Raw genomic sequence first — 57122 nt, 5'->3', positions numbered from 1 at the left:
CACACTGCCGTGGCTGGACCGGTTCACCTGGACACAACGGACCGGCAACGCAGTGCTCGGCCCGCCGCGCAGCGGCCGCGAGGACCGCCTTGCGCACTGGGTCGTTACAGGAGCCGACGCGGCGGAATGCACATCGCGGCTCAGCCGCATCACCGAACACGTCACCGCACGCATCGCGAAACCCGCCTCCAGCCCGGTCAGCACGCGATGACCCCAGGCTGTCACCCGCTCGACGCCACTCGCCCATCCACGAGAGAGAACACCCCTGATGACCTCCCCCTCCCGCCCCGCCCACCCCCCGCGCAGGCGCCCTACGACGCTGCTCTCGCTCAGCGTGCTGGCGGCCGCCGCACTCAGCGGGTGCAGTGTCGACACCGACGAGCCCGGAAACGACCATGCCGCCGCGCGCCCCGCCCCGAAGGGCGTAGTCACCGTCGACGCCGCGCGCGCCACCGTAGACGCGTTCGAGAAGGCCAATAACGAGGCCAACAGGATCCGGGGCGCGGAGGGCGAAGAGCTCCTGGGCACGGTAGAAGCGGGCCAGGTGCACGAGCAGTCCCAGGCGGACTACAAGCAGAGCAAGACCTGGTCGAAGGCCGAGCAGAAGGGGTACGGGACGCCCCTGTTCTACACGGCCCGGAAGTACTACATCCCGCACGCTGATCAGAGCTGGTTCGCGGTCACCGCGACGGTCAGCGAAACCAAGTCACAAGGCCTCATGATCTTCGACAAGGTCGGCGGCCGCTTCAAGATGGTCGCCGCCATGTACGCGGACAAGAAGACCGCGATACCCGAGATCGCTGTCGACCGCGGACTCGCCACGGCCGTCGACCCGTCCAAGCGCGTGGGAACGCTCGCCCCGAACCAGCTCGCCGACGCCTTCGAGGACCTCGCGGAGACCGGCGGCAAGAAGGCGGGCCAGCAGCTGGCCCCCACCAAGGCCACCAAGGAGTTCACCACGCGCTACACGGACCGCACCAAGGCCAAGGAGGCCAGCTTCGCCACGGTCAAGCACTTCGACGGAAAGCCGGCGCACCGGGAGGTGTACGCGCTGCGCCTGGCCGATGGCGGCGTCCTCGCGCTGTTCCCGAGCGCGTACACCATCGAATACCTCCACAAGCGGTTCATGAACGGCGGAAGGATCATCCCCGGCCCGGCCGAGGCGGTCTACAACGCCGAGCAGCGGCCCCTGATCACGGACGAGTACCAGGGCCAGGCCCTCGCGGCGCTGACGCCGACGGGCAAGCCCCAGGTGCTCACCCACAGGTACACGATGGTGAACTCCCGATGAGACCCGCCCAGACATCCTCACCGCGCATCCCGCAATCGCTGAGGCAAACGTTCGCGACCCCAGACGAGTGGGCCCGCAACCGCGACCAGCGCTTCGCACGGTTCCTCACCAAGCGGCTGGCCGAGGCCGAGGCACTCGGCTGCTGCCTCGCCGAACTCAAGGCCCTGGCCGGCGTACAGGACGTCTTCGCCGAATGGCTCGCCCTACGCGACCTCGCCACCGAGGACACCGACGACCTGCGCCTTAACCAGGTCAACACCCTTGGCTGGGCGTTGCGCAGCGTCGCTCACAGTATCTGGGCCGGCCATCCCGCGTGGGAAATGTCCTTCCATCCCGCCGCAACCAAGCCGCCGATCGACCCGCTGAAGGCCTTGCTCGGCAGGTGAGCGGAGGCATCCAAACTACTGAGATCAACTCGCCTAGCGCACTGGGAAGTTGGCTGGCATATGCGTAATCTTCTCGCTACGCAAACGCACCACCGCGGCTTGACCGTGCCGCGGATCCGGGCTGCCGTGCACCGGTGGCGGCAGTGGCCATGTCATACAGCGCCCCACGGGGAGGCTTCGTGAAACGCCGCGCACACCGCTCCGCTGTTCATTTCCGAAAGACTGCCGCCGCGTCTCTCGCGCTGTGCGCCGCGTTCACCCTGACCGCGTGCAGCTCGTCCGACGGGAACGACGAGGCGAGCGACGAGTCACCGACTGTCGCGCATTCGCCGACGGCTTCTGCCAGCGCTGATCCGGAGGAGACCGCGAAGAAGGAAGCGATCGCCACCTACGCGGCCTACTGGCAGGAGATGGAAAAGCTCTACGCCGACCGAACGGGCAAGAGCGCACGTCTTGATCAGTATGCCGCGTCCGCCGCCTTGAAGAATGCCGAGGCAGACGCCAAGCGCGCTCATAACCGCGGCCGCATCTACACCGGCAGGGTCGCCCTCACCGACCAGACGGTCACCAAGGTCGATGCCTCGGGACGGATCCCCAACGCGACCGTCTCGAGCTGCCTGGACATCTCCAAGTGGCGAAGGGTCGATGCCGAGGCCAAGAAGCCGGTGTCCCTCCCGGAGAACCGGCTGACGAAGTACCAGATCGTCAGCACCGTTGAGAAGTATGCGGAAGGCTGGCGCGTCACCCGCGACGACCCCCAGGGGAAGTCATGCTGACCCTCCGCATCGCCATCACCGCTGCGGCTGTCTTCGCTACGGCGCTCGCCGCCCCCGTCAGCAGCTACGCGGAGGATGACCCCACAGGCGGCGGTATCGAGTGCGGCCTGTACGACTGCGAGGTCGAGGTCGATGTGCCCGGGCAGGCCGGTGGCCAAGAAGGCGGCAGCGGCGGCACGAGCGGAGGCGGATCATCAAGCGGCAATGATGACGGCTCCCTCGAGAACGCTGACGGCACCTACGACAGGGTCTGCACATACACACTCGCAGACCCTCAGCCGCCCGCCGGCAGCCTGGACTGGGAAGGCCACGAACCCGGTGACGGAGCCGTGTACGAGAAGTCCTGCTCTGTAGCCCCCGACGGCGAAGAGGACCTCTGGGTCGCTGAGATGGTGTGGCTGGCCGAGCCTCCCGAGCAAGAGACCGTCGACCCGGCCGTCTTGGCGCAGCGGGCAGTCGACTCGATGACACTGCTCGGCCCGGACATCGCCAGCCCGCGCGCGGCCGGGAAGTACACGGTCGGTGTCCCGCTGTGGATGTGGGTCAACCAAAGCGCCACGACCTACGGGCCCAACACCGCGTCGGCGTCGGCGGGCGGGATCACCGTGACCGCGACCGCGAAGGTGTCGAAGGTCGTGTGGAAGATGGGCGACGGCGCCAGCGTGACGTGCAACGGCCCCGGTACGCCCTACCAGGCACCCGAGGGCATGGCCCAGTCCCCGACCTGCGGCCACGTGTATTCCAAGACCTCAGCCGGTGCCAGGAGCGGCAAGTTCCCGGTCACCGCGACCTCGACATGGACGATCGACTGGGAGGGCGGCGGAGCGGCCGGCCAGCTCACCGAGATCCGGGAAACCGACGTGCAGGTGGCGATCGGCGAGCTGCAGGTCGTCAGATGACGCCGCCGGAAGGATAGAACGTTGAGCAGGACCCAAGAACGTGCAGACACAGTCAGCGCGAACGGCGTCCCCCAGCAGGGACATGTCGCCGGGCCCGTCACTCCCCCGCGGGTGTCGGCCCGCCGTCGCCGGCCAGGTGTCATCGCCCTGTCGCTGGCGCTGATCGCCGCCGGAGGGGCCGGAGTTGCCGTCCTGCTGCTGCAGGTCGGCAACCGCACCGAGGTGGTGACGGTCGTCCGTGACGTCCACGTCGGCCAGGTCGTGACCGAAGACGACCTGGGCAAGGCGTCCATCGCGCTGGACCCGGCCGTCAAGGCGGTGCGGGGCAATGACCTGGACTCGGTGGTGGGCAAGCGGGCCGCTGTGGAGCTCAGGCCGGGTTCCCTGCTCGCCCCGTCTCAGGTGACGAAGGACTCGCTGGTGAAGGCCGGTGAGCAGCTGGTGCCGATCGGGCTCAAGCCGGAGCAGGTGCCGGCCACCGCGCTGGTGCCGGGCCAGAAGGTGCAGTTGGTCCATGTCCCGGCGCAGGGCCAGGCGGACACCGATACCTCGTTCGAGACCGGGCCGGAGACCGTCGACGGGCGGGTCGTAAAGGCTTCCAGCGCCGCTCCCGGTACCGGCACCGTGGTCGTCGACGTCGCCACCACCGCCGAGGACGGCCCGACCGCCGCCGCCTGGGTGTCGGCCAGCACCCTGCGCCTGGTTCTCGCTGCTCCGGACGGTAACTGATGGCTGTCATCGCGCTCGCAGGCTGCGGCGGCGCACCCGGCGTGACCACGAGCGCCCTCGCACTGCTGCTGTCGTGGCCGCTGGACCCGGGCCGGCGGATGATCCTTGCCGAATGCGACCCGGACGGCGGTGCCGTGCTGCACGGTCTGCTGCAGGGCACACTCGGCGACCGGTACGGCCTGCGCAACCTCTCGGTCGCCGCCCGCCAGGGCGACCTCGGCGACGCCTTCTGGCGTCAGTTGATCGACCTGGGCAGCGAGGAAGGCAAGACGGAGTCACCGCGCGACCGGCTGCTCCTGCCAGGCATCACCGATCCCGCGCAGTCAGCAAGCCTGGGCTCGGTGTGGAAAGCGCTGGGTGTCATCTTCCGCGGCATCGAGGCCGAACACGGCCACGACATCCTGATCGATCTCGGCCGCCGGGGAGCCTTTGGCCCCTCCGGTGTCCTGGCCGAGCAGGCCGACACCGTGATCGTCGTGGTGCGCAACACGCTGCGCTGCCTTCAAGCGGCCGAGGGCCGGGTGCGCGCGCTGGAGGAGCGGGTCGGGGACGTCAGCGTGCTGATGATCAACGAAGGGCCGTATCCCGCGGGCGAGGTGCAGCGTGTTCTGCAGGTGCCAGTGGTGGCGCCCCTGCCGTACGCGCCGAAAGACGCCCGCGTGCTGTCCGACGGTACCGAGCAGCCGCGCCACTTCACCAAGTCGCCGCTGATGAAAGCCGCCAGGACAAGCAGCACCCTACTGGTCCAGCGGGCCGCGATGCGCCGGGCCCGCCTCGATCCACACGGCACGTTCGCCGCAGGTGGGGAGGTGGCCCGTGCGCGGTAGACCCTTGCACAACGATCCCCTCGTGTCTCCGCCGCCCGGCAGCACCCGGCAGGGGCGGCCCCACCAGACGAACGGCATGACGGCCGGTGCTGCCGCGAGTACACACGCGCTCGGCACCGCCACGCCTCAGGTCACCGTCGACTACAAGGTGGCCCGGCACATCGCCGGCCAGGTCGCCAAGCAGCGCGAGGACTTGCTGAAGACGACGCCGGATATGGACCGGGCCAGCGAAGAGCAGCGCTGCCTGGACTGGATCAACGAGGCGGTCGCGCTGTGGTCGGACGCAGCGGCCATGGCGCCGCAGGAGGACGAGGTACTGCGGCGTGCCGTCTATGACCTGCTTTTTCGGGCCGGGCGGCTCCAGCCATATCTGGACGATGAGCGGGTCGAGGACATCATCGTCCAGGGCCCGGGCGAGGTGTGGCTCGACTACGGCGACGGCGAGCGCCGCATGGTCGGGCCGATCGCGGACTCGGAAGAGGAACTGCTGGAGCTGTTACGGGAGTTGGCGAGGGGGTCCGGGCACAACGAGCGCACCATCTCCACCGCGAACCCGACCCTCGCCCTGTCTCTTCAAGACGGCTCCCGCCTGCAGGCGATCACCGGTCTCGGGCCGATGACCTACGCGGTCATCCGACGGCACCGGGTCTCCCACGCCGATCTCGACGACCTGGTACGGCTGGGCACGATCGACCCGATCCTGCGCGACTTCCTCGGTGCGTGCGTGCGCGCGGAGAAGAACATCATGATCGCGGGGAAGCAGAAGGCCGGGAAGACCACGCTGCTGCGGGCGATGCTCAAGGAGTTCGCCCCTGAGTGCCGGTTCGCCACCATCCAGACCGAGGACGAGCTGTTCGCCCACGCCAACGGCTACCACCGCCAAGTCGTCTCCCTGGTCGGGCGGGAGTCCAACGGTGAGAAGGACGTCACCGGGCGCGGCGCCGGGGAGGTCACACTGCTGGACCTGATGCATCCCGCGTTGCGGATGTCGCTGGAGCGGATTGTGGTCGGCGAGGTCCGCGGTCCGGAAGTCGTCGCCATGATGCAGGCGCTGACGAACGGGTCAGGCGGCAACCTGTGCACGATCCACGCCCGGCGCCCGGACATCATCTTCGACCGGATCGCCGAGCTGTACGCGCTCGCCCAGGACAACCTGTCCGAGCAGCTCGCCTACCGCCAGACCGCCAACGGCCTGGACTTCATCGTGTACGTCGACATGACGGATGAGACGCAGATCGGCGGCCGCCGCCACCGCTACGTCTCCCACGTCCTGGAACTGACCGGGATCGGCGAGAACGGCCGTCCCGCCACCAATACGGTCTTCTCCCCCGGCGCCGAGTTCGGCGATCTGCGCGCCGTACCGAGGATGGACCCGGGCTGCATCGACGACCTGCGCCGCGTCGGCTTCGACTCCGCTCTCCTGCAGCAGCCCTACGGGGCGTGGCAGGCGCCGCTGCCGCTGAAGGTGGGGGTGAGCCGATGACCCTGTTGTGGGGGTTGTTGAGCGGTATGGCCGTCATCGGCGGGCTGATCGGCGTCGTGACGGGTCTCGTGGGCACGACGGCGCCACGCCGGGCTCCGCTGCGGCAGCGGTGGCAGGCCCTGCGCGCCGGGAAGGACCGGGGCGAGGACGTCCGGCTGCGCCGGCGGACCCTGGCGGCCTTGGCGGTCGTGGTCTTCGTGGCCGTGTGGCTGGTCTCGGGAAACTTCGTCGGCGGCGCGCTCCTCGGCGCGGCCGTGATCGGCGTGCCCTGGCTGATCAGCCCGGCGCAGATGGCGCAGGAACGCATCGGCCAACTGGAGGCCCTCAGCGAGTGGACTCAACGGCTGGCGGGCTTGCTCCGGCTGGGCATGGGGCTTGAGCAGGCAATGGTCACCAGCCGTCAGGGTGCACCGGACGAACTTTCCCCGCAGATCGTCAATCTGTCCGACCGGCTGCGTCTGGGCTGGCGGCCGCAGGGAGCTCTCCGCGCGTTCGCCAAGGAGCTGGACGACGTCACCGCGGACAAGGTGGTTGCTGCGCTCATCCTGTCGGTCAACGATCGCGGCCCGGGCCTGGCCCAGGCGCTGGAGGACCTGGCGGGCACGGTCCGCGACGAGGTCGCCAAGAGGCGCACCATCGAGGCGGACCGGGCGAAGCCGCGAACCACCGTGCGGTGGATGACCATCATCACCGTGGGCATTGTGGTGGCCGGGTTCTTCGTGCCGTCCTACACACAGCCGTACTCCACGCTCCTGGGGCAGCTCGTGCTCGCCTTCCTGACGGCCGCCTTCATCGGGGTCCTCGCCCTGATGCGGCAGCTGGGTGCCTTCCGCCGCATCCCGCGCTTTTTGATCACCGACCCGGCCAGCACCGTCCGGTTCCCCCCGCCCGCCGCAGATCCGGATGTGCCGGTCGCCGGCCGTGAGCCGGAAGGAGTTACGCCGTGAACCTGTTTCCCGTCGTCCTGACCGGTGGCACGGTAGGCGCCGGCCTCGCCCTTCTCGTGCGGGAGCTCCTGCGCCCTCAGCCCGCGTTGGGGCCAGCTTTGCAGCGCAGTGCCCCGGCCACCCTGACCGTGCCCGAGCCAGAACTGGACCGCGAGGAGATGTGGGGCCGGTGGCTGCTGGCCCGCCTCGAGCGCCTGCCCGGCGTACGGATCCCCACCACCAACCTTGCCCTGCTCGGCCAGGGGCCGGGCCAGTTCATGCTCAAGAAGACCGCGCTCGCTGGTCTGGGCCTGCTCTGCCCGGTGATCGCGACGATCCCGTGGATCATCGCTGGCGTCTCCCTGCCGTTCTACGTGCCCGCCGGTGCCGGTCTCCTCATCGCGCTGCTGCTGTTCACCACCCCGGATCTCGCGGTCCGCGACCAGGCCAAGCGGGCCCGGGAGGAGTTCGCGCACGCCCTGTCCGCCTACCTCGACCTGGTCGCGCTCAAGCGGGCCACCGACGCCGGACCCGCCGAAGCGCTGGAGAAGGCCGCCGAGGTGGGCCTCGGCTGGCCCTTCCTGTTTCTGCAGGGCGCCCTGCGCCGGGCCCGGATGGAGAAGATCCCGCCCTATCAGGCGCTGACCGAACTCGCCGCCGAGTACAAGCTGCCCGTCCTGGACGACGTCGCCGACATCATGCGCGGCTCGGCCACCGACGGCGCCGCCGTCTACAAGGCGCTACGCGCCCGGACCGCGGCGCTCAATGCCGAACTGCTGGCCGATCAGTCCGCGGAGGCGAACGCCGCCAGCGAGAGGATGACCGCCCCTGGCGCCTTGTTGGCCGTCCTGGTGATGCTGCTGATGGCGTTCCCCGCGGTCATCCGCATGCTCACCGTCTGAAGATCCCCCGAGTCACGAACCTCTCAAGGAGCAAGGAGTACAGATCGTGAAGTACACCGCAGCCCGCACCTACCGTGCGGTGCACTGGGCGACCACGCGTGTGCAGGAGGGCCTTCAGGAGGCAAAGCGCAGGCCGGACCGCGGCGACATCAGCACCACCACCGTCATCATCTGGGTAGCCGCCGTCACCGGCGCCGTTTTGATCGCCGGGACCATCGCCGTCGTGATCGCCAAGTACAACGGCCGGCTCAACGGACTGTGATGTCTCATCCCGAGCAGCTCAAGGACTGGTGGCAGGGGCGAAGATGGCGCGACGACCGCGGCGACACAGCCATCCAGATGGCCATCATCTACCCGTTCGTGCTCCTCGCCACGATCGCCGTCATCCAGGCCTCCATGTGGTACTACGCCCGGCAGATCGCCCTGACCGCGGCCCGCGAAGGCCTCACAGCGGCCCGCGCCTACAAGTCGAACCCGGCCACCGGTGCGGCCCAGGCACGGGACGTACTGGAGCGCGTCGCGGGTGACAGCCTGCGCGCCTACAGCGTCACTGCCGGCAGTACTGGGCAGCGGGTGCGGCTCCAGGTCTCCGGCACGGCCATGTCGATGATCCCGGGCGTTTCGGGTCTGCAGGTCACCCAGTCGGCGTCCGGTCCGGTGGAGCGCTGGACGGTCCCGGGAGGGTGAACTACGTGCGATACACGGCCCGATGGGCTCGCCGGTTGCGCAGTGATGAGGGCAGCGCCGCGATCGAGGCGGCCATCATCCTCCCGTCGCTGATCATGTTCCTGTGTCTGGCTTTCGCCGGGGGCCGCCTGGTCACCTCCGGCTCGAAGATCGACGCGGCAGCTGAGGACGCGGCCAGGGAGGCGTCCATTCACCGTACGGCGGGGGCCGCCCAGGGCGCCGCGCGGGCGGCGGCCGCCGACTCCCTCAATGACCAAGGCATCTCGTGCGCGTCGACCAGCGTCAGCATCAACACCGGGGGACTCCACGTGCCGGTGGGCCAAGTAGGGACGGTCAGTGTGACCGTGAACTGCACGGTGAATCTGTCGGATCTCCTGCTGCCGGACGTGCCTGGGGCGCGGACTCTCACGTCGACAGCGACCTCAGTGGTGGATCAGTACCGGGAGCGAGGTGACCGATGATGTTCCGGCAGACGGGGCTGCGCCGGGCGCGGTGGGATGACCGGGGCGGAGTCACCGTGTTCGTCGCCGTGTGTGTCGTCGCGCTGATAGGCATCATCGGCGTCGCCGTCGACGGCGGCAGCAAAATGCGGGCCACCGAACGCGCCGCCTACATCGCCGGCGAAGCCGCCCGGGCAGGCGGGCAGGCCATCGACTCTGCCGAGGCCATCAGCGGCAACGCGATCGTCGTGGATCCGCAAGATGCCCAGGCCGCGGCCCAGGCCTACTTGCGATCGGCCGGCGCCACCGGCACGGTCAGCGTGTCCGGTGACGGCAAGACCCTCACGGTGAACATCACCGGCAGGTACGACACGAAGTTCCTGTCGGCCGTCGGGATCGGCTCGTTGTCAGTGACCGGCCAGGGCAAGGCCACTCTCCTGCGCGGCGTCACCGCTCCCGAAGGAAACTGATGCGTACCCCCTCGCCCGCCGCAGCGGCCGCCCGCAACCTGGGCCGGGTCATCAAGGCTGTACTGAGTCTGCTGGTTCTGGCCGCTGCGGTCGCCGGGCTGCCATTTCTGCTCGCCTGGGTCACCCCGGTCATCTGGGCTTCCAGCCACGACGACCTCACGCACCTGCTGGACCGGCAGGACACGGGAGCGGCGTTCCTGCTGCTGCTCGTCGCGGTGGGCTGGATCGGGTGGATGCAGTTCACGTTCTGCGCTGCCCGTGAGCTGATCGCCCAGGTGCGGGGCCGGACTTGGTACGCCCCCCGCGGGATGGGCTCCTCGCAGCGCGCCGCGGCTCTCCTGATCGGCAGCATCCTGGTACTGCTGCCCACGAGTTCGGCCCTGGCCTCCGATGCCCAGGCCGCACCGGTGACGACCGCACCCCGCCTGCCCGGCCAGGCCCACGCTCCGCAGGCCGCCGAAGCCGATCAGGGCGCACGGTCCTCTGCGGACAGGCAGACGTCCCGTACCTCGTACACGGTGCGCGAGACGCGGCCGGCGGAAAGCCTGTGGGGCATCGCCGAGCGGGAGTTGGGCGACGGCGAGCGGTGGCGGGAGATCTCCGCGCTGAACGAAGGCCGCACCATGGCCGGCGGCCAGGTCTTCAAGGCGAACAGCTTTCTGCAGCCCGGCTGGCAGCTCCAGATGCCGGATTCCGCCGCAGCGTCGGAAGATGTCCGTGCGCAGTTGGGTGACAGCGTCCCGGCTGCTGCCGAGGAGAACGCGCAGGTCGTCACGGTCCACCCGGGCGACTACTTGTCAAAGATCGCGGAGGAGGAGCTCGGCGACGGCGACGAGTGGCCCGCCCTGTTCGAGGCCAGCCGGGGCACGCCCCAGCCGGACGGACTGCCCACCATCACCGACCCGGATGTCATCTACGCCGGGCAGCAGGTCACCGTGCCCGGCGCCCGGCCCGACCAGCACAGCCCGCCTCACGACAGCGCCCCGGACGATGAGGCAGACAGCCAGGAGACCACTCCCCCAGCCACCCAGAAGCCAGGCGATGACACGGACGATGGGCAGGCATCCCCGCCGAGCCACACCACGGCTCCCACCGCGGAGTCGTCGGCCCCCACCACACCCAGCAGCCGTCCCCCCGAACGGCCAGGCGAGGAACAGAGTTCCACTTCTGGGAGACCGCAGCCCAGTTCCAGCGCTGCCCCTTCTGCCGCATCACCATCGTCGTCGGCCGGGCCGTCCGGTACAGCTGCCTCCTCCCCCGCCGCCGCGGCGTCCGGGACGCCGGCGTCGGCTCCGGACGGCAGCCCCCTGAACCTGCACACTGTTCTCGGCGCCGGAGCGCTGCTGGCCGCCGCCGTCACAGCGTCCCTCGCCCTGCGCCGGACGCTGCAGCGCCGCCGCCGCAAGCCGGGCGAGAAGATCGCCATCGCGCCGGAGACGTCCACGGCGGAAGCCCAGTTGGCGGCGGCCGCCGAGACGGGCAGCGCAGCCCGCCTGGACGTGGCCCTGCGAACCCTGGCGCATCACGCTCCGCGGCAGGCCGACAGCCAGAGCCTGCCTGAGCTGCGGGCCGCGCGGATCGGCGCCCGCTCGCTTCAGGTGCTGCCCGAAGACCGATCCCGTGAGCCGCAGACGCCCTTCGTGTCCGGGCAGGGCGGCTGGTGGGTCCTGCCCGACGACGCCGCTCTCCTGGACGAGGAGACGGCCCGCGAGGTCCCGGCGCCGTATCCGGGGTTGGTCACGGTCGGCAGTACCGAGTCGGGTGACCTTCTGCTTCTCAACCTCGCGCACCTGCCCGGGCTGCTGCTGGAGGGCGACCCGGTGCATATCACCGAGGTGTGCACCTCGCTCGCCCTGGAGCTCGGAAAGAGCCCGTGGGCAAGCGACGTTGAGGTCGTTGTCGTGGGGTTTGGCGAGGAGATGCCGCAGTTGCTTCCCACGGCGCGGATCTCCCACATGGGCCAGCCGGCGCACGCGTTGCGCGATCTGAGCGAACGGCTGCTGGAAGCCCACCAGTTGCCCGAAACCCGGCATCAGCCGTATCTGCTGCTGTGCGCGTCCGCCCTGGACCCGGACCTGGCCTGGGAGTTCGCCGACGTCATCGACAGGGCCGGGCCAGTTCCCGTCACGCTGGTCGCCCCGGCCAGTACGGCGGCCGGGCATTTCCTCCACGCGGAAACCCTCAACGCCTCGCTCGACGAACCGCAGCACGTCGACTACGCCGGCACCGACGTCACGCTGCAGCGCCTGGACCACGCCTCCTACCTCCAGATCGTCACGGCCCTCCAGGTGTCCGGCCAGCCGGCCTACCCGGCCGAGGGTCCCTGGCAGGCTGTTCCGGACGAGCCCGACAGCATGGAACAGCCCAGGCGCAGCGCGCCGCAGGAGTCCGCCGCACCTGCGACCGGCGCGCCCATGAGCGGTTCGGTGACGTCGGCAGCAGAGGTGAGCGGCGAGGTCTTCCCGGCCCTGCTCGCCGCCACCACCGATCCGTCCGCGCTCCATCTCCGGCCCGCCGCCCAGACGTCGGCGCAGGCCGAGGAAGAACACGCGGGCCCTGCACCGACGATGCCCCCGGACCCGCAGTCCGCGCCGTCGGCTGAGTCTGCAGAAGCTGACGGCGAGGGCGACGTCGAGCCGGGCACGGTGGATGGGGCGGATGAGGGCGAGGCTCATGGCCGGCACGCGCCGCAGATCCGGGTCCTGGGCCCGGTCGAGGTGACCGGCGTGGACAGCACCGGCCACGGACCGCGGATGGCGCAGCTGGCCGCCCTGTTGTACTTCCGGCCCGGGCGCAGCGCGGACATCCTGTGCTCTGACATGGACCCGGTCAGCCCGTGGTCGTCGAGCACCCTCAACGCCCGGCTGCAGGGCCTGCGTCGCACCCTGGGCAACGATCCCGACGGCAACCCCTACGTGCCACGCCGCAAGACCGGTGAGGATCCGTACCGCCTCTCCCCCGCCGTGCACTGCGACTGGACCGACTTCCTCCAGCTCGTCGAGCGTGCCCTGCCGTTGGGCCCGGCCGGCCTGCCCGATCTGGAGAAGGCGCTGACTCTCGTGCGGGGCAGGCCGTTCGGAGGCCGGCCCCAGCCCTGGGCCCAGCCCCACCAGCAGGAAATGATCACCCGCATCGTCGACGTGGCGCATACCGTAGCCACCCTCCGCACCCCGGCCGGCCCGCACCACAACCTCAGCGCGGCCCGCCAGGCCATCGCGACCGGACTCGACGTCGACGACACGGCGGAGCTCCTGTACCGGGACTGGGCCCGGATCGAGTACGCAGCCGGCAACCGGCAGGGACTGCACACCGCGATTGCCCGCGTCCAACAGGTCAACAGGGCGCTGGACTGTTCACTCGAGACGGCCACCGAACAGTTGATCGACGAACTGCTCGGCGCGACCCTAGACGATCAGGCGCGAGGAGCCGTGAGCGTCCCGCACCTCACGTCGTCTGGCTCCAGCGGTCGCAAGGCGCCCGTCCGCCGGACAGGCGTGACCGCCGAATCACCCGACGAGCCGTCGTGAACACCTTGCAGATACGAGGCCGTTGATGAATCAAGGGCAGCAGCGCACGAGCGCCGGGAGCACGAACAGAGCCGTGGAGGCCGGCCGTGCCCACCGCCTGCTCATCGGGGTGGTCGTCTTCGGTACGGTCGTCATCGCCGGGATCGGCTTCGCCGGTTCGTACGCCGCGGTGCGCGAACTCGCCCTCCAGAAGGGCTTCGGGAAGTTCAGCTACGTCTTCCCGATCGGTATCGACGCGGGAATATGTGTCCTGCTCGCGCTCGATCTGCTCCTGACCTGGATCAGGATCCCGTTCCCGCTGCTGCGCCAGACGGCGTGGCTGCTGACGGCGGCGACGATCGCCTTCAACGGCGCGGCCGCCTGGCCGGACCCGCTGGGCGTCGGGATGCACGGTGTGATCCCGATCCTGTTCGTGGTCTCCGTGGAGGCGGCCCGTCACGCGATCGGCCGGATCGCGGACATCACGGCCGACAAGCACATGGAGGGCGTGCGCCTCACCCGCTGGCTGCTCTCCCCGCTCCCCACGTTCCTCCTCTGGCGCCGGATGAAGCTGTGGGAGCTGCGCTCCTACGAGCAGGTCATCAAGCTGGAGCAGGAGCGTCTCGTCTACCAGGCCCGGCTGCGTTCGCGCTTCGGCCGCGCCTGGCGCCGCAAGGCCCCGGTCGAGTCCCTGATGCCGCTGCGGCTGGCGCGTTACGGCGTGCCCCTGGCGGAGACGGCCCCTTCGGGCCTGGCCGCGGCGGGCATCGAGCCCGCCCTGCTGCCTCCGGCACCCCGGCAACAGACCGAACCGGCACAAGCCGCCACACCCCCGGACGCGGCCACCCGTACAGAGCCAGCAGCTCATGGACACACCACACCGCAGACGAGCACGACGGCACACGTGAACGCGACGACACAGGCAAGTGCGCAAGCGCCGCACGAAGAGCAGCGCCGCCAGGAACCCGACCGCACCCCTGCCCCCGACGAACAGCAGCAGTCGGACCGCGCGCAAGAGCAGCCGGAGTACCTGGAGGAGGAGCCGGAGTCGAGCCCGTGGTTCGCTCCCCCGCAACAGGAGATCATCTACGAGGGCGGCTACGACCCCTCCTACGCACCGGACCAGATGTGGGCCCAGTACCAGGCGCAGCAGGCCCAGTACGAGGCCGAGCAGCGCCAGGCATACCAGAACGGGCACGGGCAGGTGCTTCAGGAGTACGAGAAGCGCGAGCCCTCACCCGAGGACACCGGCACCCCCTCCACCCCGAAAGGAACCGGCCCCACCCGCCAACCCAGCCAGAGCAGCGCCCAGGAACCGGAACCCGCGCAAGGCCCGCATCAGGAAACCGCACCACCTCTGGTGACTCTTCCAGCACAGGACCGGCACACCCGCCCGGTGAAGGCCTCCCTCACAAACACACCGGCAGGCGACACGCCAGCGCCTCCCCCGGCCCTGTCTGAGCTGCCCACTGTCGACCGCTACTACCTGGCCTGGCAAACCTTCCAGCAACAGCACGGCCACGAACCCCAAGGCCCCGAATTATCCCAATATCTGGCCGAACGCAACGTACTCGACCGTGACGGCCGGCCCATCAAGCCGCGAGCGCTGACGCGCTATTACCTGGAATTCCGGATCTACACCACATGGGCCGACCACCGCGCCCATACAACCAGCCCCCGCCTCGACCAGGTCGCCCGCGATCTCACCCAACGCGGAATCACCGCCCAGTACAACAAACCAATCCAACCATCCGACCTCAACAAATACATCGACACCTTCCAACGCCGCTGGAACACACTCCAGCCACGCTCACGAGCAGCCCCGACACACACCCCTCGGTAGCCGCGTCGCCCACGCGGAAGGCCTGCGACGTCTGGGCTCCTACGGCATCGCCAAGAAGCTCCGGGACCCTGTGCCTGCCCACTGACCGGCGGCTGCTTTGTCTTCCTCCGCCCGAACGGGGCAGGATCGGCGTATGAGGATTCTCGTCATCGGCGGAACTTGGTTTCTGGGCAAGGCCATTGCGGAGAGCGCGCTATCGCGAGGGTGGGACGTCACCACGTTCAACCGCGGCCGGTCGGGAACCGACGTACCCGGAGTTCAGCCCGTACACGGTGACCGGACGGTTCGGGAAGACCTGCACAAGCTCGCACGCCGTGGCCCGTGGGACGCGGTCATCGACACATCCAGCTCGGAACTCGCGCCCCGTGACGTCCTCTTGGCCACCACCACGCTACAGACGCGTGTACGCCGCTGGATCCACATCTCCACCGTGTCTGTCTACCAAGGGTGGCCGCACAAGCCGCTGACGGAGGATTCTCCGCTGTTGGAGTGTCCCGCCGACGCTGACGAGGCGTTTGGTTACACGGGCGAGGACGGCAGCCCTACGAAATACGGCTTCCAGAAGGCTGGCGGTGAGCGTGCTGTAGCGGAAGCCTTTGGTGCCGGAGCGGTGTTCCTGCGGCCGGGTGTGGTTCTCGGACCCGGTGAGTACGTCGGCCGACTGCCCTGGTGGCTGGAGCGGGCGAAGCGCGGCGGCCGCATCCTCGCTCCCGCGCCGGCCGAGCAGCGGATTCAGCCGGTAGACGTCCGCGACGTCGCGGCCTTCGCTCTCCATCAGGCGGGGGCCTCAAGCAGCGGTGGTTTCAACGTGACGCATCCTGAAGGAATCTCGTTCAGCGACTTTCTCGACGAGTGCCTGCGGTCCACGGAGGGCGACGGTACGCCGCTCTGGGTGGACCCGACCGTACTGGCCAGTCACGGGGTGAAGCAGTGGACCGAACTCCCGTTGTGGCGGACCCACGCCGGAGTGTGGGCAGTGAACTCCCAGCGTGCGGTTGATGCGGGTCTTCGCTGCCGTCCCATCGCTGACACGGTCCGGGACACGTGGCAGTGGTGGGCGGCGGATGGGCGTCCCGTGGACCACCCGCGATGGGCGGAACACGGGATCGCTACAGAGAAGGAGGCTCAGATCCTCGCCTCCCTGTGATCAGTTAGCCGATGGCCAAGAGAGGCACCGTCGAGCCGAGCCGGTACGGCGGGGAGACCCGGGTGAAATCCTCGATCTGTTCGCGCAGTTCCGTGGGGAGCTGCGCGCCGTGGTAACGCGGCGCGGCAAGGTACCTTCCGATACGGGCCGCCCTCACAACGATCCCGGTGTTGCGCTCCTCGGGCGGCACCTCCCAGATCGGTGTCAGGGCGGCGGCCGCGCCCTCCACGTTGTCGGACAGGAGACGAGCGTGGGCGAGGTCGGCGGCTGCGCCCGCGCGAACGTGGGTGGACTGCTCGCTCTGCGCCTTCTCTCCAAGGAGAACGAGGGCACGGCCAGCCTCCGCTTCGGCCTGCTCCGCATCGCCCATGAGCAGTGCGGTCGTGCTGTTGGACATGGCCAGTCGCTCCTCGGAGAACCCGAATTCACCGCCCACGGCGTCGTGCAGGTCGTCGCGAACGTCCCGGCCGCCGTCCTCGGAGAGCTGGATGGCGTGCCGGGCCGAGGCGACATCGCCTAGGTAGGCGTACGCGCGGGCCACGATGGCGTGCAGACGGCGCCGGGCGATGTCGCCGAGGCCGCTGTAGCACAACGCCCGTTGGGCCTTCGCCAGGGCCTCGTTCGGTTCGCCGGAGTGGTAGGCAATGTACGCCAGGGTGCCGTCGGCGTAGGCCTGCAGGGGCACGAACCGCGTGCTCTCGCCATACACAGCGGCGGCTCGGGCCAGGGTTCGAGCGCTTGGGAAGTAGCCCAGGTCGAAAGCCGCAACGGCGAGGAGCGCGGCCGTCTGTCCGTTGATGATCATCAGGGTCTGCTGCTGGACCGGAATCTGCGTGCGGTCACGGTGTCGCTCGACCTCTCGCCGTAGGTCGTCGGCCGCCTTGTACGCCTGTGTCGCCGGCATGCCGTGGTAGCGGCGGGCGAGGCTCACCAGTTGGTCACGCAGTTCGTCGATGGTGTTGTCGGAGATGGACGCCGCGGCAGTCGCGTCGGCGCCGTCGTGGGCTTCACGTGCAGTCATCTGAACTCGCTCTTCAAGGTCAAACACGGGTGTCTGGGGACCGACCTCCAGCGGCGGCCCGAACAGTTGCTCCGCCGTGTAGCCCGGCCACATGGCTTCAAGAACCTGGCAGCTCTCGGGGCTGGGCAGTGTCACGAGCTTGCCGCCTGTCCAGCGCCGGAACTGTGTCTCGCCAAGGGTTGGGTTGCTGGGGTCTCGCCCGAAGAGACGAACACCCGTCTCGGTGAACCTCTTCTCGAACTGACGGTAGGGAAGCCTGTCCCGATCACACAGCCACTTCAGGAGTGTCCTCGGCGTGTCGCCCATACCGCCCCCAGTCTCCAGCGCCACTGGTCCCGCAGCGCACCTTCGGATCGATCCCTTCTTTAAGAAGAGGAATCCGCAACACCACGCCATGGCAACAGTCCCCGAAGATAAGCCACTTCAAAGCTATCCCGACGCCACGTTCGTCGCTCACATGCGGCTCAGAGGACACCTTGTAGGCCATGGCGGGGCCACGCGGGATTAGAGGAGCCTGATCGCCAACCCCGCTGAGAGTGTTTGACCAGGCACGAGAGCGTGTAATCAGGGAGTCCCCCGTGAAGCCGGAGATGCAGCGCACCGCAGACCTTCCCGTGAAGGCGCAGACAATTCCTCCCGCAGTGACTTGCTACGTCGAGCAAGCAGCCACTCGGCTGGCGTCCGTAGCCCTCGGACGCACGGAGGGCTCGTCGTGACACCGACTGCGACGATTGCGCGGCAGGGCAACAGAACATGCTCTCACGACCGCGCATATACCAGCCTTGACCTGTCCTTCGTGCGTGCCAGCGGTTCCACGGCCGGCGCCGTTACGGAAACAGACCAGGTCTGGCCGCGCTGCGTACGCCGCCTCATCCGCGCGCGACTGGTGCACTGGTGCCGACCGGACCTCACCGACTCCGCCGAGCTCCTTGCCACTGAGCTGGTCACCAACGCGCTCAAACACGGCTGCGGTGATGTCGGGGTGCGCATGTACCCCACTGCCGATCGTCTCCGGATCGAGGTGCGAGACGGCTCTCATGAGTTTCCTGTGCCGCGCACCGCTGCTCCTGATGACGAGGACGGCCGTGGCCTGCTCCTCGTAACCGTCATCGCCGAGGACTGGGGCGTCAGCCCCGACGGTACAACGACCTGGTGCACCCTCCTCCTTTGAGAAGGAACTTCCCAATCGTGATGTCAAGCCGCCAGTGTGACGGGGGGTGAAGCATGGAACTGCTTTCCGTCACGGATCATCGCCCACAGGACATTGAGGCGTCGGCGTGCGAGAGCCAGCAGGGCCTGCTTGTGGCCCTTGCCCTCGCTCCGTTTCCGGTCGTAGAACGCCTTCGACACAGGGCAGCACTGAAGGCTCACCATGGCCGACAGGTACATGGTTCTCAGCAGACCGCGGTGGTAGCGCCGGGGACGGCGCAGATTGCCACTGACGCGCCCGGAGTCGCGCGGCCTGGGGGCCAGGCCGGCGAAGCCGGCCAGGCGGTCCGAGCTGCCGAAGGCGTCCATGTCGCCACCGGTGGCGGCAATGAACTCGGCCGCGAGTTTCGTGCCCATGCCGGGCAGGCTGCGGATCACTTCGGCGTGCGGATGCTCGCGAAACCGGGCCTCGATCAGGGCGTCGAGCTCGGCGATCTCCTCATCGAGGGCCATCACCCCCTTCGCGAGGCGGACCACCATGGCGGCGGCCAGCTTCTCGCCGGGCAGCGCGGTCTGTTGGGCCTGGGCGGCTTCCACGGCCGTCTTGGCCAGTGTGGCGGCGCCGCGGACTTTGCGGTTCTTCAGCCAGGTCCCGATCCGGCTCGCTCCAGCCCGGCGGATCCCGGCCGGGGTCTGGTATCCGGTCAGCAGCATCACCGGCCCCCGGTTCGTCAGTTCCAGGGCCCGCTCCAACGCGGGGAAGATCTCCAGCAGTTGGGCCCGGAGCCGGTTGATCTGCCGGGTCCGGTCGAAGACCGCGTCCAGGCGGCGGGTGGTCAGGGTGCGCAGGTCCACGGCGATCTCATCGCCGGGCCGCAGCAGGCCGAGGTCGCGGCGGACGCGGGCCTGGTCTGCGATGACGAAGGCGTCCTTCGCGTCGGTCTTTCCCTCGCCGCCCTTGTAGGTGGCCGAGGCCCGGTGGACCGCCAGGCCGGTGAGGTAAGCGACCGGCTGGCCGTGGCTGACCAGCAGGCCGATCAGCAGCGCGGCACCGCCGTGGTTGAGGTCGACGGCCCACAGCACCTCCCGGGATATCTCCAGGACATCGCTGATCAGGGCGAGGAGCTCGCTCTCGTCGTTCGCGACCCGGCGGGACAGCAGGCGCTTGCCCTCCGTATCGATGACCACGCAGTGGTGGTGCGTCTTGCCGATGTCCACTCCGGCCCAGATCTCGGGCACGTATCCCTCCGCCAGCTCGTCGTTCATCGATCCCGCAGACGACCTCGCCGACGTTGTCCTACAGCAGCGATCGGAGTCGCATCTCCCAATTGGCGGTCGAGTCGTCGCGGGGCTCCGGGTGGCCAAGTTCCTTAAGCCATCCCAGCGGCGCCGACATGACAGCCATGCCCAGAGCCCCTGGGCCCTCCGATCTTACGAATGACCAGAGCAACCACTCTTGAAAGGTAGGACAACGACATGGAATCCGCCGCGGCGCCAGCCCCGGTCTCAGATGATGACTCCAATGCCCCCTCCTTCCTCCGGGTCGAGCGTCCACAGGAGTGGAGCAGCCGCTTCTCCGTCCGGTCGGAGGCGGTGCGTCTCGCTCGCCTGCACGCCCGTACGCGGTTCGCAATGATGGCCTGGCCGGGAGACCAAGAGAACGCCACCCAGGTAGTGGTGGAGCTGATGAAAAACGCGATTGAGCACGTCGGACCGCAGCACCCTGAAGGTCAGCTCGCCTTGGATCTGATCGTCACCGAAGACGAGACGCTGTTGATCGCCGTGACGGACCCGAGCCCTGCGTTCCCCGACTTCCTCACGGCCATCACCGCGCAGAAGAGCACCGGACTTGCGAACATCCGTGAGCTTGGCGGCGAGACCACCTGGAGACCGTCCGACGACGGGGACACGAAGACCGTCCAGGTCCGGATCAGATACCCCTCCCCGGCTGCCAACTTCCACTGACCGACCGCCGGGCTGCGGCTGTCAGCCGAGCCTCCCCAGGATCGCCCCCGCTGCCCGGCGGTCTCCACCCCACCTGCTTTGAGGACTCCACCCCCATGTCCCTCTTACGCACGCCAGACGCGTCCCTGGTGCAAGTCCCTCGCCTCCCGAGGGGAAGTTCCGATGGCCTCCAATGACATGAACCTGATTGACCACCCGGCGGGTCCGGACGAAAAGCTGCGTCTCGCCTGCGAAGACCTCCAGCTGGACCGGTGGCTGGAAGCAAAGCGCCTGCTTCGAGACACGGGCCATGACTGGACACTGCGCACATCCCGCAGCCAGGTTCTGGCGCGGGCTGCCGCCAACAACAGGGCGATCGACGCATGGTGCGCGGAGGAGCCCAACCACTCGGATGCGCTGATGATGCGGGCCCGGGTGAACACCGAGCGTGTCCTCAACGCTCACCGCGGCGGTGTGTCCGGGCGTGCGTTGAGGCGGGCTGTCGATGCTGCCGACGCCGCGTGCCGGATCGCCGCAGACTGGTGGCCGAAGGATCCGGTGCTGCCGGTGTGCCAGCTGGCCCTCGCACAGACCGACACCGACGAGACGGTCCCGCACAACGAGGTGAACTGGAGCCGGCCGCTCGACGTCACGCTGCCGCTGGGCCCGTGGAAGTTGCTGGACCGGGCGAACCGACTGGACCCGTACGGCCGCGAGGCCCATCACCGGATGCTCGGCGTGTTTCACGCCCGCGGCCGCGGGGGCTTCAATTTCGCTTACGCGGTGGTCTCCTCCGCCCCCGAGGGATCGGCGCTGCATCTGCTGCCGCTGTACGCCCACGTCGAGGCCTACCGAAGGCAGTTGCAGGGCCGCCAGACCGCCGGCGTGATCGGCTACTGGTCCAGTGAGGACGCAGCCCGCTGCGCCGAGCAGGCTCTTTACAACTGGTTCGAGCAGACACAGCCCGAAGAGGACGAGCCCGATACCCGCTCCCTGCTGGACCTGAATTACCTGGCCTACGCGCTGACCGTCACCGGTGTGGGTAACGCGGCCGAGGTGTTCGAGGCGATCGGCCCGTACGCGACCCTCGCCCCGTGGGCGCTGGTCACCCCGAGCTACTCGTGGTGGCAGGACGAGTTCCGCTCTGCCCGCTACAGAGCCATGGGTGATCGGAGCCGCCGGTGAAGACCACCCGAGGCCCTCCGCCACCACCCCGCGCCCCGCCGCCGTCCCTTCCTACGACCCATCCAGAGGATCGTCCCCGTTGTTCTTACGACACGTCCGGCACCGGCCGGGCAGGTTCAGCAACCGCGCGCTCCATATCGCGGTGGCCTTCAGCATGGTCAGCGGCCTGACATTGCTCGGCCAGGGCCTCGCCCTCACCGCTGTCACCCGTTCCTACACGCTCTGTTCCCCTCCCTATGCCGCAGAGGTGCCCGGTGTCCCACTCACGACCCGCTAACGCCATGCTGGACGATGACGCCGCGCTGCGTTCGCACGGCTACCAGCCCGAACTGGCCCGCAAGATAGGCGAGTTCGGAAACTTCTCCAGCTCGTTCAGCGTCATCTGCATTCTCGCCGGCGCCCTGACGATGTTCGCCTTCGGCATGGTCACCGGCGGCCCTGCGGTCATCATGTGGGGCTGGGTCGGCATCGGCTTCATGACGCTGCTGCTCGCTGCGTGTCTGGCCGAGGTCGTCTCCGCCTATCCCACCTCCGGCGGCCTGTACTTCATGGCCCACCGGCTCGGCGGCCCCCGCTGGGCCTGGGCCACGGGCTGGCTCAACCTCCTGGGCCTGGTCGCCGCCATCGCTGCCATCGCGTACGGATGCGCCGTATTTGTCGGCGCGCTCGCCAACCTGCAGTGGGGTATGCAGCCCACACCCGAGACAACCATCCTGATCTTCGCGGGGATCCTGCTGCTGTTCGGCACGCTGAACTCGTTCGGGGTGCGCCTGGTCAACATCCTCAACTCGATCTCCGTGTGGTGGCAGCTGGGCGGCGTTGCACTGATCGTCGGTGCACTGACCCTGGCCCCAGGGGAGCGCCGGAGCGTGGGCTTCGTCTTCACGGAGTTCGTCAACGGCACGGGCTTCAACCACCCGCTCTGGGGGGTGCTCGGAATCCTTGTGGCCGCGTACACGTTCTGCGGCTACGACGCCTCTTCCCACTTGTCGGAGGAGACCAAGCAGGCGCAGATGGCGGCCCCCCGGGGCATGGTCCGCGCCGTCCTCTACTCCTGGGTGGCCGGTTTCGTGCTCCTGGCCGGGCTGCTGTTCGCCATCGAGGACTACGCCGGCACCCTGAACACGAGCACGGGCGTGCCGCCGGTGCAGATCTTCATCGACGTCCTGGGCACGGGCATGGCCAAGGTGCTGCTGGTCGTTGTGATCGTGGCACAGCTGTTCTGCGGCAATGCGGAAACCGCCGCGTCCAGCCGCATGGTGTACGCGTTCTCCCGCGACGGGGCTCTGCCGTTCTCCGCGACCTGGCGGCGGGTGAGCTCCCGCACCCGCACCCCGATCGCCGCGGTGTGGCTGTCCGTGGGCGTCGCGCTCGTGCTGGCGCTGCCGAATCTGTGGTCGCCGACCGCGTACGCCGCCGTCACCGCGATCAACGTCATCGGTATCACGCCCGCCTACGTGATCCCGGTCTTCCTGAAGCTGCGCTTCCCTGAACGCTTCGAGCCCGGCCCCTGGACCCTCGGCGCCTGGAGCAAGCCACTGGGCTGGATCTCCGTGGTCTACGTGATCGTCCTGACCGGGGTACTCGTTCTGCCGCAGACCTATCCGATCACCTTCAAGTCGTTCAACTACTCGGGCGTCACCCTGCTCGTCGTGCTGCTCCTTGCATGGATCATGTGGATCACCAAGGGGCGACGCTCCTACAAGATCCCCCCGCTCGGGAACTCGGCGGAACACGCCGCCGTGGCCGAGGGGGTCGTGTGATGAGCGAGGACAACCAGCACGCCGGATGCCTGTCCCTCGACGACCTGAAGACCGCGGTGGACAGCGGTGCCGTCACCACGGTGCTGCTCGCCGTCCCCAACATGCTCGGCCAGCTGAAGGGCAAGCGCCTCGACGCCCCCGGCTTCCTGCAGACGATCACGAAGCAGACGCAGGACGGGGCGGAATCAGGGGCGAGGGCCGGGGCGGAGATGTGCGCCTACATCCTGGCCACCAACGTCGACATGGAGCCGCTGGACGGCTTCGAACTGACCGGCTGGGAGACGGGGTTCGGGGACATGGGCGTCGTCCCCGACCTGGCCACCATCCGCCGCGTGCCGTACATGCCAGGCGCCGTTCTCATCCACGCCGACGCCTTCCACCACAGCGGTCTTCCGATCGGCGTCGCGCCCCGCGCCATGCTGCGCACCCAGCTCGACCGCCTCACGAAACTCGGCCTGGACGTAAAGGTGGGTCTGGAGAGCGAGTTCATGCTCTACCAGGGCACCGCGCAGCAGGCACACGCGGCCGGGTACCAGGGTCTGGAACCGGTGGCGCCGCACAACCTCGACTACGCCCTCGACCATCCCGTGGCGCTGACGGACTTCTTCGACGATCTGGCGGAGGTCCTGCGGGGCGCCGGCACGCCGGTCGAGGCGGTCAAGAGCGAGGGCGCTGCCGGCCAGGTCGAGGTCACATTCCCCTACGGTGGGGCGCTGGCGGCCTGTGACGCGTACACCGTGTACCAGCACGCCGTACGGCACCTGGCAGAGCGTCACGCGATGGTGCCCACGTTCATGGCCGCCCCGCAGACCGGGGTGGGCAGCGGTCTGCACCTGCACCTGTCGCTGTGGCGCGACGGCCGCAACGCCTTCGCCGTTCCGCACGAGGGGGATCTGCCCGACACGATGCGGCAGGCCATTGCCGGGCTGATCTCCGGCCTGCCGCACCTGACCCCGCTCCTCGCGCCCCACATCAACTCCTACAAACGGTTCGTGGCGCGCTCGTTCGCTCCCACTCATTTCACCTGGGGCCGCGACAACCGCGGTTGCGCGATCCGGGTCACCGGGCACGGAGACGGGGCACACCTGGAGGTCCGTCTCCCGGGCGCCGACGCCAACCCCTACCTCGCGCTGGCCGCGGCCCTCGCCGCCATCCACCACGGCCTCACAGCGCGGCCCGACCTCCCGCCCCAGACCACCGGTGATGCGTACCAGACGGATGATGGCCTGCCCGTACCAGCCGACCTCGTCGAGGCCCTGGCCGACTTCCGCTCCAGCAAGACCGCGCTGGAAGCGTTCGGGCCGGCCGTGGTGCGGCACTACGCCGGTGCGGCCCGGCACGAGATCCGTTGGCACCGCCATCGCGTCCCGGATACCGAACGGGAACGGGGGTTCCTCCGTGCCTGAAACTCCATCGCATCGCCGCCGCATGACCCCCGAACTGGTCAGGAAGGTCATCCGGAAACGGCTGGCCGATGGCACGTACGGTCCCGGGACTCAGCTGCCCTCGGAGCGGACTCTCTCCGTTGAATTTGGTGTGCCCAAGTGGGTGGTCAGCCGTGCTCTCCGACCGCTGAGGGACAACGGCGATCTCCACTCATCGGTGGGCCGCCGCGGAACCCGGGTTCCGGACCCGCAGTCTCTCGTGCCGGTCACCGGGATCAGTGAGATCGAGCAGATCGTCCGTTCGCGGATCGGTGACGGCACGTATGCCGTCAGGACGTGGCTGCCGTCGCTGCGGCACTTTGCCGTCGAGTTCGGGGTGACTCCCACCAGCATCCGAACGGCCCTGAAGCCACTGCATCAGGAGAAGCTCCTCGCCTCGTTCAGAACACTGGGTACCTACGTCGTCGACCCGGGACAGCCGGGGGTTCCTCCGTCCGGCAGAGCGTCGAAGACCGTGGCGTACGTCGGGCAGGCACTCCGGGAGCGGCTGGGTGATGGCATCTATCCGCCCGGCAGCCGACTGCCCGCCATTCAGGAACTGGCCACTGAGTTCGACGTGGGGCTGACCACGATTTCGAAGGCAATCAGACCGCTCAGGACGGAAGGACTCATCGCCAACGGACCGGGGCGGTCGTACTCCGCCCGGCCGACTTCCGAACCGCCTGCCCCCGTCAGGAACGCCACCCGTGATCCGGTGTCTTGCGACGCCGCGGCAATCTCTGAACAGGACCATCAGTGACCAGCTTTACCGTCCATGACGACACCCGCCGCCACGACGAGTTGCGCGAGCGGATCTCCGAAACCCTCCACAGGGTGGCCCCGGACATGGAGACGACCACCGGCCTGTCCATCCCTTCGGACGTCTCCTTTCGCCTACTGACCCCGAAGGCCTGGCGGCACGCGCAGGTCCAACACGCGCAGCGCATCCTGGCCCGGGACATCGCGGATCTGGACCTGGGGCCCGGACCCATCGGCGTCGTCCGCATAGCAATGCTTGAGACTGCTCGCGTCACCAGTGCACTGACTTGGCCTCTGAAGCTCGCAACGAGCATGGAGGTCGAAGGCGGAGCGTACGAGACCCTCATGGCGCCCAAGGCCCTGCGCCACGCCGGAGTCCTCGCCCACGAGCCCTCCCTTCTCCAGGTGGTCGCTCATGAGCTGGTCCACCATCTGCAGTTCGCTGCGGCTGTAGGGACCGTGTGGAAGACACTCTTGCCCCACCTCCGAGGTATCGACCCCCGTAGTGTCACCACCCTCCGCGAGGGTCACGCCGCCTGGGCGGATCGTCACATCACAGGCCGATTGTTCGGCGCGCCGGTCGATCACTACCGGGATGCCTCGAAGTCCTGGCGCTACCGGCTTCACAACGGCCTGCCCGGCATCGGTCGTCTCGGCCCGAGCCGCGAAGCGTACGACCGGGGGGCCCGCTTCTTCGCCGACGTCACCGCCGCAACCGGAACCGACACGATCAACAGGGTCTGGAAGGACACCACTCTGCAGCCCACCGCAGGGGAGTTCACCGACGCCGACGCCTGGCTCGGCCGCGTCACGGACGTGGAGCGGAAACGAGGGCGCGACCATGCGTGACGAGCCCAACTCCGTACTCCGCAGGCTGCGGGTCCATCCCAGCACGGAGTTCGCCGACACCCTGCGCAAAGAGATCACCGATGGCACCTGGTCCCCCGGCACAGTCCGCCGATCCGGTGAGCTAGCACGGCGTTTCGGGACCACCCCGCACGTGATCAGCAAGACCCTTCAGCAGCTCCGGGACGAAGGTCTCGTCGCCACACGAGCCGGCGGCGGAGGCGGTGTCACCCCGTGCGGCACCACGCCCTCGAAATGGCAGGAGCGCGCACGCAAGAACGACATCGCAGACACCATCCGTAAGCGGATCAGTGACGGCACCTACCCCATTGGTGAACTCCTCCCCAGCATCACCGCCTTGAGTAAGGAGTTCGGCGTCGCAAGATCCACCATCTCGCTGGCCCTCAAGCCGCTCAAGGACGGGGGCATTCTCACGAGCGCAGGCCCGATCGCCCGCTACGGCACTGTGGTCGCCCAGCTCATCCCATCCGAGGCCTGTCCCCAGCCTGGCACTGGTCGCGCGCACACGGATTGCGGCCAGGTCCCTGACGCCGACCGCGAGCGGGGGTTGTTCCATGCCTGACAACGCAGCAGCGGCCCGCCGGCCTGACCTGGCGGATCTGGCCCATGAAGAGCAGGATGCGGGGGCCACCGGCGCTCGCACCACCGACTCCACAAGCCAGTCCTCGGTTGCCGGCCGACCGCCCGTGTCCTGGAGCGCGGCACGCGCGTACGTACTGGTACTCACGCTGTTCGCTCTCGCGGGCGGTCCTCATCTGGCCGGCGCCGTCGTGGCTGTCGTGCAGCAGTCCGGCGCAGAGGTCCCCCTCGAGGTCCTCCGCATTGAGGAGATCGGCCGGCTGGTCGGCCTCGCAGGGGCCGAGGTCTGGCTGCTGGGGCTGATCCTCACCCGCCCTCGCCCGCAGGGCACGAGGTGGCCGTTGCGGCAGGTGACGGTGCTGGTCGGGTCGCTCGCCGTGATCGTGGCGGACGAGGCCGGTGAGTTCACCGCTGACCGTGCCTCCACGCAGATCGCCGGGCATCTCGCCGAGCTGGTGGTCTGGGTCTGGCTGTGTGTCGAGGTGACCGCCCGCTGCGGGATCACTCTCCAACGGCTGAATCTGGCTCACCCAGTGCGGCCGTTCCGCAAGCGCACCAAGGCCGAGCGTGCGCAGAAGGCTCAGGGGGAGCTGGTCTTCTATGCCCACGCGGCAGCGATCTGCGCGTCGGTGTTCCTCATCGGGGTGCTGGCGCGGCTGCCGGGCCCCGTCCTCAAGGGCGATCAGGCGACCGCGGCCGGGGTCCCAGACCTCGGGCCGCATCTGGCCCACGCGCTGTGGTCCGCGACCGTGGAGGAGGTACTGGCGACAGCAGTGGTCGTGGCCGTGCTGACGGCCGCACGCCGGCCCTTGTGGGAGGTCCTGCTCGTCACAGCATTGATGCGTGCCCTCCCGCACCTCTACCTGGGGCTTTGGCCGGCCCTGGCCGTACTGCCGTTGGGCATCACGGCAGGGTGGCTGTATCACCGCTACCGCCGGGTGATCCCGCTCATCCTGGCCCACGCCACCTACAACGTCGTCAACATCCTGTTCGGGATGCCGCCGCTCCTAGGAGTGTGCGTGATCATGCTCGCCGGGGTCGGCTGGTCCTGGCTGGAGAGCCGCACGGCGCAGGTCGCGAGACGTACGAGAAGCAAGCTGCCCTGATCGCACACGCCGTGGAGGCCTTCGGCACACAAGTGGTCAATGAGGTCTGGAAGGACAGGACGCTCCTTCCTACCGCGAGTCACGCCGAGAACCCTGCTGATGGCGCCAGCGGTTCTAACCGTCGGCGCCGGTACCCGTAGCTGACCTGACTGTGGTTCCCGCCCGGTGGCCGCCGCATAAGAGGCTGTCGGCACCAGGCAGCTCCTGCTCCCGGCGTGGAGGGCCAGGCGGCCACCGGTTCGCCTCGGACGGCATGGCAACCCTCCACGCCGGGCGTCCCGTGCCGAGTTGGCCATCGGGAGTATCAGAACCGGAAATAGCGCGTTCTCCAGGCGAGGGCCTCACGTACCCCCTCACGCTGGCTCCTCCCCACCCGAACTGCTTCAACGAGAGGAGAGCGAACGCAGTGACGAGCCAGGGAACTGCTGTTCAGTCGAACACCGAGTGCTGCCGCTCCGGCGGCGCAAAGCCACCTCCCAGCGATGACGGCCTGGCTAGCGTCCTCGCTTGACCACCAAGCCGGCTGCCGCAAGCACCAACCTCCCAACAGAAGTGGGTAATCGGATGACTACCATTGATGAACCGCATGTCCACGATCCCGACGCGCTACGCGCGGACATGGTCCGTGCACTCCGTGACCAGGACGCGATCACGTCCGAACCGGTCGCCGCTGCCTTCGCCGCAGTGCCCCGGCACCGGTTCGCACCGGACGCGCCCCTGGACCTCGCCTACGACCTCCACCGCACCGTTCCGGTCAAGAAGGACGAGCACGGCCTGGACATCAGCGTGATGTCCGCCGCTCATCTCCAGGCCGTGATGCTGGAACAGGCCAACATCGAGCCTGGCATGAAGGTCCTGGAGATCGGTTCCGGTGGCTACAACGCCGCGCTCATCCAGGAACTCGTAGGCAGCGACGGAGTCGTCACCACGGTCGACATTGACCGTGACATCGTCGACCGCGCCCGCCTGTGCCTGGACGACTCCGGGTACGGCCAGGTGAAGACGGTCCTCGCCGACGGCGAGACCGGTGTCCCTGACGGAACGCCGTACGACCGGATCATCGTCACCGCAGCCGCGTGGGACATCCCCCCGTCGTGGATCAGTGGGCTCACCGGGAACGGCAGGCTCGTCGTCCCGCTGACGGTACGCGGCACGACCCGGTCGATCGCGTTCGACCGTGATGGTGAGGGTCTGGTCAGCCACTCCTATCGTCTGGCGCGTTTCGTGCCCATGCAGGGTGAGGGAGCTGCCAAGGAGTCCAAAGCGGTGCTGCGGGACGGCGTCGCCGTGCAGACCGACGACGTGCGGGTACGCCTCAACGCAGAGGCTCTGAACCATGCTCTGGACACCCCGAAGATGGAGAGCTGGTCGGGGGCGGCCTACGACCTGCCCGACGAGCTGGAGCTGTACCTCACGCTCCAGCTGTCGAGTGCGGCACGGCTACACGCGTCCAAGGACGTCGTCGAGAGCGGGCTCGTGGACGCATCAGCCCTGCTCGGTGTGCCGGCGCTGGTCAGCGAGGACAGCATCGCCTACCGCATCCGCCGCGAAAACGAGGACACCGGCGGTTTCGAGAGCGGCGTGGTCGCTCACGGTCCGCAGGCCGAAAGCCTCGCGGACGAATACCTGAATCTGCTTCGGCGCTGGGCTCAGGACCACCGCCGCCGGGGAGCGGCAACGATCAGGTTCCTGCCGGGTCCTGCTCCGTCCCCTCTGCCCCAGGACACCGTGCTGAAGCGCCACGGCATCGTCGCGGTGTCCTGGCACTAAGACTCCGGGACCCGCTTCCGGGCCCCGGAACCATGCACCATCACTCACTACCGAGGAGGAATGCATGACCGTTCAACTGGAGAGCCCGGTTACTCAGCCGGTCGCCCACCAAGGGCCCGGACAGGACGACTTCGACCTGGACATCACGATCGTCGAAAGCGGCCCCGCCGCGGACCAGCTCATCCGTCTGACGAGCGACGGCTGCGGTTCGACGTGCGCGACCGCGTGCACGAGCTGCCCGTAGCACCACCAACCCGCGTTTGTCGCGGTGCCCGGCCGCGCCCGCCCCATGGGCGCGGCCGGGCACCACACGCCACAGGAGGGGTGTGTGTACCGCTACGTTGATGCAGCAGTGATACGGGCAGCCGCATTGAGCTCCGACCGTCAGGTGGTCTGGCCGGAGTTGACCGGCCAGACCGCAAACACGGCATCGTGGCGGGCGTGGCTGCAACAGACCTGGCAGGCAGCTGACTTCGCGACCGCCGTCAAAGCTGCGAGCCCGGACCTCGCGAATCGAGTGGACCAGGTCTGTGCCGGCCAGCCGCTACCGGAGTCCGCTGTACGCCGCACGGTGCTGTCCGTGCTGCGCTATCTGCTGCGGGCCCACACGCGTGCCACTCCGTTTGGTCTGTTCGCCGGGGTCGCGGCCGCGCGAATAGGCACCGCCCCCGCGCTGCGCAGGGGCACCAGGCACCAGTCAGCCGCCAGACCCGACGCGGCATGGACCACGAGCCTCATCGGCCGGTTCGAAGAGCACAGTGGGCTGCGGCCCCATCTGATGCTGCTCGCCTCCAGCCTCGTCATCGAGCGCGACGGCTACGTGGCAATTGAGCACCGCCCACATGGCACGCGCGACGGTGCTCCGGAGCACGTGCAGATACGCGTGACCGGACCGGTCCGCGAAGCCCTGGACAGCGCGCGGACTCCGATTCTGTGGAGCGACCTCACCGCAAAGCTCTTTACCAGCTTCCCGACCGCGCCGCCCACCGCGATTGAAAAACTGCTCGCGGGCCTGGTCAGACAACGATTCCTACTCACCAGCCTCCGCCCGGCGATGACGGCCACCGATCCCCTCGCAGTCCTCCGCATGCACACGCAGCATCTTGTGCCCGCAGAGACAGCAGAGGTGCACGAGGCCCCCAAAACCGCGCTCGACCTGCGGATGGACTGGGACCTGGTCGTCCCGGAGACGGTGGCCCGGGAGGCGGCAGCGGCAGCCAAGGCGCTCACCCGTCTCGCGCCCCGTGCGGCGCTGACCGGTTGGACCGAGTGGCACAGCCGGTTCCTTGCGCGGTACGGGCCAAGGGCGCTCGTCCCCGTCGTGGACGCCGTCGACGCGCTCGGATACCCACCCGGGTACCTCGGGTCCACCACCGCGCCGGCGCCCTCCCCGCTGCCCGACCGCGACAGCCGACTCATCAAGCTCGCCCACACCGCCGGGATGCAGCGCCGCCTTGAAGTCGAACTCGACGATGCCGCCCTTGAGAACCTGGCCACAACAGATCCTGGCCACTGCGTCCAGCCGAGCACCGAGGTGACGGTCCGCATCGACGCCGCGAGCGTTCCGGCACTGCAACAGGGCAAGTTCACCCTGCACGTCGTCGGGGTGGCACGTTCGGCCGGAACAACAACCGGCCGCTTCCTGGGCATCCTGGACGACGCTGATCGGCGCCGCATGGCTCGGGTGTACGCAGGCCTGCCCGGAGTGCACCCGGGCGCGCTCGTCGCGCAGATCAGCTCTACCCCGCTGTCCGGACCCGCTGAGAACGTCGCGCGCGCCCCGCAGACAACCGAGTTGGTGATCTCGCTCGGCGACTACCAGGGCTCGGATACCAGCCTCATTCCCATGGCGGACCTTGCGGTGACCGCCGACGCCGAACGGCTGCACCTGGTCTCGCTCTCCCACCGGCGCCCGGTGCACACGTTGCTGCTGAACGCCGTAGACCTGGGCTACCACACCCATCCGATGGCCCGGTTCCTGGCCGAGGCGCCCGTCGCGCTGGCCATCCCGTGCACTGGATTCATGTGGGGCACCGCCGCCTCCAACCTGCCGTTCCTGCCCGCCCTGCGCTACGGACGAACGATCCTGTCCCCGGCCCGCTGGCTCCTCTCCAAAGACGACCTCCCCGCCGCTTCAGAACCGTGGCCGCAGTGGGACGAGTCCCTGGCCCGATGGCGCCGCAACGTGCATCTGCCCGAACGGGTGTACCTGAGCGAGGCCGACCAGCGCATCGCCCTGGACCTGACGGAGCCCTCACACCGGGCCCTGCTGCGCACCCACCTGGACCGCGACGGCAAGGTGACACTGCACCCCGCACCGGAACCCCAAGACCTGGGCTGGGCCAGCGGACACGCCCACGAAGTCGTCATCCCCCTGACCGCAGAACAGAATGTTGCCCCCGTCCGGGCAGCGGGCCCCGTCGTCACCCGCGAGCACGGCCACCTGCCCGGCTGCGGCAACCGCATTTACCTCCAACTCCATGGACACCGCGACCGGCAGAACCCGCTTTTGGCCCGGCACCTGCCGACCCTGCTGACCGAACTGGGCGACCCTCGATGGTGGTTCGTCCGCTACCCAGACCCCGGCGACCACCTCCGCATTCGTCTGACCTGCGCACCCGGCACACTCGGCTCCGCCATCGAGCGCATCGGCGAATGGACCCAGCAGCTCCGGCACAGCGGCCTGATCACCCACTCCAGCGTGGAGACCTACCACCCAGAGACCGCACGGTTCGGCGGCCCCGCAGCGATCGACGCCGCCGAGCGGTACTTCGCCGCCGACTCCACCGCCGCGCTGGCCCAACTCGCCGCCCAGGCCCGGAAGAACGCACCGGATGACCGTGCAATGACCGCCGCGAGCATGGTGGACATCGCCACCGGCCTGCTCGGCGACGACGCCGAGGCGATGAACTGGCTCATCAAGCACACACGCACCGACCAGGCCGCTCCGCCCCGCGCCGTCTACCGCCAAGCCGTCGACCTGGTGAACGCCGAACCTTCAGGCCTGGACGAGGACGTCACCACCGCCTGGTCCGCTCGCCGCACGGCACTGGGCGCCTACCGCCACGCACTCAAGGACACGACCACGCACCCCCACGACTTGCTGCCGGACCTGCTGCACCTCCACCACGTCCGCGTGCGCGGGCCGGGACTGCCCGAGGAGCGCACCCACCTGCACCTGGCCAGAGCCGCCGCCCTGAGCCGGACCGCGCGAGCAAGGAGGACACCATGACCACGACAGCCCCCGCCGTGCTGTCGACCGCCGACCAGATAGCCCGCGCGCTGGCCGACCCGGGCACCGCGTGGCCCAGCGGCCGGCCCGACGGCGTTCGCGCCTGGCCACAGTCGCTCGCCGGAGGAGCCTCGGGCATCGCCCTTCTGCACATCGAGCGAGCCCGGACCGGCCGCGGCGACTGGGACACCGCGCACACCTGGCTGACCACGGCCGTGCACGGCCAAGTGAGCGCAGCGGCCAACGCGAACCTGTATTTCGGCGCTCCCGCGCTGGCGTTCATCACACACCAAGCGGCCAGCGCATCGAGCCGGTACCTGCGCGCCCTGGAACGTCTGGACACGGCGACCTGTGCCGTCACCCGGAACCGCCTGGCCGATGCCCACCGGCGAATCGACCGCGCCGAGCGGCCCCCAATGGAAGAGTTCGACCTGATCCAGGGCCTGTCCGGGCTGGCCGCGTACCACCTGAGCCGCCATCCCCATCACGAGATCACCCGGGACGTCCTGGCCTACCTGGTGCGCCTGACCGAGCCCCTGCCCGACCCGGCCGGACTGCCGCCGTGGTGGATGAATGTCGCACCCACGGGCACGCCCCACGCCGACTACCCTGGCGGGCACGGGAACTTCGGGCTCGCCCACGGCATCGGCTCCGCCCTGTCCGTGCTGGCCCTGGCCCTGCTCCGCGACCTCAGCGTTCCCGGCACGGCCGATGCTGTGGAACGGATCTGCACCTGGACCGACCAATGGTGTCACGGCGACGAGACCACTCCGTGGTGGCCGGGGTATATCTCGATGCAGCAGGTGACCGACAACCGCGTCCATTCCGGCCTTCGCCCCCGCCCCTCCTGGTGCTACGGAGTCAGCGGCACCGCCCGCGCCCAGCAGTTGGCCGGACTCGCCCTCCAAGACCCCGAGCGCGTGCAGGCCGCCGAGAACGCGATCCTCGCGACCCTGCGCGACCCGCTTCAACTGGACAAGGTCCCCGAGATCGGGCTGTGCCACGGCCTGGCCGGACTGCTTCACGCCGCGTGGCGGATGGCCACCGAGACGGGCAATACCGAGATCACTGCAGAGTTGCCGCGCCTGGCCGACCGTCTGATCACCGCGCTCGACCAGGACGGCCATGCCCCGGAACTCCTCGACGGGGCCGCCGGAGCGGCTCTCGCCCTGCACACCTACGGCACGGATAGCGCACCCGCACCGCACTGGGACACCTTCCTCAGCCTTGCGTAACCCCCCCCCGGAGGCCCGCCTCATGAACTCACCGCCCTGGTGCCAGGCCAACGTGGCGTTCCCGGACTGGGAACGCGCCGAGACCATCGCCTTGGCCCGACTCGCCCCGCTTCTACGCGCCGCAGAGGACGAAGGCGCCGTCACGGCGTGGTTCATCGTCCGCAAACGCCCCTGCTGGCGCGTGCGCTACCTGCCCGCCGCCGACGGGCAGGACCTCATTGGCCGGGGCCTCGACGAGCTGATGGCTGAGGAGGACATCACAGCGTGGACGGAGATCATCTACGAACCCGAGGTCCACGCGTTCGGCGGAGCCGAAGCCATGGCATCCGTGCACCGTCTCTTCCACCGCGACAGCCGCAGCCTCATCGGCTTTCTCCAGAGCGACGCTGGCAGACATCGACGCGAGACATCTCTCATGCTGTGCAGCCTCATGATGCGCTCCGCCGGACTGGACTGGTACGAGCAGGGAGACGTCTGGGCGCGCGTCGGCGCGCATCGCGCACTGCCCGCCGACAAGGAACGCGACAACGAAAACCGACTGCACGCCGCCGTACACCGGCTGCTCTCCGTGAACGGCGAGGACGTGATGCGCGCGGGTGGACCACTGGCCCATGTCGCCGAATGGGCCGACGCCTACACCGACGCCGGCAGGGAACTGGCCCACCTCACGGACTCCGGACAACTGCACCGTGGCCTGCGCGATGTCCTGGCCCATCATGTGCTTTTCGCCTGGAACCGGATCGGCTTACCCCATGACACGCAAGCCACGCTCACCGCCGCCGCGAAGACCGTCGTCTTCGGCCCCGACCCCACTACCGAGAGGAGCGCCGCAGACAGTGTGGACGCTCCCTGACGCCGTAGCCCAGCGCTTCCCACTCGTCGCCCGTCCCCGCCCCACCTGCCTCCCTCTGCCCCAGCGCGTGCACGCGCTGGCCGAACTCGCCGACACTGCGGCGAAACAGGGCGACCCGAGCGTGGCCTCTGCGGTCTACAACCAAGCCGCCCTGATCGCCTCCGACATCGGCGCCCCCGCCACCGCCCGCGCAATGTGCCACCAACACGCCACCGCCTACCTCCACGCCCGCCCCCTGCCGGGGATGACCGCGATCCGGGCCCTCGAACCCGTCGTCAACCTCGCGCGACTCCAAATCCGCGCCGGACACGCCGACGGCGGCCGCCAGCGCCTCCTCGCCCTGTACGACGCCGTCAGCACCGGCGCCCCCGCACAGTTCGACGGCATCGCCGTACCGGCCGACCTCACCACCAGCCCCGAGGACCGCCAAGAAGTCCGCGCCTGGCTGTGGCGGGTCCTCCTCGCCGACGGAACACGAACCCTCACGACCACTGGCCGCTGGGCCGAAGCACTCGCCCACATTGAGGAACACCGCGGCGTCGGGCAGAGAATGTTCGACGGCCGCCAGGTCGCCGTCCTCGCCGCTCTCACCACAGGTGACACGCTCAGAGCCGAGGAACTCCTGGCTCGCACAGCTCCCGGGGAGTCATGGGAGGACGCCGTCACGGGCTGCCTGACCGTGCTGAGCCGCCGGGCAGCCGGCCAACCGTTCCACCGCCAGCTGCAGGACTTGGCGGCCGCCTACCTCGTCCGCCGGGACGAGCAGGGCATGACCGTCTTCAACACCCGGCTCGGCCTCACAGTGCTGGACGCGATTACCTCCCCCGAGGACCCTGCCGCGCGCCAGGTAGCCACGGACCTGCACCGCCGGGCAACAGAGGCGACCGACGGATACGCTGCCCGGGAACTCCTTGGGCACCCCTCGTTGACCACCCTGATGTCCGATCGGGAGACGCAGGACTGCCGTGCTCTCCTCCGCACCTGCGCGCTCGGCACGGGCACCTTCCCCGCTGATCTACACGACGAGGTGGAGGCCGCCTTGCGCATCAGTGACCGCGTCATCCGGAGTGTGGTGTGAGTAGTTGAGGCACTGTCCTGCCTTCACGGCAGAGTGACACATCACTCAGCAGGAGCATCCGGTTCCGCTCATGCGTACTATCTCTAGATTCCGGCAGGCTGCCGCAGTGGTGTCCTGCGGGCCATCCGGTCACCACAGACGGAATATCTCCATCCACTGGCGCATTCGGTTCCGGCTCTTCACCACCGTGCTCGCGCACTGCAGAAAGGCCCATGTCATGTCTGAAATCCAGGCCAGCAGTACAGAATTGACGTCGCAGTACACCGCCCAGATCACAGGTGACCTGGAGCGCAACACCAAGGAGCAGGAACGTATCGGGGTGGTAGTGGAGGCCCTGCAGGAGCAGCTGCGCACCTTGCAGCATGACCACACGGTGCTGGTGAACATGCAGCAGGCGCTCGGCGGCGCGAGCCCCGCCGACGAGGCGGCCACCAAGACTGCGGTGTCCGTGCCCCGCCAAGCTGCTGCCGAGCCCAAGCGCAGCAGGCCGAAGAAAACAGCCGCCGCGGGTGCAGGCAAGGCGGCGACCAAGAAGCCCACCGCCGAGGCCCCGTCCGCAAAGGCATCCAAGACAGCCGGCAAGCCGTCCCTCGTCGATCTGATCCGCAACCACCTCCAGCAGCAGAACGAGCCGCGGTCGGCGGCCGAGATCTCCTCCGCACTCACCCAGGCCCACCCCGACCGCACCATCAAGACCACCGTGGTACGCACCACGGTCGAAGGGCTGGTCGCCAAGAGCCACGCCCACCGCACCAAGCAGGGTTCATCCGTCTTCTACACCGCCGCCACCGCCCCGCAGTCCGCCAAGGCCGAGCCGCAGCCGGAGACAGCAGCCGACTGAGCAGCCACCGGAGCTCCCACGACACAACCACCAGGCCTGGCTCCGGTGTCGCCGGGCTGGAACGTCAGTGTGAGGGGGCCAGGCGGCGGGCCGCGGTCCGCGACTGTGCGGGTGTCGAGCACACCAGGTAGCGGATCTTGCTCGGGTCCTGTCCCATGGCCTCGGCGGCGGCGGTGCTGCTGTAGTCGAGCAGGCAGTGCAGCACCAGGGCGTCGTACTGCAGAGCGGGGCAGTCGCTCAGCGGTGGCGGGACCGGGCGCTGGTTCGCCGGCCAAGTACCCGCTCGCCGCCTGGAGTTGCATCGCGGCGATGCCCGGTAAGCCGGGCGACAGCGGGTTGTCTCCTCTTGCGCGTTCAGGGGAGCAGGGTCACTGGTAGAGGAAGTCCGCCTGCCACCGGGACAGGCCGACGACGAGGGTGACGGCGGTGTCCGCCGCTTCGCGGCGCTGTGCTGTTGTGCGGTGGATGCAGGCGGTGTCCTTGATCCGCCCGTGTGCGCCGTACTGCCGGGCCAGTGCGCGGAAGGTGGCCGAGGCGCGGAACGGGGCGCCTGGCGGCTCGATGCCGGCGACGAGCTCCGGCGGAATGCCGCAGTAGGTTTCCGACGTCAGGAAGCAGGCCCAGGACACCAGCTCCAGCATCGCTCGCGCATCGCCCGCGACACGGTCCAGCAGGGCGGGCCGGCACTGTCGGCAGTCGTCCATGGTCGCGTAGGTCAGCCGGTCCAGTACTTCGGGAAACGGTGCGGGCAGTTCGCATATGAGGTGTGCCCGGGGACGGCGGGTTGGACCGTAGTCTCTGCGCCGCGGCATCGTGCCGATGGTCGGCGCGGTTCGTCTTGTCCATGGGCTCTCCCGCAACAGGCCTGCTCCCTGGTACCACAGCTCATCCTTCCGGGCCTTCACTCCCGGTGGCGGAAAGTCACGAACCCGCTGCGCGGCGGCAGGTCTTGCGGTAAACACCTCCGCGCAGATGGCCACGAACAGGCTGACCCTGCACGCCAGTTGCGGATCCTCCCGCATGCGCACACGTCCAGGACGGCCGGCGGCATGCGGAGGCGAAGGCACTTCCTGCGCCCTGGGGACTGGTGTGCGGGCGGGAGCGGGTCGCCCTCGGTGCGGTGGACGCGATAGAAGCCGGGTCATGAGGTTGAAGAAGGTGTGGCCAGCCGTGACGGCTGTGCTGGGCGTGGCCGGGCTGGCTGGAGTGCTGGTCGTGATGTTCACTCCGCTGAGCCGGCGCTTGGCGCGCTGGCTGGCCGGGCAGGACTGGTCGTCGATGGACGGCGCGGCCCGGTCGGCGGCAGTGGGACAGGTCCGGCTGGCCGTGGTGCAGGTCGTTGCGGCCGTCGGTGCCGGCGTCGCCCTGATCTATACCGCCCGGTCCTACCGGCTGAGCCGTCGCGGGCAGGTGACGGACCGTTTCACGAAGGCGCTGGAGCGGCTGGGGTCGGCTGAGTCGTATGTGCGCATCGGGGGTGTTCTGGCGCTGGAACAGATCGTCCAGGATGCTCCTGACCAAGGGAGGCATGCCGCGCGGGTGCTGAATGCGTTGGTTCGAGACCGCACACAGCCTGCCGGTACGCCGGGTGGTCTGGCGTCCGTGCGGCTTCCGGAGAAACCCGGCGAGTTGGTTCAGGAGGCGCTGCGGGCGCTCACCGCACCTGGTTCACGGCGCCGGGGAGGTTCCTGGCCGCCGGTCGATCTCGCAGGGCGTCATCTCGCGAAGGCCCGGCTGCCGGGGGCTGACCTGCGGGGGGCTCATCTTCAAGGGGTGACGCTCAATGGTGCCGTTCTGTGTCGGGCGCAGCTCGACGGTGCGGATCTGGCGGATGCCGATCTGGCGGGGGCGGACTTGTCCGACGCGCGGGGGTTGACGGTTGAACAGGTTCTTGCAGCCCGAGGTTTGCACGGCTGTGTGCTGCCGGAGCCCGTGCGCAGTGATCCACGGGTCGCCGAGCGGGTCAGCCGGAGTGAGTGACGCCGGTGGCTCGCGGGCTGCGGGTCAGGCTTCCAGGGCCCAGTCCGCGACGTGTTCGGGAAGCCTGTCCAGGACGTGTGTGCGGGTGGTCAGTTCGCGCAGGTTCTGCCAGAAGCGTCGTCTGAGGTGTTCCGGTGTGACGCCGTGGAGTTGGGCGAGCCGTTGTTCGAGCCGGTCGATGTGGCCGGGGCGCGCTGCGCCGGTGGTGCGTCGGCTGGCCGGGAAGTCGGTCTCCGGCAGCAGGCAGGCCAGGGGCAGGGAGGTCAGGATGTCGTCGGGCATGGCGGCGTTGACGGAAAAGTAGGCGCCCAGGTCGATGGCACGTTGCCGCTCGGTGGGGCCGCCGAGGAACCAGTGCAGGATCATTCCGGGGTGCGGCTGGTCGGTCAGCAGGTCGAGGAGGGGGCCGGTCCGTCCAGTACTGTGCAGCGACAGCAGGACGGGCTGGTCGCGTGCTGCATTCAGGATCTGGGCCAGTACGGTGCGCTGCCGCTCGAGATTGCCTCGGCGGTCGAGGCCGACTTCCCCGATGAGGCAGCTGTGCCGCAAGGTGGCACGGAACTGCTCCAGGTCGAAGGCATCGAGCGCTTCGGGAACGCCGGGATGTACGCCAGATCCCCACACCAGGCGCGCGTCGGCGCGCCGGCCGGCGCGGTGTGCTTCGGCCGGGGTGCGGGTGACGGCGAAGACGACGGCTCCGTTCAAGGCGTCGATCTGCGCGGGGGTCACATCGGGTGCGATGTGGGCGTGGCAGTCGAGCGGTGGCAGTCCTTCAGGGAGGCGGGACATGGTTCAGCTCCTGCAGGCCTCGTTGGCACAGGCCCACGACGGCGTCGAGGTCGGTGTCGGGGGGAAGTTCACCAACGGCGAGGATGTCGGTGTCGTCGATGCCGCGGGCGATGGCCTGCCGCACGTCGTGGACGTCTTTGCGGCGGCGCTCCAGCAGCAGCTGGTGTGCTTGGCCGGTGAGGTGATCAACGAGGTAAGTAGTGGGATCGTGGTGGGGGACCGCGGTGAATGCTCCCCGGCGTACCAGGCAGGCCAGGCACAGGCCGCAGTTGAGGGTGGGGTCTCCGCCGGGGTACCAATTGCCGTCGAGCTTGCTGCACGAGAGGGTTTCCGCTCCCGCCTGCAGCAGGGACGGGCCCGCACGGTCCAAGGCCCGTGCCAGGAGCTGTCCCTTGGTGAGGTAGGCGTAGGGGTTGGCCAGCGTCACCGGGATGTCCAGGCTCGCCAGGAGCTCGTTGATGCAGGCGAACGTGCCCGGATGGGTCGAGCGGGTGGACAGGGCGCCGCCCCGGGCGGCGGTCAGGGGCGGGTTGATGCTGGTGAAGCCGTTCTCCGGAACGGTCACTTGCGGGCTCGAAGCGCCGGCGGCGACCGCTGAGGCCAGGGCGGCGAAGAGCAGGCTGCGGCTGCGAGAGGAGGATTCCGCAGCGGTGTGGGTCTGGCAGAGCTTCACGCTGAGGTGGCGCAGCGGCTGTCGTGCACGGTTGCTGAGCCAGGCGCTGGTCTGCTGCTGGGCGTGGCGGATGACGGTGCTGCCGTCGTAGTGGCTGAGGTGGATGCGCCGTGTCGTGTCGCCGAGGTGGTCCGCGGCGCCGCACAGGGAGTCGAGCCCGCCGCTCAGGAGCATCACGTCGTCGGCGTCGGGCACAGGCGCCGGAGGGTGGCTGCCGGGGATGGCGGGCACGGCGTGCAGGTGCCAGGCGTCGCCGGTGAGCCAGGACAGCAGTTCTTCGGCGAGCCGGCCGGAGGCGGCGTTCCAGGGAGCGGGGTCGACAGTGTGGACGGTGAGGTCGATGGTGCGCGTGAAGGTGGTGATGGGGCGGCGGGCGCTGCGGTCGGCGGGGTAGGCGGAGGCGGCGATGCGGACGAGGTCGGCGGCGGCTGCCGGTGCGGGGCCCAGGAGGTCGAGTTCCCAGCCAAGGGTGCAGGTGACGGTCGGCGTGGGGCTGTCGGTGCGGGTACGGGGCCAGCGCAGGGCCAGCGCGGAGGGCTCGTGCTGCTGTCCGTCATGCGGCAGTACTTCGTAGGCGGTCGTCATGAGCGTCCTGCGTGCAGAATACGCAGTGCCTCCCTCGTCACTCTCGCTGCTGTGGCGGTGAATTCCTTGACGGTCATACGGCGTGTGTCAGGCACCGAGATGTGGCGTACTTTGCGCTGCAGCCAGGACCGCAGCCAGCCCTGTTTGCGGACGGCCTCCTCGGGGGTGAGGTTGTCGCTGGCTTTTTGGGACTGGAGCTCGACCAGGCCGAGTTCATAGATCCAGTCGGCGACAAGACTGCGCAGGCTGTCTTCCGGGGTGGGCGGCTCGGCGGCGAGGAGGACATCCTTGACGTGCTTGACGGTGGCTCTGCGCAGGGCCGCCTCGTCGGGGTGCCCGGCGTCGCCGAGGACGGCCTGCAGGATGCGGGAGATCTGGGTGCGCCGTGGCAGGCCGCTCAGCTCGGTGAAGTCCAGGCCGAGTTCGCGCAGTTGCGTGGCATCGCCGTTGCGCAGGGCGTAGGCCCCCGCGAGGGCCGCGGCACCGCGCGAGGAACCCTTGAGTACCTGGCGCTGCGATCCGCCACCGACACGGCCCGGGCCTGCCGCTCCCCCAGCCCCTCCCCCGCCGCCGCGGGCCGGGGCGATCAGGGCGGAGAGCGGATAGCCTCCGGCCGGCACCGTGCCGTGGTCCGCGTCATCCTTGTTCAGCGCGTTGGCCAGCGCCTGCACAACGTCGTCGAGGAACTGCTGCTGGCTGTCCGGCAGGTCCGTGGTGTCCGGGGAGTTGGCGGATCCCGTTCCGGTGGCGGGCAGAGCGTCGAAAGCGTCATGGGCCGCGCTCCATTCGGCGGAGCCGCTGCCTCCATAGGAGCCCGAGGTGCCCATCAGGGGCCCTCCTGTTCCACTTTGGCTGCTTCCCTCACCATGGGGTCGATGTCCGTCGCCTCTGCCAAGCGGACCGCCAGGTCGCGCAGTTCCCCGCTGTCGCTGTCGGCGATGTCCAGGGCGGAGCCGGGGGTGAGATTGCTGCGCATGTCCCACAGACCGTCGGCGATGCGGCGGCGCAGATCCTCGGTGGCGTTCGCGATGTACAGGAGGGACTCCACTAGCGGCTCGCTCTGCTGTTCCCTGCGGCCGCGCTCCAGCAGGGCCTCGACGACGGCCTGCTGCTCCGTGACCGGGCGGGCCGTCACCTCTTGCTGCGCAGTGCGCCGGTGCGGCTCCGACTGGCCAGCGAGGTGGGAGACCCAGGTGACCTGTTCCTGGGTGAGGGAGGCGGCCGCGGTGAGGCTCACCAGGGAGGCGGCCAGGCTGAGATAGGGGCCGATCGGGGCGGTGGTGAGATCGGGTTCGGACGCGGCCCAGTGCCTGCTCGCCTCACTGACCTGGTCCGGTCTGTCGTCGCGTTCCCCCTTCCCCCAGGCCTGCCAGTGCTGAAGGAGTTCACTGCGGGCGGCGTCCTGGAGTTTGACGAGGGTCTCGAAGTCCTTGCCCGGGCTGTCTTCCAGCAGCATGAGCTTGACGATCACCGAGGGGTCGATGCTGATGCCCTGGCTCTCGGCGATCCGGGTCCGCAGGGCGAACGCGTTGAGGAAGCGTTTGATGCTGCGTGGGCTTCCGGACCGGTCGGCCGACAGACCGGTGGCCAGCCGGTCGGCAAGGGCGAGCGAGGCCCCGTCGGGCTGCCACGGAAGATTCTGCAGGTCCGACAGGACTGGGGACTGCCCCGCGGCACGCCGCTGCTGGGCGTGCTCGACCAGCCGTGTGTAGTGCTCCAGCGAGCATTCGTGCGCCGAGAGCAGCAGCGTGATGAAGGTGGCTGCCTCGTCGGCACCGATCCGCGGCAGCGACAGCGGCACCTGGACGATCTTCTCCAGGTAGCGGTGGGCGAACCGCTCACTCCGGCCCGTGGCGTCCAGGCTCGCTGCGATCGACTCGCGCACCATGTCCTGGTCCGCCGCCAGGACGAACGCGACCTTCTCCACCGACAGGAACAGTTTGATGGCCTCCAGCGTGGCCATCACCGCGTCGGGCAGACAGCGGTCCAGGTCGTCGACGAGCACGACCAGGCGCTTGAGCTGTGTCAGGTCCTTGAGCAGACTGGCGAACTCCTTCCGGAAACCCGCCAGGCTCCTGGGATCGCTCTTCGAGCGGGGTGTGGGGGCCTCGACCAGGTCTGCGGACTGAGCGACCAGCGATCCCTTGGACAGGCTGACCGCAACGCGTGACCAGCTCACCCGCTCAAGAAGCCCATTGATCCTGTCCGGCAGGCCGTCCTGCGCCTTGTAGGCCGTCAGGAGATCCTGCAGGACTTCACCGATCACGCCACCGCGCACATCGAACTGGTCGTCGAACTCCCAGGGATCGAGACGGATCACCCGGTAACCGTCTTGCGCGTCCAGCTCCTTGTGCAGCAGCCGCAGCACCGTCGACTTCCCGCCGCCCCAGGGAGCGGCGATCCCGATCGTCACCGGGTCCAGGTACGGGAGGTCGAGTGTGGTCACCACCGTGTCGACGATGGATGCGAAGCCCAGCAGGTCCACACCCGTGGGATTGTCGTCCCACAGTCTCATTTCACTCATCACACGTCCCCCAGCCTGCTGCAGTGCTCCGCCAACGCCGCGCGCACAGCTCACTCGGTGACCGGAACACCCCCGGCCAGCCGGACAGGCCTCCGCATGTGCCACCGGCCCCTGTGCCGTCACCGCCCCGGGCATCACACGGGAGCCCCGGGGCGGACACCCTGGCCGCGCCGCGCGACGGCTCCCCTTTCGGCCGCCATACTTATCACAACAGCGGCAATGGCCGCGGCAGCTGACACGCCATGACAAATACCTGTCCCGTCACAGGGTCACTCCGTGCCCTTCCGGCACCGGCGTCAAAAGCCCCTTGGGCCGGCTCGGGCTCTCACGCGGCCGGGATGCTCAGCCATCCCGAACACCGGGGCCCTGCCACCGCGGAGAGCACCGGCCTGCTCGTGGCACGAAGACATCCACCTCCGCAGGCAGCGGCAGGCTCGCGGCGGCCGCCATGCCGGACTTCCGCGCCGAGCGCGGCCGGAGGAACTGCCGGATGTGCCGGCGTGAGCTGTGCGGTGGTTCGATGCATTGAGGGTCGGAGCCGCGTGCAGGGACCAGAACACCTTGACACGCTGAATGCCCGGCACAACGCTGCTTTCTGGCGAGGGGAGGCCGGTGACGCCCAAGGTGCCGCCGACGATTTCACGAACCTCGTAGATCACCAGGCCCTCGTACAGGGAGCAGACCACCCTGACATCCTGGATTCCCGGGACGGGCTCGCCCACTGGCGGGGAGAAGCCGGCGACGCTCAAGGTGCCGCCGCCTACACAGACCTCGTACGAGACCGAACCCGCATGCAGGGAGCAGACCACCCGGACACCCCACCCCGCCGATGCGGCACTCAATTCGGCCCGCGCGCCCCGCAGCCGACAGTCGGAAGACGAATCGGCGCTGAGATTGGAACCGGTTGAGGGTCCCTCCCCGGGTTCACAGGGCGGGTACGGGACATCGTCGCGCCACGGAGCGTCCCGCCGGATCCGTCGGCTGTCATCACCACCCACACGAGCGTTACCGGCTCACGAACTCCGAGAACAAGGAGGGTTCGGAATACGGGAACGTCCATCTGGATCGGCCCTGGGGGGCTTAGACGACCGATTCCGCCTCCCTCTTCCTATGGATTCAGGGGCAGCCAAGTGGAGGGAAGGGCGACTGGCCCATAAGCAGTGCTGACGGCAGCGGGCAGCCCAGAGGGAGCTGGGCCCGTCGCGTCGGTGAAGGACACCTCGCCGCCGAAGAACCTTGCGCTACGAAAGGACACTTCTCCGCTGGAGAACGCCGCGCGGTCGAATGACACCGTGCCGCCGGAGAACGTCGCGTCGACGAACGGCACCCCGCTGCCAGCGAACGTCGCGTCGATGAACGACACCCCGCTGCCAGCGAATGTCGCGCGGCCGAAGAACACCGCGCCGCCGGAGAACACCGCGCGGCGGAACGAGACCTCGCCACCGGAGAACGCCGCGCCCATGATCGACACCGCGCCGCCGGAGAACCCTGCGTCGCGGAACGAGACCGTGCCGCTGGAGAACCTCGCGTCGGCGAACGAGACCTCGCCGCCGGAGAACGCCGCGCGGTCGAACGAGACCTCGCTGCCGGAGAAACCTGCGCTGAAGAAGGACACCGTGCTGCCGGAGAAACCTGCGCGGCGGAACGACACCGTGCCGCCGGAGAAACCTGCGCCGAGGAAGGACACTCTGCCGTCGGAGAAGCTCGCGCCCTCAAAATCTATGTTGCCGTCGATGGTCACGCCCGTGAGGTCGAGGTCGCAGCCCTGCCAGGAGCGGTGGGTTCCCTTCGGGCGTCGGTAGTGGTCGCCGATGAGGCGCAGGATGGTGTGTCGGACCTTGCGGAGGGCGAGGTAGCGGTGGTGTTCCTGTTCGTGGGCGGGGTCTTCGCCGGGGTCGGCGGTGAAGGGGAGTTGGAGGTAGGCGCACAGGACGTCGATGCAGGTCTGGCGCAGGCTGTGGTCGGGGGCGTCGTCGGCGAGGCCGGTCAGGGCGTGGACGCCGCCGAGCCGGACGGCGGGTGAGTCGGATCCGAGTCTGTCGACGGCTTGGGAGAAGCGTTCGGTGTGGAGTCGGGTGGCTTCGCGGTGGGCGCCGGCCTCGTCGACGCGCTGGCGGCGGTAGGCGACGACCAGGGCGACGAGCGCACCGGCCCCGGCGACCACCCCGAAGGAGAGCTTCACCAGGTCGAAGAGCGTCTTCGCGTCGAGCTTGGCGGTGCTGTCGATCTCCTGAAAGTCGAGCAGCACCACCAGCCCGTAGAGGACGCCGCCCGCGACCAGGACCGCGGCGGCGAAGGTGAGGGTCAGCGCCCGGCCGATCCTCGACAGCTGAAGCTCTCGTTCGTTCGGGGATCGCGACCTTCGACTGGTTGCCATGACGACGAAGACAAGGCTCGGAGGCCAGCGGTTGCAGCCAACCTGATGCTCGCCTGGCGGCGTGCGGCCCGGCCGCGCTCACACGGCCGGGCTCTCAGTTGGCGTTCTGACGAACGTCCCGCCGGATCCGTCGGCTGTCATCACCCACACGAGCGATACCAGCTCACGGAACTCCGAGAACTGAGGTTCCCCCTGCCGGTCGGACAGCTTGATACTGGGACGGATGGTCCCGGAGGAAGCAGTCACAGGTAGTGAGCCAGAAGAGCAACATGAGTAAGCGGTACACGGCCGAGTTCAAGCGGGACGCGGTCGCCTTGGCGTTGTCCTCGGAGAAGACGGTCACCGAGGTGGCGAGGGATCTGGGCGTGAGTCCGGAAGGGCTGCGCGGGTGGGTGAAGCAGGCGAAGATCGACCGCGGTGAGGGGCCCGCCGGGGCTTTGACCACTGCGGAGCGTGAGGAGCTGGTCCGGCTGCGGCGGAAGGTCCGCGAGCAGGAGGCCACGATCGAGGTTCTGGGAAAAGCGACCGCCTTCTTCGCTCAGGACAAGATGAGGTAGGCACCGCGGCACGGTGTCACCTCATCGATGCGGAGAAGGCATCGGAGGGGAATCTCGCAGGTCACAGCGTTGCGTTTCTGTGCCGTGTGCTGGGGGTGTCCCGTTCCACCTACTACGCGCACAGGGCGGCAGGGCCGGCCCGGGCGGTGCGGGAGCGGGCCGAGGAGGTGCTGGTGGGCGAGATCCGGGTGCTGCATGCCGGATCTCGCGGTGCCTACGGGGCCCCGCGTGTCCACGCCGCCCTGCGGCGGGCCGGGCGGGCGGTGAACTCCAAGAAGGTCGAGCGGCTGATGCGCAAACACCGGATCGCCGGGATCACCCGCCGCCGGCGTCGGGGCCTGACCCGGCAGGCGAAGCGGGCGGTGTTCGCGCTCGACCTGATCGGCCGGGACTTCACCGCACCCCGGCCCGGGATGCGCTTGGTCGGAGACATGACCGAACTTGTCACGCTGGAAGGCAAGTTGTATCTGGCGACCTGCATCGATCTCGCGACGCGGGAGGTGGTCGGCTGGGCGATGGCCGACCACCACCGCGCCGAGCTGCCGGTCGCTGCCCTGCGGATGGCGGCCGGGCGTGGCGGCCTGGAGTACCGCTGCATCATGCACACGGATCGCGGCAGTGAATACACGAGTGACGAATTCCGCACCGAAATAGGCAAGTTGCGCATGAGGCAGTCGATGGGACGCGTCGGCTCTTGTTACGATAACGCCGCCGCGGAAAGCTGGTTCGCCATCCTGAAAGCGGAGATCGGGACGACCGTGTGGGAGACCCGCGAGGCGGCCCGGGCCGACGTTTTCCGCTACATCGAGGTCGAGTACAACCGCAGCCGACTCCGTCGGCACCCCGACTACGGGTACGTCACCCCGCTCGAAACGAGATCCCTGCTCAGGCAGAACCTCGCCCCGGCAGCGTAAACACCCGCTGTCCAGTTCGCGGGGGGAACTTCAGGCAGGAGGTGGCCGAACTTCTGGACGCCTCCTACCGGCGTGTTGCCGGCGTCCGTCGAGTGGCGAACCTGGACGCGGGAGGCGGCATGGCCGGTACGTAGCGGAGCTCGCCGTCGCCTCCACTGGTGAGCCCGAAAATTTTGTACGAGCCGCGAGCCGCGCCCAAGAGTCTTCCCGCACGTGCGCAAGGCCACCGAAGACCGGCCGCCGCACCAGTCCCGCGATCACGAACCCGGTGTGGCGATGGCGAAGGCGCCGATGGCCAACGCCAGCAATGCGACAGGTGCGGTTCACCCTGCGTTTCGAGCCTTGGCCGGTCCGGTACCTGCGCCCGTGGCGGTGATGGCGGCGCCGATCTCGTCCAGATCGGCGGCGGTCAGCTCCAGTTCCCCTGCACCGGTCCAGCCGTCGACCTGGGAGGCCGTGCGCGCGCCCACGATGGCGCCGCTGATGCCCGGCCAGGCCAGCACCCAGGCGATGGCCACCTCGGCCACGCTCACCCCGTGTCGCGCGGCGATCGGCTTCAGGGCGTCGGCGAGCCGGAGGTTGGCGGCCAGCCCGGTGGTGAAGTCGGCATGCGCGGACCGCCAGTCGTCGGCGCCCAGCGACGCCGCCCGCTCGGCGGTGAACGCGCCGGTCAGCAGTCCGGACTGCATCGGCGAGTAGGCGATCACGCCGGTGCCGTTGGCGGCTGCCCACGCGACCTCGGCCGCGGCCGACCGGTTGATCGCCGAGAACGGCGGCTGGATCGCGTCCACGTGCGCGATCTTCTCGGCCGCTGCCAGCTGCGCCACATCATGGTTGGACAGGCCGATCGCACCGACCTTGCCCTCGGCCTTCAGATCGGCCATGACCTGCCAGTACTCCTCCAGCGGAGTGGCGTTGGGCGATACCGCGCCGAAGCCGTCACCGGCGTACTCCAGGGACTCGCCGGTGTCGGGCCAGTGCACTTGATGCAGGTCGATCCGTTCCACGCCCAGCCGCCGCAGTGAGTCCTCGACCTCGCGGCGCACGCTGGCGGGTTTCATGATCCGCCGGGGCGCGGCCGACGGGTTGTCCCGGTCCCACACCAGGCCGGCCTTGGTGAAGACGTACGGCTTCTCGGAAAGGTTCGCGATCGCCTTCCCGACCAGTTCCTCCGCGTGGCCGAGGCCGTACACAGCGGCGGTGTCGATCCAGTTCACGCCCGAGTCGATCGCGTGCCGGATGGCCGAGACCGACTCGGCGTCGTCGGTGTCGCCCCAGCTGAACATCCAGCCGGACCCGGCTACCACCCAGGATCCGAACCCCACCCGGGTGATCTCCATCCCGGTACGTCCCAGCGCGTGCTTGGCAAGCATTGTTCTCCCTTTCCATGGCAATAGATGGCGGCGGGATCCCCGCATGCCGGACGGCTTACGGTCGGGTCTGCCGCATGACCCAGCGCGCGTTTTCGCGCCGCCTGTCGGATGGCACGTGGTTCCACCCCGGTCACGGCAAGGACTCCACTCTTGGCGCCGAGCGCCCTCACCTGGCCGGGTGGAACGCGGCTGGCAGCGCGTCAGCGCACAGCTCGTGGCCGCTGAGTTCCAGGTGGTGGAAATCGCCGACGATGCTGCCCTCGGCCTTGGCGCCGCTGTCGGCGTTCAGGTGGAAGCTCTTCTCGCGGACCACATAGCTGCCCTTGAAGGCCGCCCGGGTGCCGTTGAGGTCCTCCTCGAAGGTGCCGTCGCGGTCGAGCCGCAGGGCGAGGTCGCCGTCCTTGCTGGCCCAGGTGCCGGCGAGCGCTGCGAGAATGCCCTCGCTCCCCGGCGTGCCCGACGTGCTCCGCGTGGGCGTGCCCGCTGACGCCGGGGGTCGGGTGGCCGCGCCCGCCGGGGTCTCGGTCTCGGCGCTGCAGGCGGTGAGGGCGATGAAGGCGGCGATCACGATGGCTGCGTGCTTCATGCCGACCACTGTCGGCCGGGCCGCGCGAGCCGTACCAGGGCGGGTCCGTCCTGGGGAAAAGCTCCCCACCCTGGCGGGGTGGGGTCCGCCCATAATGGGGGTGTGGATCGACGGACAGAGCTGAGCATGTTCCTGCGTTCTCGGCGGGACCGGGTGACGCCGCAGGAGGTCGGGCTGACCACGCACGGCCGGCGCCGGGTGCCGGGGCTGCGCAGAGAGGAGCTCGCCCAGCTCGCCGGGGTGAGCATCGATCACTACGTACGGCTGGAGCAGGGACGCAATCCTCACGTGTCCGAGCACGTGCTCGACGCGATCGCCCGGGCCCTGCGGCTCAGCGCCGACGAGACCCGCCACCTGCGCAACCTGGCCCGTCCCGGGCCCGGTCGCGTCCAGCAGGAGCCGGTGGCCACCGTGCGTGCCTCGTTACGGATGCTGCTGGACTCCCTGGCCGGGCCGGCCTACATCGTGGGACCGCGCGCGGAGTTCCTCGCCTGGAACGACCTGGCCAGGGGCGTGTTCGCCGACTTCCCCACACTGCAGGCAGCCGAACGCAACGCCGCCCGGCTGGTCTTCTTCGACCAGTCCTTTCGCGAGCTGTTCGGGCAGAGCCTGCCGCGCAAGCGTGCCGACACCGTCGCCTACCTGCGTCTGAACGCCGGCCGGCACGCCGACGACCCGCAGCTCATCGAGCTCATCGGCACCTTGTCCATGCGCAGCCAGGAGTTCCGCCAGTTGTGGGCCCAGCAGGACGTCAACGACAAGTCGCACGGCCGCTACCAGCTCGACCACCCGCTGGTAGGACCACTCGACCTGCATTACGAGGCCGTGGGCGTGGCCGGGACCGGCGGCTGGAAGCTGATCGCCTACTCAGCCCGGCCCGGCTCCCCGTCCGCCGACGCGCTGCGACTGATCGGCAGCTGGATCTCCAGCTGATCCGGCCCGTTTCCCCGAGTCAGGCGAGATCCTGAGCTGGATGAGGCTGTCGATGAATGAGTGGGGCGATTCGCCCTCGCCCGTCGTGGCTGTCGCGTACATGACGTAGTTGGCGAGGTCGCTTGAGACCTTCCCGCCAGTGCGGCACCATGACCGCCCCCACCACCCGCACCTCGGGTTCCACCGGCTCCTGCAGTGTCACCGGCTCAGCCACGTCCTGCCCGGCCAACTCGGCGAGCACCTCGGTCACCGTCTCGCGCGCCACCCGCAGCCGCGACCACGCTTCCCGCTCACCTGCCAGCCGTGAGGTCAACTCGACGATCCCCGCCTCCCGCGCCTCCAACTCCTCGATCAACGACACCATCGACGCCCCCTACTTCACCCGCCACAGTAGAAGAACACCTACCCCGCCCACACCATCAACCAGCGTTCTCCCAGCTCAGCACTTCCCCGGAAGAGAGCCACACCCATCTCGATCTGCGGGAGATGCGGGAGCGGGAACAGATACGGCAGACCGACGCAAGGGTGGTCCGTGGTGCGGACGGACACGTCCGCCCGCACCATGAGATGGGGCATTCCCGCCTGCTGGCCTGCGTGTTCGGCACGGTCACCATCACGCGGACCGCCTGGCGGGGCAAGGGCCAGACCAGCGTGCACCCGGCCGATGCGGAACTCTCACTGCCCGCCCACCTGCACTCCCACGGCCTGCGTCGCCTCGCCGTCCTCGAAGCCGTCCGCGGCTCCTACGACCAGGCCAAAGAGGCAATTGACCGCAGCTGCGGGAAGGTCCTGGGCAAACGGCAGGCTGAACTGCTGGTCGTGGCCGCAGCGGTGGACGTCGATGACTTCTACCGGTGCACGATTCCGCTCCCGTCAACCGCCGCGACCGCACTCGTGATGCAGGCCGACGGCAAGGGCGTCGTCATGCGGCCCGAGGCCCTGCGGCCCGCGACACTGAAAGCACACCTGAACGGCCGGCGGGCTCTGCGCACCCGACTGGCTCCGGGCGAGAAACCGCACCGCAAGCGAATGGCCACCCTGGCCTGCGTCTTCGATGCCGACCCCGCCCCGCGCCGACCCCATGACGTGATTGCCCCGCCCGAGGGCCGCAGCACCACACGGACGCCTCGCCCGGGGCCAAGAGCACAGCGCAAGTGGCTCACCGCCTCCCTGGTCCACCCGCCCGAGCACGTGATCGCCGCCGCATTTGAACAGGCCGAAGCCCGCGACCGGGACCATCTGCGCGACTGGGTGGTTTTGGTGGACGGCGCCCGCCACCAGCTGGAGTTGATCCGAGCCGAAGCCGACCGGCGCCATATCAAGGTGCACGTCCTGCTCGACTTCGTGCACGTGGCCGAGTACGTCTGGGCAGCGGCCCACTGCTTCCACAAGCCCGGCACTCCCGACGCCGAAGTCTGGGTCGCCGGTCACCTCACCACGGTCCTCCACGGGCAGGCAGACCGAGCCGCCACCGAGATCACGGCCGAGGCCGACCGGGCCCACCTGCACGGGACGAGGCGCGAAAGCGCCGACGCCTGCGTCCGCTACCTCACCGGACACCTCGACCAGCTTCGCTACGACACCGCCCTCGCAGCCGGCTGGCCGATCGCCACCGGCCCGATCGAAGGAGCTTGCCGGTACTTGATCGGCGACCGCCTCGACATCACCGGCAGCCGCTGGGGACTCGCCGGGGCCGAAGCCGTCCTCACGCTCCGAGCCCTCATCGACAACGGTGATTTTGCCGCCTACTGGCGATACCACCTCGCCCGCGAACACGAACGCCTCTACCCCACTCCCGACCAGCACAACTACAACCTCACGGCCTGATCAGGAACGTCCCTCAAGGAGAGCCACACCCGATCGAGATGCCCCTGGAACAGCAGCCGCAGCAGTTCACGGCCTTGAAGCCCGACAAGGTCCTCGAGTTCGTGATGGGACAGCGCGGCCGACTCCGGCCCGGCCAACGCGCCTTTCAGGCAGTCGAAGGCCCTTGTCGCGGCAGTGAATGGATCGATGGCATCGAAGGCGTCGTAAGGTTCCACCGGCTCTTCTTTCAGCGACTTCGGTTTGGTGTGGTACCTCCGAAGTTAGAGAGAAGAGCCTTTATCGTTCCGCGAGTTCGCCGATTCTCCGCCCGACCCCGGATGAGCGGGGGCGAACCGTCCGGGCTGGTCCTCGATCAGCCAGCCCCGTTCCACCAGCCGTTTCAGCTTCCCCCGCGTCCCCTCGATCTTCGCGGTCACCGCGGGCAGCCCGATCCGGGGCACGATCTGCTTGGCCTGCATCGGGCCCGCCGCACCCGCGATCACCTCCACGATGTCCCGGTACACATCCGGCAGGACGTCCATCGTGAGACCTTCCCGCCAGTGCGGCACCATGATCGTCCCCACCACCCGCACTTCGGGCACCACCGGTGCCTCCGCCGCCACCGGTTCCCGCAACGGCGCAGTCTCGGCAACGTCCTGCCCGGACAGCTCGGCCAGCACCTGGGCCACCGTCTCGCGCGTCACCCGCAGCCGCGACCACACCTCCCGCTCACCCACCAGCCGCGCGGTCAACTCGGCGATCTCCGCCTCGAGTTCCTCCACCCGGACACGGGCAACCGCCTCCCGCGTCTCCAACTCCTCGATCAACGACACCATCGACGCCCCCCCCTACTTCACCCGCCACAGTAGAAGGACGCCTACCCCGCCCACACCGTCAACCAGCGCTCTCCCAGCTCAAGGGCTTTCCCGGAGGAGAGCTACACCCACTCCGCGGTGACCGGCGCCTCTGCTGCGGTCCGCGGATCTGACGGATCCATAGGCGGCTTCTCATGGTCCCAGCGGTAGCAGCAGTCGAGCTCAACAACGCGACGGCCGTAACCCAGAGGCGGTCTCGACCGCCGCCTTACCCGTATTCCGGTGTGCGCGGCGGCCGTTCCTTGTGGGTCAAACGACCGGCACACTCGGCGACCGGGCCGGGCTACTGTGTCCGTCGTACAGGGCTGAAACCGGCCATGGCTGTCGCACATGACCTCACCCGCAGGGCGATGCACGACTGACAAAGTTCCCTGCATGAACAACAAAGTCCGAAGCCCGCGATGACCCTAAGGTCCATGAGCGAGGCCAGCGAAAAGGGGCGTCACACACCCGCGTCACGAGCCTTGCCCAGGCCATCCTCTGCCTGCATCACGCCAGCTCAGACCGAGGATGGAAAGGCTCACCGTACGGACCGTTTGTGATACCCCCCTCCTGCAAAGAGAAAGGCAACATAGTGCGTTCTATTTACCGGCGGTCTCGGGTGACGGTCACTGGCATACTGCTCAGCGCAGTGGCGGCGGTCGGGCTGCAAGCGACCCCAGCCCAGGCCGCATACGGCGTATGCAACACCACTGCGACCTACGGAAGTGAGGTGTCCATCAGGTATCCAGCACGAACCGACAACGGGATATCCTGCTACATCGCCTACCGGACGGGCTCAGAAGGCGCAGTCAAGGCAGTTCAGGACGCCATCTACTACTGCTACCGAGGGACCACCGCCTACGACAGGATGATGAACGCCGGCGGGCGCGATGGGATCTACGGAGACGGCATGGTCAGCGCCATGAAGTGGCTCCAGGCGAACAGGCTCGGTCTCTCCGGCTCGGAAGTTGACGGCGTCTACGGTCCGACGGTCCGCGATCGGATTGAGTGGCCACTCCGCTGGCCTGGCGGAACGCCTGTTGGGGTCGGGGACTGCAGCAAATCTTGGTGAGCTGCTGACCGTCCCTCAACAACGCCCTTTGGCGGGCGCAGATGCCGGTGGACGTGCGAGCAGCGATCAGTCGGGCGAGCGGGAACGCATACCAGGCACACGGAAGCCGGCCCCACCGGTGGCTGGTCCAATACCCGCCGCCGAGTACAAGCAAATTGGGTGTGGATCCTTTGAAGTGACGGCCGGGATCAGGCGGTAAGGCTGTAGTCCTGCTGGCCACGGTTGGGGGAGAGGCGTTGGTGGTCGCGGGCTGCATGGAAGGTCCGGTAGTCCTCGAAGTCCCCGTTCGTGATCAATGTTCAGAGTCGGAGGACGGCTTCGGATCCTTCGAGGCCCCAGTGGGCGCCGGTGATATCGAGGCGGTCGGCGATCAGGTGACGGCAGGCGCTGGGGACTTGACGGGGCCGAAGCCGTCCTCACGCTCCGAGTCCTCATCGACAACGGAGACTTCGACGCCTACTGGCGATACCACCTCGCCCGCGAACACGAACGCCTCTATCCCACTCCCGACCAGCACAACTACGAACTCACGGCCTGATCAGGAACGTCCCTCAAGGAGAGCCACACCCAGTGCCAGGAGTCGCTGATCTTGTGTGACAGGAGTTTCACGGACGCGTCCCGGTTGCGTACCGCCCGACGACTGGCCGAAATCTGACGGCTAGCCTGACCGCGATCAAGACGTCCGAGGGGCGTCGGCACCATACGGGCGAAAACGGGGACGGGGAACCGACATGGGCATACGTGACGGGCACGCGGTGTCACGCAGGCAGGCGCTCAGGCTGGCAGGGACGGGCCTCGGCCTGGCCGTGCTGGGGGCAGGCGCATGGGGGTGCACCCCCGAGGAGGAGACGGGCGCGTCGGGCGGCAGCACAACTCCCGGTGGAAGCAAGGGCGGTGACACCAACAAGGGCAGTGACACCTTCACCACCCCGCCCCCGGGCACCGCGCCCAAGCCGCTGTGGCAACAGAAGACAGCCAACGACGACCTGGCCGGGATCCACGCGCTCGCGGTCATCGGCGGCACGGTCGTGGTGTCGGGTGACCCGCTGGTGGGGCGTGACGTCGTCAGCGGCAAGGAGAAGTGGTCGCGGCCGGGCGTCACCATTCCCGGCGCCAAGCTGATCAACGGCGGCGGGACGCTCTATCTCGCCAGCGCCGAGTACGACGGCGACGTGGTGGGCCTTGATCCGGCCACGGGCAAGGAGACCTGGCGCAGCCGCCTGGGCAAGGAGTACGAGCAGCCGCGCCCCATCGCGGCCGACGACCGACACGTCTACGTCCTCGCCGGGATCCTGGAGGAGGACCTCTCGTCGCCGACCAACGTGATCGCCGCGATCGACACCACCTCCGGCAAGATCGTCTGGCGTGAAAAGCGGGACACGGGGACCGAGGAGTTCGGCATCACCGCCACGGTCGTCGGCGGGCGCCTCGCGTACACCGATTTCCGGAAGAACGTGACCGTCCGCGACACGACGACGGGACGGCAGCTCTGGACGAAGAAGATCGGCAGGTCCAACTACTACCGCTTCGCCGTGCACGAGGACCTGTTGGTCGTGCCGGACGGGCAGCGGTTGCGGGCGTTCGCGCTGGCCGCGGGCACGGAGCGTTGGTCGCTGGCGAATGAGAAGTTCACCTGGTTCAACGATCCGCAGGTCCTGGACGGGGTGCTCTACGCCTCCGACAGCGCGTACGGCATGTGGGCGGTGGACCCCGGTACGGGCAAGCAGATCTGGCACAACGAGGACTTGGTGGGCTCTGCTGCGGAGGCGTGGCAGTTCGCCAAGGTGGGCGGCACGCTGTACGGCGCGACCGAGCACGACAAGAACGGCGGCGTGCATGCCTTCGACGCGGCGACCGGGAAGCTGCGCTGGACGTACAACGACAAAACCGGTGAGAACGAGAAGTGGTATGTGGTCCCGGCGGGCAAGCGGCTGGCCGCGATGCACGCCAAGCGGCTGTACGCGCTGCCGGCCGTCTGAGCCGACGGAGGCGGGCGGGTAGCGCGGTGGCGGGAACCTGACCACGCCCGGCGTCGGCCGCAGGACAGGGCAGGGCGTCATGGGTCGGGCCGCGGGAGGCGCGGCCCGACAGGTTGCCCAGGGCCGTCGCGAGCGCCTGGCCGCCTTCCTGGACCGCCGGCAGACGGTCCGTCGGCGGGCCGCGCCAGCTCAGGCCCGCCCGCTCACCTCGGAGTCCCCCAGCCCAGGCCCTCGGTCACGACGTTAGAAGCTGTTGTCTTTCCGGACTTGAGGACTGCGTTTTCGCTGGTCGGGCATGGGGTCGGCGAACCTGTGGGAGTGGTGGGCTGTTGTGTTGTCGCTCCTGTGGAGGTCGTGGATGCCGTCGGTCGTGGGGCTGCTGGAACAGCGCGAGCTCGCCACTCGCCGTCGGGTGGACGAGTTGCGGGAGGAAGCCGACCGTATCCAGGCCGAGTTGGCCGTGGCCGAGCAGGAATGGAAGGAGTGGGCCATCGCCCGTTCGCGGGTCGGCGAGGTGCTGGCCCCCGTGGACGGGACCGGGCAAGGTCACGCCCAGGCGGCCCGGGCAGCGCCGGCCGCCGAGGGGCAGGCTGAAAAGACGTCGTCAGCGCCGGGGGCGGCGAAGCCGAAGTCGCCGGTGCCGGTGTGGCGTGAGGGGCTGGCCTGGACGGTGCTGTCAGTGGACTACCAGCGCATCGTGCGGGCGCTCGCCGATCGGGTCCGGCTCGGGCAGGGCTCGGCGACCTGTCAGGAGATGGCCGTCTTGTTCGGCATGGACGTGGTGCCGGCGCGGGTGGAGACGCTGCGTTCGAAGGCGAAACGGCTGGTGGCCCGCGGCTGGCTGGCCGAGCAGCAGCCGGGCCGGTTCACGCTCGCTTTGGGCGTGGCCGGGCCAGGCCGCTCCGCCACGACCGGCGCATGGGATTCTTCAATGATCTGATACTCCTGGTTCGACCAGCACCGGGAGGGCCGTGCGCAGTTCCTCCCGCGAGCACGCCG

General features: G+C 68.8%; 53 protein-coding genes and 4 pseudogenes (1 of these 57 running past the window's edge). 42 read left to right on the top strand and 15 right to left on the bottom strand.

Annotated features, from left to right (window positions below):
* The 17 genes from QF035_RS55090 to QF035_RS55010 all read left to right on the top strand — a co-directional run.
* Positions 1–211 carry the 3' portion of an ATP-grasp domain-containing protein gene (locus QF035_RS55090; RefSeq protein WP_307530792.1) on the top strand. It extends 1010 nt beyond the left edge of the window, so only the last 211 of its 1221 coding nucleotides appear in the window; its start codon lies off the left edge, out of view; it ends in the stop codon at positions 209–211.
* Positions 212–268: 57 nt separating this feature from the next.
* Positions 269–1291, top strand: coding sequence for a hypothetical protein (locus QF035_RS55085; protein ID WP_307530790.1), 1023 nt, complete (start codon positions 269–271; stop codon positions 1289–1291).
* A complete protein-coding gene (locus QF035_RS55080; RefSeq protein ID WP_307530789.1) occupies positions 1288–1677 on the top strand; it encodes a hypothetical protein in 390 nt (129 codons plus the stop codon). The genes QF035_RS55085 and QF035_RS55080 overlap by 4 nt, the downstream gene beginning before the upstream one ends.
* Before the next feature lie 179 nt (positions 1678–1856).
* The gene (locus tag QF035_RS55075) at positions 1857–2453 is read left to right on the top strand and encodes a hypothetical protein (RefSeq protein WP_307530787.1); all 597 of its coding nucleotides are present in this window, start codon (positions 1857–1859) and stop codon (positions 2451–2453) included.
* Positions 2447–3352: an ATP/GTP-binding protein gene (locus tag QF035_RS55070; RefSeq protein WP_307530785.1), complete on the top strand. Its 906-nt coding sequence runs from the start codon at positions 2447–2449 to the stop codon at positions 3350–3352. The genes QF035_RS55075 and QF035_RS55070 overlap by 7 nt, the downstream gene beginning before the upstream one ends.
* Positions 3353–3373: 21 nt before the next feature.
* Positions 3374–4081: an SAF domain-containing protein gene (locus tag QF035_RS55065; protein ID WP_307530783.1), complete on the top strand. Its 708-nt coding sequence runs from the start codon at positions 3374–3376 to the stop codon at positions 4079–4081.
* Positions 4081–4908, top strand: a complete 828-nt coding sequence (locus QF035_RS55060) for a hypothetical protein (RefSeq protein ID WP_307530780.1) — start codon at positions 4081–4083, stop codon at positions 4906–4908. The genes QF035_RS55065 and QF035_RS55060 overlap by 1 nt, the downstream gene beginning before the upstream one ends.
* The gene (locus QF035_RS55055; RefSeq protein ID WP_307530778.1) at positions 4898–6391 is read left to right on the top strand and encodes a CpaF family protein; all 1494 of its coding nucleotides are present in this window, start codon (positions 4898–4900) and stop codon (positions 6389–6391) included. Before QF035_RS55060 ends, QF035_RS55055 begins: the two co-directional genes overlap by 11 nt.
* A complete protein-coding gene (locus tag QF035_RS55050) occupies positions 6388–7338 on the top strand; it encodes a type II secretion system F family protein (RefSeq protein WP_307530776.1) in 951 nt (316 codons plus the stop codon). Before QF035_RS55055 ends, QF035_RS55050 begins: the two co-directional genes overlap by 4 nt.
* A complete protein-coding gene (locus QF035_RS55045; protein ID WP_307530774.1) occupies positions 7335–8219 on the top strand; it encodes a type II secretion system F family protein in 885 nt (294 codons plus the stop codon). The genes QF035_RS55050 and QF035_RS55045 overlap by 4 nt, the downstream gene beginning before the upstream one ends.
* Before the next feature lie 46 nt (positions 8220–8265).
* Positions 8266–8481 carry a hypothetical protein gene (locus QF035_RS55040; RefSeq protein WP_306944480.1) on the top strand — a complete coding sequence of 72 codons (216 nt, stop codon included), beginning with the start codon at positions 8266–8268 and terminating at the stop codon, positions 8479–8481.
* Entirely contained in the window at positions 8481–8906 is a 426-nt protein-coding gene (locus tag QF035_RS55035; RefSeq protein ID WP_307530772.1) for a TadE family protein, read from the top strand. Before QF035_RS55040 ends, QF035_RS55035 begins: the two co-directional genes overlap by 1 nt.
* A gap of 35 nt (positions 8907–8941) precedes the next feature.
* A complete protein-coding gene (locus tag QF035_RS55030) occupies positions 8942–9367 on the top strand; it encodes a TadE family protein (RefSeq protein ID WP_307530770.1) in 426 nt (141 codons plus the stop codon).
* A complete protein-coding gene (locus QF035_RS55025; protein ID WP_307530768.1) occupies positions 9364–9816 on the top strand; it encodes a pilus assembly protein TadG-related protein in 453 nt (150 codons plus the stop codon). The genes QF035_RS55030 and QF035_RS55025 overlap by 4 nt, the downstream gene beginning before the upstream one ends.
* Positions 9816–13343, top strand: coding sequence for a LysM peptidoglycan-binding domain-containing protein (locus QF035_RS55020; protein ID WP_307530767.1), 3528 nt, complete (start codon positions 9816–9818; stop codon positions 13341–13343). Before QF035_RS55025 ends, QF035_RS55020 begins: the two co-directional genes overlap by 1 nt.
* Before the next feature lie 25 nt (positions 13344–13368).
* Positions 13369–15165: a DUF2637 domain-containing protein gene (locus QF035_RS55015; RefSeq protein ID WP_307530765.1), complete on the top strand. Its 1797-nt coding sequence runs from the start codon at positions 13369–13371 to the stop codon at positions 15163–15165.
* A 133-nt stretch (positions 15166–15298) separates the two neighbouring features.
* Entirely contained in the window at positions 15299–16312 is a 1014-nt protein-coding gene (locus QF035_RS55010) for an NAD-dependent epimerase/dehydratase family protein (protein WP_307530764.1), read from the top strand.
* Positions 16313–16316: 4 nt separating this feature from the next.
* Here QF035_RS55010 and QF035_RS55005 read toward each other — a convergent pair whose 3' ends face one another.
* Entirely contained in the window at positions 16317–17639 is a 1323-nt protein-coding gene (locus QF035_RS55005) for a DNA-binding protein (RefSeq protein ID WP_307530762.1), read from the bottom strand.
* A 490-nt stretch (positions 17640–18129) separates the two neighbouring features.
* On the opposite strand from QF035_RS55005, the gene QF035_RS55000 reads away from it, so the two are divergent.
* Positions 18130–18504 (top strand): ATP-binding protein, encoded by a 375-nt coding sequence (locus QF035_RS55000; RefSeq protein WP_307530760.1) that lies wholly within the window; start codon positions 18130–18132, stop codon positions 18502–18504.
* 23 nt (positions 18505–18527) lie between these two features.
* On the opposite strand, the gene QF035_RS54995 is transcribed toward QF035_RS55000, so the two are convergent.
* Positions 18528–19748, bottom strand: a complete 1221-nt coding sequence (locus tag QF035_RS54995) for an IS110 family transposase (RefSeq protein WP_307523192.1) — start codon at positions 19746–19748, stop codon at positions 18528–18530.
* 210 nt (positions 19749–19958) lie between these two features.
* On the opposite strand from QF035_RS54995, the gene QF035_RS54990 reads away from it, so the two are divergent.
* The 15 genes from QF035_RS54990 (at position 19959) to QF035_RS54920 (ending at position 37118) form a co-directional block, all read left to right on the top strand.
* On the top strand, positions 19959–20447 hold the full coding sequence (locus QF035_RS54990; protein ID WP_307530758.1) for an ATP-binding protein: 489 nt from the start codon (positions 19959–19961) through the stop codon (positions 20445–20447).
* Between the two features lie 162 nt (positions 20448–20609).
* Positions 20610–21611, top strand: coding sequence for a hypothetical protein (locus QF035_RS54985; protein ID WP_307530756.1), 1002 nt, complete (start codon positions 20610–20612; stop codon positions 21609–21611).
* 281 nt (positions 21612–21892) lie between these two features.
* Positions 21893–23374 (top strand): amino acid permease, encoded by a 1482-nt coding sequence (locus QF035_RS54980; protein WP_307530754.1) that lies wholly within the window; start codon positions 21893–21895, stop codon positions 23372–23374.
* Complete coding sequence (locus tag QF035_RS54975) at positions 23374–24780, top strand: glutamine synthetase family protein (RefSeq protein WP_307530753.1); 1407 nt, start codon at positions 23374–23376, stop codon at positions 24778–24780. The genes QF035_RS54980 and QF035_RS54975 overlap by 1 nt, the downstream gene beginning before the upstream one ends.
* Before the next feature lie 22 nt (positions 24781–24802).
* Positions 24803–25558, top strand: a complete 756-nt coding sequence (locus QF035_RS54970) for a GntR family transcriptional regulator (protein ID WP_307530751.1) — start codon at positions 24803–24805, stop codon at positions 25556–25558.
* A complete protein-coding gene (locus tag QF035_RS54965; protein WP_307530749.1) occupies positions 25555–26406 on the top strand; it encodes a zinc-dependent metalloprotease in 852 nt (283 codons plus the stop codon). Before QF035_RS54970 ends, QF035_RS54965 begins: the two co-directional genes overlap by 4 nt.
* Positions 26399–26986 carry a GntR family transcriptional regulator gene (locus QF035_RS54960; RefSeq protein WP_307530747.1) on the top strand — a complete coding sequence of 196 codons (588 nt, stop codon included), beginning with the start codon at positions 26399–26401 and terminating at the stop codon, positions 26984–26986. Before QF035_RS54965 ends, QF035_RS54960 begins: the two co-directional genes overlap by 8 nt.
* Positions 26979–28109: a CPBP family intramembrane glutamic endopeptidase gene (locus QF035_RS54955; RefSeq protein ID WP_307530746.1), complete on the top strand. Its 1131-nt coding sequence runs from the start codon at positions 26979–26981 to the stop codon at positions 28107–28109. Before QF035_RS54960 ends, QF035_RS54955 begins: the two co-directional genes overlap by 8 nt.
* A 564-nt stretch (positions 28110–28673) precedes the next feature.
* Complete coding sequence (fxlM, locus tag QF035_RS54950) at positions 28674–29879, top strand: methyltransferase, FxLD system (protein WP_307530744.1); 1206 nt, start codon at positions 28674–28676, stop codon at positions 29877–29879.
* A 64-nt stretch (positions 29880–29943) separates the two neighbouring features.
* Positions 29944–30123: an FxLD family lanthipeptide gene (locus tag QF035_RS54945; RefSeq protein WP_307530742.1), complete on the top strand. Its 180-nt coding sequence runs from the start codon at positions 29944–29946 to the stop codon at positions 30121–30123.
* Between the two features lie 126 nt (positions 30124–30249).
* Positions 30250–33111: a lantibiotic dehydratase gene (locus QF035_RS54940; protein WP_307530740.1), complete on the top strand. Its 2862-nt coding sequence runs from the start codon at positions 30250–30252 to the stop codon at positions 33109–33111.
* Complete coding sequence (locus QF035_RS54935; protein WP_307530738.1) at positions 33108–34346, top strand: lanthionine synthetase C family protein; 1239 nt, start codon at positions 33108–33110, stop codon at positions 34344–34346. Before QF035_RS54940 ends, QF035_RS54935 begins: the two co-directional genes overlap by 4 nt.
* 22 nt (positions 34347–34368) lie before the next feature.
* Positions 34369–35199 carry a thiopeptide-type bacteriocin biosynthesis protein gene (locus QF035_RS54930; protein WP_307530736.1) on the top strand — a complete coding sequence of 277 codons (831 nt, stop codon included), beginning with the start codon at positions 34369–34371 and terminating at the stop codon, positions 35197–35199.
* Complete coding sequence (locus QF035_RS54925) at positions 35183–36277, top strand: hypothetical protein (protein ID WP_307530732.1); 1095 nt, start codon at positions 35183–35185, stop codon at positions 36275–36277. The genes QF035_RS54930 and QF035_RS54925 overlap by 17 nt, the downstream gene beginning before the upstream one ends.
* A gap of 217 nt (positions 36278–36494) precedes the next feature.
* Positions 36495–37118, top strand: a complete 624-nt coding sequence (locus tag QF035_RS54920; RefSeq protein ID WP_307530731.1) for a hypothetical protein — start codon at positions 36495–36497, stop codon at positions 37116–37118.
* A 64-nt stretch (positions 37119–37182) separates the two neighbouring features.
* Here QF035_RS54920 and QF035_RS54915 read toward each other — a convergent pair whose 3' ends face one another.
* Complete coding sequence (locus tag QF035_RS54915) at positions 37183–37323, bottom strand: hypothetical protein (RefSeq protein ID WP_307530729.1); 141 nt, start codon at positions 37321–37323, stop codon at positions 37183–37185.
* 163 nt (positions 37324–37486) lie between these two features.
* Positions 37487–37930: a hypothetical protein gene (locus tag QF035_RS54910; RefSeq protein ID WP_307530727.1), complete on the bottom strand. Its 444-nt coding sequence runs from the start codon at positions 37928–37930 to the stop codon at positions 37487–37489.
* Between the two features lie 331 nt (positions 37931–38261).
* On the opposite strand from QF035_RS54910, the gene QF035_RS54905 reads away from it, so the two are divergent.
* The gene (locus QF035_RS54905) at positions 38262–39098 is read left to right on the top strand and encodes a pentapeptide repeat-containing protein (RefSeq protein ID WP_307530725.1); all 837 of its coding nucleotides are present in this window, start codon (positions 38262–38264) and stop codon (positions 39096–39098) included.
* 24 nt (positions 39099–39122) lie between these two features.
* Here the strand turns inward: QF035_RS54905 and QF035_RS54900 are convergent, their stop codons facing one another.
* The 5 genes from QF035_RS54900 to QF035_RS54880 all read right to left on the bottom strand — a co-directional run bounded on the left by QF035_RS54900 (position 39123) and on the right by QF035_RS54880 (position 46046).
* Entirely contained in the window at positions 39123–39887 is a 765-nt protein-coding gene (locus QF035_RS54900) for a TatD family hydrolase (protein WP_307530723.1), read from the bottom strand.
* Positions 39871–41145, bottom strand: a complete 1275-nt coding sequence (locus QF035_RS54895) for a hypothetical protein (protein ID WP_307530721.1) — start codon at positions 41143–41145, stop codon at positions 39871–39873. The genes QF035_RS54900 and QF035_RS54895 overlap by 17 nt, the downstream gene beginning before the upstream one ends.
* A complete protein-coding gene (locus tag QF035_RS54890) occupies positions 41142–41972 on the bottom strand; it encodes a hypothetical protein (protein ID WP_307530719.1) in 831 nt (276 codons plus the stop codon). Before QF035_RS54890 ends, QF035_RS54895 begins: the two co-directional genes overlap by 4 nt.
* Positions 41972–43669, bottom strand: coding sequence for a KAP family P-loop NTPase fold protein (locus QF035_RS54885; RefSeq protein ID WP_307530717.1), 1698 nt, complete (start codon positions 43667–43669; stop codon positions 41972–41974). Before QF035_RS54885 ends, QF035_RS54890 begins: the two co-directional genes overlap by 1 nt.
* A 1108-nt stretch (positions 43670–44777) precedes the next feature.
* On the bottom strand, positions 44778–46046 hold the full coding sequence (locus QF035_RS54880; RefSeq protein WP_307530716.1) for a pentapeptide repeat-containing protein: 1269 nt from the start codon (positions 46044–46046) through the stop codon (positions 44778–44780).
* Between the two features lie 269 nt (positions 46047–46315).
* Between QF035_RS54880 and QF035_RS54875 the strand changes: the two genes are divergently transcribed.
* Positions 46316–46603 (top strand): transposase, encoded by a 288-nt coding sequence (locus QF035_RS54875; RefSeq protein ID WP_123471932.1) that lies wholly within the window; start codon positions 46316–46318, stop codon positions 46601–46603.
* Between the two features lie 14 nt (positions 46604–46617).
* Positions 46618–47517 (top strand): annotated as a pseudogene (locus tag QF035_RS54870) (IS3 family transposase); the annotation flags it as partial.
* Positions 47518–47840: 323 nt separating this feature from the next.
* On the opposite strand, the gene QF035_RS54865 reads toward QF035_RS54870, so the two are convergent.
* Entirely contained in the window at positions 47841–48890 is a 1050-nt protein-coding gene (locus tag QF035_RS54865; RefSeq protein WP_307530714.1) for an aldo/keto reductase, read from the bottom strand.
* A 98-nt stretch (positions 48891–48988) separates the two neighbouring features.
* On the opposite strand from QF035_RS54865, the pseudogene QF035_RS54860 reads away from it, so the two are divergent.
* Positions 48989–49084, top strand: a pseudogene (locus tag QF035_RS54860) (MBL fold metallo-hydrolase); the annotation flags it as partial.
* On the opposite strand, the gene QF035_RS54855 reads toward QF035_RS54860, so the two are convergent.
* Positions 49057–49476, bottom strand: coding sequence for an Atu4866 domain-containing protein (locus QF035_RS54855; RefSeq protein WP_307530712.1), 420 nt, complete (start codon positions 49474–49476; stop codon positions 49057–49059). The pseudogene QF035_RS54860 and the gene QF035_RS54855 sit on opposite strands and share 28 nt — an antisense overlap.
* 126 nt (positions 49477–49602) lie before the next feature.
* Between QF035_RS54855 and QF035_RS54850 the strand changes: the two genes are divergently transcribed.
* Positions 49603–50409: a helix-turn-helix transcriptional regulator gene (locus tag QF035_RS54850; RefSeq protein WP_373467044.1), complete on the top strand. Its 807-nt coding sequence runs from the start codon at positions 49603–49605 to the stop codon at positions 50407–50409.
* Positions 50410–50428: 19 nt separating this feature from the next.
* On the opposite strand, the gene QF035_RS54845 is transcribed toward QF035_RS54850, so the two are convergent.
* Entirely contained in the window at positions 50429–50773 is a 345-nt protein-coding gene (locus tag QF035_RS54845; RefSeq protein WP_307532079.1) for a hypothetical protein, read from the bottom strand.
* A gap of 104 nt (positions 50774–50877) precedes the next feature.
* Between QF035_RS54845 and QF035_RS54840 the strand changes: the two are divergent.
* Positions 50878–52236: pseudogene (locus tag QF035_RS54840) on the top strand (ISKra4 family transposase); the annotation flags it as partial.
* Here QF035_RS54840 and QF035_RS54835 read toward each other — a convergent pair.
* Complete coding sequence (locus QF035_RS54835; RefSeq protein WP_307530709.1) at positions 52218–52451, bottom strand: hypothetical protein; 234 nt, start codon at positions 52449–52451, stop codon at positions 52218–52220. The pseudogene QF035_RS54840 and the gene QF035_RS54835 sit on opposite strands and share 19 nt — an antisense overlap.
* 45 nt (positions 52452–52496) lie before the next feature.
* Entirely contained in the window at positions 52497–53051 is a 555-nt protein-coding gene (locus tag QF035_RS54830; protein WP_307530707.1) for a hypothetical protein, read from the bottom strand.
* Between the two features lie 640 nt (positions 53052–53691).
* Here QF035_RS54830 and QF035_RS54825 point away from each other — a divergent pair.
* Complete coding sequence (locus QF035_RS54825) at positions 53692–54144, top strand: peptidoglycan-binding protein (protein WP_307530705.1); 453 nt, start codon at positions 53692–53694, stop codon at positions 54142–54144.
* Positions 54145–54332: 188 nt separating this feature from the next.
* Here QF035_RS54825 and QF035_RS54820 read toward each other — a convergent pair.
* A pseudogene (locus QF035_RS54820) lies at positions 54333–54539 on the bottom strand (ISKra4 family transposase); the annotation flags it as partial.
* A 336-nt stretch (positions 54540–54875) separates the two neighbouring features.
* On the opposite strand from QF035_RS54820, the gene QF035_RS54810 reads away from it, so the two are divergent.
* Together QF035_RS54810 and QF035_RS54805 are read left to right on the top strand one after the other, a co-directional pair.
* Positions 54876–56123, top strand: coding sequence for an outer membrane protein assembly factor BamB family protein (locus QF035_RS54810; RefSeq protein WP_307530704.1), 1248 nt, complete (start codon positions 54876–54878; stop codon positions 56121–56123).
* Positions 56124–56481: 358 nt separating this feature from the next.
* Positions 56482–57063 (top strand): hypothetical protein, encoded by a 582-nt coding sequence (locus QF035_RS54805; protein ID WP_307530702.1) that lies wholly within the window; start codon positions 56482–56484, stop codon positions 57061–57063.
* The last annotated feature ends 59 nt before the right edge of the window (positions 57064–57122 follow it).

Origin of the sequence: Streptomyces umbrinus (genome assembly GCF_030817415.1) — a bacterium.
Lineage (GTDB): Bacteria > Actinomycetota > Actinomycetes > Streptomycetales > Streptomycetaceae > Streptomyces > Streptomyces umbrinus_A.
The sequence above is the reverse complement of the archived record's forward strand: the minus strand, read 5'-3'. Positions and strand labels throughout refer to the sequence as shown.

Bases quoted from the DNA above. Each gene is read 5' to 3' on its own strand.
- QF035_RS54905 (WP_307530725.1), top strand. From the start codon at position 38,262: ATGAGGTTGAAGAAGGTGTGGCCAGCCGTGACGGCTGTGCTGGGCGTG.
- QF035_RS54935 (WP_307530738.1), top strand. From the start codon at position 33,108: ATGACCACGACAGCCCCCGCCGTGCTGTCGACCGCCGACCAGATAGCC.
- QF035_RS54810 (WP_307530704.1), top strand. From the start codon at position 54,876: ATGGGCATACGTGACGGGCACGCGGTGTCACGCAGGCAGGCGCTCAGG.
- QF035_RS54890 (WP_307530719.1), bottom strand. From the start codon at position 41,972: ATGGGCACCTCGGGCTCCTATGGAGGCAGCGGCTCCGCCGAATGGAGC.
- QF035_RS54830 (WP_307530707.1), bottom strand. From the start codon at position 53,051: ATGGTGTCGTTGATCGAGGAGTTGGAGACGCGGGAGGCGGTTGCCCGT.
- QF035_RS54930 (WP_307530736.1), top strand. From the start codon at position 34,369: ATGAACTCACCGCCCTGGTGCCAGGCCAACGTGGCGTTCCCGGACTGG.
- QF035_RS54875 (WP_123471932.1), top strand. From the start codon at position 46,316: ATGAGTAAGCGGTACACGGCCGAGTTCAAGCGGGACGCGGTCGCCTTG.
- QF035_RS55035 (WP_307530772.1), top strand. From the start codon at position 8,481: ATGTCTCATCCCGAGCAGCTCAAGGACTGGTGGCAGGGGCGAAGATGG.
- QF035_RS55085 (WP_307530790.1), top strand. From the start codon at position 269: ATGACCTCCCCCTCCCGCCCCGCCCACCCCCCGCGCAGGCGCCCTACG.
- QF035_RS55010 (WP_307530764.1), top strand. From the start codon at position 15,299: ATGAGGATTCTCGTCATCGGCGGAACTTGGTTTCTGGGCAAGGCCATT.
- QF035_RS55015 (WP_307530765.1), top strand. From the start codon at position 13,369: ATGAATCAAGGGCAGCAGCGCACGAGCGCCGGGAGCACGAACAGAGCC.
- QF035_RS54895 (WP_307530721.1), bottom strand. From the start codon at position 41,145: ATGACGACCGCCTACGAAGTACTGCCGCATGACGGACAGCAGCACGAG.
- QF035_RS54990 (WP_307530758.1), top strand. From the start codon at position 19,959: ATGGAATCCGCCGCGGCGCCAGCCCCGGTCTCAGATGATGACTCCAAT.
- QF035_RS54885 (WP_307530717.1), bottom strand. From the start codon at position 43,669: ATGAGTGAAATGAGACTGTGGGACGACAATCCCACGGGTGTGGACCTG.
- QF035_RS55080 (WP_307530789.1), top strand. From the start codon at position 1,288: ATGAGACCCGCCCAGACATCCTCACCGCGCATCCCGCAATCGCTGAGG.
- QF035_RS54880 (WP_307530716.1), bottom strand. From the start codon at position 46,046: ATGGCAACCAGTCGAAGGTCGCGATCCCCGAACGAACGAGAGCTTCAG.
- QF035_RS55025 (WP_307530768.1), top strand. From the start codon at position 9,364: ATGATGTTCCGGCAGACGGGGCTGCGCCGGGCGCGGTGGGATGACCGG.
- fxlM (WP_307530744.1), top strand. From the start codon at position 28,674: ATGACTACCATTGATGAACCGCATGTCCACGATCCCGACGCGCTACGC.
- QF035_RS54970 (WP_307530751.1), top strand. From the start codon at position 24,803: ATGACCCCCGAACTGGTCAGGAAGGTCATCCGGAAACGGCTGGCCGAT.
- QF035_RS54910 (WP_307530727.1), bottom strand. From the start codon at position 37,930: ATGCCGCGGCGCAGAGACTACGGTCCAACCCGCCGTCCCCGGGCACAC.
- QF035_RS54980 (WP_307530754.1), top strand. From the start codon at position 21,893: ATGCTGGACGATGACGCCGCGCTGCGTTCGCACGGCTACCAGCCCGAA.
- QF035_RS54920 (WP_307530731.1), top strand. From the start codon at position 36,495: ATGTCTGAAATCCAGGCCAGCAGTACAGAATTGACGTCGCAGTACACC.
- QF035_RS54865 (WP_307530714.1), bottom strand. From the start codon at position 48,890: ATGCTTGCCAAGCACGCGCTGGGACGTACCGGGATGGAGATCACCCGG.
- QF035_RS54960 (WP_307530747.1), top strand. From the start codon at position 26,399: ATGCGTGACGAGCCCAACTCCGTACTCCGCAGGCTGCGGGTCCATCCC.
- QF035_RS54985 (WP_307530756.1), top strand. From the start codon at position 20,610: ATGGCCTCCAATGACATGAACCTGATTGACCACCCGGCGGGTCCGGAC.
- QF035_RS54850 (WP_373467044.1), top strand. From the start codon at position 49,603: ATGTTCCTGCGTTCTCGGCGGGACCGGGTGACGCCGCAGGAGGTCGGG.
- QF035_RS54845 (WP_307532079.1), bottom strand. From the start codon at position 50,773: ATGGTGTCGTTGATCGAGGAGTTGGAGGCGCGGGAGGCGGGGATCGTC.
- QF035_RS54855 (WP_307530712.1), bottom strand. From the start codon at position 49,476: ATGAAGCACGCAGCCATCGTGATCGCCGCCTTCATCGCCCTCACCGCC.
- QF035_RS55070 (WP_307530785.1), top strand. From the start codon at position 2,447: ATGCTGACCCTCCGCATCGCCATCACCGCTGCGGCTGTCTTCGCTACG.
- QF035_RS54995 (WP_307523192.1), bottom strand. From the start codon at position 19,748: ATGAACGACGAGCTGGCGGAGGGATACGTGCCCGAGATCTGGGCCGGA.
- QF035_RS54975 (WP_307530753.1), top strand. From the start codon at position 23,374: ATGAGCGAGGACAACCAGCACGCCGGATGCCTGTCCCTCGACGACCTG.
- QF035_RS54900 (WP_307530723.1), bottom strand. From the start codon at position 39,887: ATGTCCCGCCTCCCTGAAGGACTGCCACCGCTCGACTGCCACGCCCAC.
- QF035_RS55005 (WP_307530762.1), bottom strand. From the start codon at position 17,639: ATGGGCGACACGCCGAGGACACTCCTGAAGTGGCTGTGTGATCGGGAC.
- QF035_RS54955 (WP_307530746.1), top strand. From the start codon at position 26,979: ATGCCTGACAACGCAGCAGCGGCCCGCCGGCCTGACCTGGCGGATCTG.
- QF035_RS54805 (WP_307530702.1), top strand. From the start codon at position 56,482: ATGCCGTCGGTCGTGGGGCTGCTGGAACAGCGCGAGCTCGCCACTCGC.
- QF035_RS55020 (WP_307530767.1), top strand. From the start codon at position 9,816: ATGCGTACCCCCTCGCCCGCCGCAGCGGCCGCCCGCAACCTGGGCCGG.
- QF035_RS55050 (WP_307530776.1), top strand. From the start codon at position 6,388: ATGACCCTGTTGTGGGGGTTGTTGAGCGGTATGGCCGTCATCGGCGGG.
- QF035_RS54945 (WP_307530742.1), top strand. From the start codon at position 29,944: ATGACCGTTCAACTGGAGAGCCCGGTTACTCAGCCGGTCGCCCACCAA.
- QF035_RS55060 (WP_307530780.1), top strand. From the start codon at position 4,081: ATGGCTGTCATCGCGCTCGCAGGCTGCGGCGGCGCACCCGGCGTGACC.